50 protein-coding genes, 1 tRNA gene and 1 pseudogene (2 of these 52 cut by a window edge) are annotated in these 57,017 nt (G+C 68.2%); 28 read left to right on the top strand and 24 right to left on the bottom strand.

The window, feature by feature from the left end; all coding sequences use genetic code 11:
* From HRU81_09795 to HRU81_09775, 5 genes are all read right to left on the bottom strand, one after another.
* Positions 1-882: the 5' portion of an efflux transporter outer membrane subunit gene (locus HRU81_09795; GenBank protein ID QOJ32374.1), read on the bottom strand. Its footprint begins 501 nt before the window's first position; 882 of the gene's 1,383 nt are visible here — the first part of the coding sequence; it begins with the start codon at positions 880-882; its stop codon lies beyond the left edge, outside the window.
* Between the two features lie 4 nt (positions 883-886).
* Positions 887-2,023: an HlyD family secretion protein gene (locus tag HRU81_09790; protein QOJ32373.1), complete on the bottom strand. Its 1,137-nt coding sequence runs from the start codon at positions 2,021-2,023 to the stop codon at positions 887-889.
* Between the two features lies 1 nt (position 2,024).
* On the bottom strand, positions 2,025-2,573 hold the full coding sequence (locus tag HRU81_09785; protein ID QOJ32372.1) for a DUF3302 domain-containing protein: 549 nt from the start codon (positions 2,571-2,573) through the stop codon (positions 2,025-2,027).
* 13 nt (positions 2,574-2,586) lie between these two features.
* A complete protein-coding gene (locus HRU81_09780) occupies positions 2,587-2,739 on the bottom strand; it encodes a hypothetical protein (GenBank protein ID QOJ32371.1) in 153 nt (50 codons plus the stop codon).
* A gap of 66 nt (positions 2,740-2,805) precedes the next feature.
* Positions 2,806-3,438, bottom strand: coding sequence for a TetR family transcriptional regulator (locus tag HRU81_09775; protein QOJ32370.1), 633 nt, complete (start codon positions 3,436-3,438; stop codon positions 2,806-2,808).
* 178 nt (positions 3,439-3,616) lie between these two features.
* Between HRU81_09775 and HRU81_09770 the strand changes: the two genes are divergently transcribed.
* The 11 genes from HRU81_09770 to HRU81_09720 all read left to right on the top strand — a co-directional run bounded on the left by HRU81_09770 (position 3,617) and on the right by HRU81_09720 (position 15,835).
* Positions 3,617-4,855 (top strand): hypothetical protein, encoded by a 1,239-nt coding sequence (locus HRU81_09770; GenBank protein ID QOJ32369.1) that lies wholly within the window; start codon positions 3,617-3,619, stop codon positions 4,853-4,855.
* A gap of 52 nt (positions 4,856-4,907) precedes the next feature.
* Complete coding sequence (gene glsA, locus HRU81_09765) at positions 4,908-5,903, top strand: glutaminase A (protein QOJ33361.1); 996 nt, start codon at positions 4,908-4,910, stop codon at positions 5,901-5,903.
* An 87-nt stretch (positions 5,904-5,990) separates the two neighbouring features.
* Positions 5,991-8,753, top strand: a complete 2,763-nt coding sequence (locus HRU81_09760; GenBank protein ID QOJ32368.1) for a decarboxylase — start codon at positions 5,991-5,993, stop codon at positions 8,751-8,753.
* A 19-nt stretch (positions 8,754-8,772) separates the two neighbouring features.
* Positions 8,773-10,464, top strand: coding sequence for an aspartate-alanine antiporter (gene aspT / locus HRU81_09755; GenBank protein QOJ32367.1), 1,692 nt, complete (start codon positions 8,773-8,775; stop codon positions 10,462-10,464).
* Between the two features lie 107 nt (positions 10,465-10,571).
* Positions 10,572-10,781, top strand: coding sequence for a YgdI/YgdR family lipoprotein (locus HRU81_09750; protein QOJ33360.1), 210 nt, complete (start codon positions 10,572-10,574; stop codon positions 10,779-10,781).
* 31 nt (positions 10,782-10,812) lie between these two features.
* Positions 10,813-11,880 (top strand): AI-2E family transporter YdiK, encoded by a 1,068-nt coding sequence (ydiK, locus tag HRU81_09745; protein QOJ32366.1) that lies wholly within the window; start codon positions 10,813-10,815, stop codon positions 11,878-11,880.
* A 43-nt stretch (positions 11,881-11,923) separates the two neighbouring features.
* Complete coding sequence (locus tag HRU81_09740; protein ID QOJ32365.1) at positions 11,924-12,748, top strand: hypothetical protein; 825 nt, start codon at positions 11,924-11,926, stop codon at positions 12,746-12,748.
* 34 nt (positions 12,749-12,782) lie between these two features.
* Positions 12,783-13,847: a calcium/proton exchanger gene (gene cax / locus HRU81_09735; protein ID QOJ32364.1), complete on the top strand. Its 1,065-nt coding sequence runs from the start codon at positions 12,783-12,785 to the stop codon at positions 13,845-13,847.
* Between the two features lie 20 nt (positions 13,848-13,867).
* Positions 13,868-14,776 (top strand): VOC family protein, encoded by a 909-nt coding sequence (locus HRU81_09730; GenBank protein ID QOJ32363.1) that lies wholly within the window; start codon positions 13,868-13,870, stop codon positions 14,774-14,776.
* Positions 14,763-15,191: a hypothetical protein gene (locus tag HRU81_09725; protein ID QOJ32362.1), complete on the top strand. Its 429-nt coding sequence runs from the start codon at positions 14,763-14,765 to the stop codon at positions 15,189-15,191. Before HRU81_09730 ends, HRU81_09725 begins: the two co-directional genes overlap by 14 nt.
* Complete coding sequence (locus HRU81_09720) at positions 15,188-15,835, top strand: hypothetical protein (GenBank protein QOJ32361.1); 648 nt, start codon at positions 15,188-15,190, stop codon at positions 15,833-15,835. The genes HRU81_09725 and HRU81_09720 overlap by 4 nt, the downstream gene beginning before the upstream one ends.
* Positions 15,836-15,857: 22 nt before the next feature.
* Here HRU81_09720 and pflA read toward each other — a convergent pair whose 3' ends face one another.
* The 8 genes from pflA to HRU81_09680 all read right to left on the bottom strand — a co-directional run bounded on the left by pflA (position 15,858) and on the right by HRU81_09680 (position 28,223).
* Entirely contained in the window at positions 15,858-16,646 is a 789-nt protein-coding gene (gene pflA, locus HRU81_09715; GenBank protein ID QOJ33359.1) for a pyruvate formate lyase-activating protein, read from the bottom strand.
* Positions 16,647-16,692: 46 nt separating this feature from the next.
* Positions 16,693-18,963, bottom strand: coding sequence for a formate C-acetyltransferase (gene pflB, locus HRU81_09710; GenBank protein QOJ32360.1), 2,271 nt, complete (start codon positions 18,961-18,963; stop codon positions 16,693-16,695).
* Entirely contained in the window at positions 18,960-20,177 is a 1,218-nt protein-coding gene (locus HRU81_09705; protein ID QOJ32359.1) for an acetate/propionate family kinase, read from the bottom strand. Before HRU81_09705 ends, pflB begins: the two co-directional genes overlap by 4 nt.
* Before the next feature lie 7 nt (positions 20,178-20,184).
* Positions 20,185-21,129, bottom strand: a complete 945-nt coding sequence (locus HRU81_09700) for a bifunctional enoyl-CoA hydratase/phosphate acetyltransferase (GenBank protein QOJ32358.1) — start codon at positions 21,127-21,129, stop codon at positions 20,185-20,187.
* Positions 21,126-22,301 carry an MFS transporter gene (locus tag HRU81_09695; protein ID QOJ32357.1) on the bottom strand — a complete coding sequence of 392 codons (1,176 nt, stop codon included), beginning with the start codon at positions 22,299-22,301 and terminating at the stop codon, positions 21,126-21,128. The genes HRU81_09700 and HRU81_09695 overlap by 4 nt, the downstream gene beginning before the upstream one ends.
* A 123-nt stretch (positions 22,302-22,424) precedes the next feature.
* Positions 22,425-24,032, bottom strand: a complete 1,608-nt coding sequence (locus tag HRU81_09690) for an L-serine ammonia-lyase (GenBank protein ID QOJ32356.1) — start codon at positions 24,030-24,032, stop codon at positions 22,425-22,427.
* Positions 24,033-24,163: 131 nt separating this feature from the next.
* Positions 24,164-26,683, bottom strand: coding sequence for a glycogen/starch/alpha-glucan phosphorylase (locus HRU81_09685; protein QOJ32355.1), 2,520 nt, complete (start codon positions 26,681-26,683; stop codon positions 24,164-24,166).
* Positions 26,670-28,223: a lytic transglycosylase F gene (locus HRU81_09680; protein ID QOJ32354.1), complete on the bottom strand. Its 1,554-nt coding sequence runs from the start codon at positions 28,221-28,223 to the stop codon at positions 26,670-26,672. Before HRU81_09680 ends, HRU81_09685 begins: the two co-directional genes overlap by 14 nt.
* 158 nt (positions 28,224-28,381) lie before the next feature.
* Here HRU81_09680 and HRU81_09675 point away from each other — a divergent pair, with 158 nt between their 5' ends.
* Positions 28,382-30,748 (top strand): phosphoketolase family protein, encoded by a 2,367-nt coding sequence (locus tag HRU81_09675; GenBank protein QOJ32353.1) that lies wholly within the window; start codon positions 28,382-28,384, stop codon positions 30,746-30,748.
* A gap of 71 nt (positions 30,749-30,819) precedes the next feature.
* Here HRU81_09675 and HRU81_09670 read toward each other — a convergent pair whose 3' ends face one another.
* Both HRU81_09670 and HRU81_09665 read right to left on the bottom strand, forming a co-directional pair.
* Positions 30,820-31,332 carry a hypothetical protein gene (locus HRU81_09670; GenBank protein QOJ33358.1) on the bottom strand — a complete coding sequence of 171 codons (513 nt, stop codon included), beginning with the start codon at positions 31,330-31,332 and terminating at the stop codon, positions 30,820-30,822.
* A gap of 173 nt (positions 31,333-31,505) precedes the next feature.
* On the bottom strand, positions 31,506-32,309 hold the full coding sequence (locus HRU81_09665; GenBank protein ID QOJ32352.1) for a hypothetical protein: 804 nt from the start codon (positions 32,307-32,309) through the stop codon (positions 31,506-31,508).
* Between the two features lie 182 nt (positions 32,310-32,491).
* On the opposite strand from HRU81_09665, the gene HRU81_09660 reads away from it, so the two are divergent.
* Together HRU81_09660 and HRU81_09655 are read left to right on the top strand one after the other, a co-directional pair.
* Positions 32,492-33,541, top strand: coding sequence for an AraC family transcriptional regulator (locus HRU81_09660; GenBank protein ID QOJ32351.1), 1,050 nt, complete (start codon positions 32,492-32,494; stop codon positions 33,539-33,541).
* Between the two features lie 35 nt (positions 33,542-33,576).
* Positions 33,577-34,215 (top strand): hypothetical protein, encoded by a 639-nt coding sequence (locus tag HRU81_09655; GenBank protein ID QOJ32350.1) that lies wholly within the window; start codon positions 33,577-33,579, stop codon positions 34,213-34,215.
* A gap of 43 nt (positions 34,216-34,258) precedes the next feature.
* On the opposite strand, the gene HRU81_09650 is transcribed toward HRU81_09655, so the two are convergent.
* Positions 34,259-35,179: a hypothetical protein gene (locus HRU81_09650; GenBank protein ID QOJ32349.1), complete on the bottom strand. Its 921-nt coding sequence runs from the start codon at positions 35,177-35,179 to the stop codon at positions 34,259-34,261.
* Positions 35,176-36,342 carry a BamA/TamA family outer membrane protein gene (locus HRU81_09645; protein QOJ32348.1) on the bottom strand — a complete coding sequence of 389 codons (1,167 nt, stop codon included), beginning with the start codon at positions 36,340-36,342 and terminating at the stop codon, positions 35,176-35,178. Before HRU81_09645 ends, HRU81_09650 begins: the two co-directional genes overlap by 4 nt.
* A gap of 105 nt (positions 36,343-36,447) precedes the next feature.
* Between HRU81_09645 and HRU81_09640 the strand changes: the two genes are divergently transcribed.
* The 4 genes from HRU81_09640 (at position 36,448) to HRU81_09625 (ending at position 40,370) form a co-directional block, all read left to right on the top strand.
* Positions 36,448-37,119, top strand: coding sequence for an NAAT family transporter (locus tag HRU81_09640; GenBank protein ID QOJ32347.1), 672 nt, complete (start codon positions 36,448-36,450; stop codon positions 37,117-37,119).
* A gap of 52 nt (positions 37,120-37,171) precedes the next feature.
* Positions 37,172-37,879, top strand: coding sequence for a DUF3313 family protein (locus tag HRU81_09635; GenBank protein ID QOJ32346.1), 708 nt, complete (start codon positions 37,172-37,174; stop codon positions 37,877-37,879).
* Positions 37,880-37,935: 56 nt separating this feature from the next.
* On the top strand, positions 37,936-38,622 hold the full coding sequence (locus HRU81_09630) for a porin family protein (GenBank protein QOJ32345.1): 687 nt from the start codon (positions 37,936-37,938) through the stop codon (positions 38,620-38,622).
* Positions 38,623-38,699: 77 nt separating this feature from the next.
* On the top strand, positions 38,700-40,370 hold the full coding sequence (locus HRU81_09625) for a mechanosensitive ion channel family protein (protein ID QOJ32344.1): 1,671 nt from the start codon (positions 38,700-38,702) through the stop codon (positions 40,368-40,370).
* On the opposite strand, the gene HRU81_09620 is transcribed toward HRU81_09625, so the two are convergent.
* Complete coding sequence (locus tag HRU81_09620) at positions 40,367-40,888, bottom strand: hypothetical protein (GenBank protein QOJ32343.1); 522 nt, start codon at positions 40,886-40,888, stop codon at positions 40,367-40,369. The two genes, HRU81_09625 and HRU81_09620, sit on opposite strands and share 4 nt — an antisense overlap.
* Positions 40,889-40,998: 110 nt before the next feature.
* On the opposite strand from HRU81_09620, the gene HRU81_09615 reads away from it, so the two are divergent.
* Together HRU81_09615 and ychF are read left to right on the top strand one after the other, a co-directional pair.
* Complete coding sequence (locus HRU81_09615) at positions 40,999-43,269, top strand: patatin-like phospholipase family protein (GenBank protein QOJ32342.1); 2,271 nt, start codon at positions 40,999-41,001, stop codon at positions 43,267-43,269.
* Between the two features lie 74 nt (positions 43,270-43,343).
* Positions 43,344-44,435: a redox-regulated ATPase YchF gene (gene ychF, locus HRU81_09610; protein ID QOJ32341.1), complete on the top strand. Its 1,092-nt coding sequence runs from the start codon at positions 43,344-43,346 to the stop codon at positions 44,433-44,435.
* Between the two features lie 38 nt (positions 44,436-44,473).
* On the opposite strand, the gene HRU81_09605 is transcribed toward ychF, so the two are convergent.
* Positions 44,474-45,199, bottom strand: a complete 726-nt coding sequence (locus HRU81_09605) for a transposase (GenBank protein QOJ32340.1) — start codon at positions 45,197-45,199, stop codon at positions 44,474-44,476.
* A gap of 139 nt (positions 45,200-45,338) precedes the next feature.
* Positions 45,339-45,899, bottom strand: coding sequence for an outer membrane beta-barrel protein (locus tag HRU81_09600; GenBank protein ID QOJ32339.1), 561 nt, complete (start codon positions 45,897-45,899; stop codon positions 45,339-45,341).
* Positions 45,900-46,009: 110 nt separating this feature from the next.
* On the opposite strand from HRU81_09600, the gene HRU81_09595 reads away from it, so the two are divergent.
* From HRU81_09595 to HRU81_09565, 7 genes and pseudogenes are all read left to right on the top strand, one after another.
* Complete coding sequence (locus tag HRU81_09595) at positions 46,010-46,678, top strand: NAD(P)H-binding protein (GenBank protein ID QOJ32338.1); 669 nt, start codon at positions 46,010-46,012, stop codon at positions 46,676-46,678.
* A gap of 134 nt (positions 46,679-46,812) precedes the next feature.
* Positions 46,813-46,889 (top strand) — tRNA-Met (locus HRU81_09590).
* 154 nt (positions 46,890-47,043) lie between these two features.
* Entirely contained in the window at positions 47,044-47,322 is a 279-nt protein-coding gene (locus HRU81_09585) for a type II toxin-antitoxin system RelE/ParE family toxin (protein ID QOJ32337.1), read from the top strand.
* A 21-nt stretch (positions 47,323-47,343) separates the two neighbouring features.
* Positions 47,344-47,658, top strand: coding sequence for a HigA family addiction module antidote protein (locus tag HRU81_09580; GenBank protein QOJ32336.1), 315 nt, complete (start codon positions 47,344-47,346; stop codon positions 47,656-47,658).
* A gap of 7 nt (positions 47,659-47,665) precedes the next feature.
* A pseudogene (locus HRU81_09575) lies at positions 47,666-47,941 on the top strand (hypothetical protein).
* Between the two features lie 277 nt (positions 47,942-48,218).
* Positions 48,219-48,497 carry a type II toxin-antitoxin system RelE/ParE family toxin gene (locus tag HRU81_09570; GenBank protein ID QOJ32335.1) on the top strand — a complete coding sequence of 93 codons (279 nt, stop codon included), beginning with the start codon at positions 48,219-48,221 and terminating at the stop codon, positions 48,495-48,497.
* 10 nt (positions 48,498-48,507) lie between these two features.
* Positions 48,508-48,813, top strand: coding sequence for a HigA family addiction module antidote protein (locus tag HRU81_09565; GenBank protein QOJ32334.1), 306 nt, complete (start codon positions 48,508-48,510; stop codon positions 48,811-48,813).
* 266 nt (positions 48,814-49,079) lie between these two features.
* Here the strand turns inward: HRU81_09565 and HRU81_09560 are convergent, their stop codons facing one another.
* Positions 49,080-51,167 carry a TonB-dependent receptor gene (locus tag HRU81_09560; protein ID QOJ32333.1) on the bottom strand — a complete coding sequence of 696 codons (2,088 nt, stop codon included), beginning with the start codon at positions 51,165-51,167 and terminating at the stop codon, positions 49,080-49,082.
* An 86-nt stretch (positions 51,168-51,253) separates the two neighbouring features.
* Complete coding sequence (locus HRU81_09555; GenBank protein ID QOJ32332.1) at positions 51,254-51,862, bottom strand: HupE/UreJ family protein; 609 nt, start codon at positions 51,860-51,862, stop codon at positions 51,254-51,256.
* 91 nt (positions 51,863-51,953) lie between these two features.
* Between HRU81_09555 and nikR the strand changes: the two genes are divergently transcribed.
* A complete protein-coding gene (nikR, locus tag HRU81_09550; GenBank protein QOJ32331.1) occupies positions 51,954-52,427 on the top strand; it encodes a nickel-responsive transcriptional regulator NikR in 474 nt (157 codons plus the stop codon).
* Between the two features lie 85 nt (positions 52,428-52,512).
* Here the strand turns inward: nikR and HRU81_09545 are convergent, their stop codons facing one another.
* Both HRU81_09545 and HRU81_09540 read right to left on the bottom strand, forming a co-directional pair.
* Entirely contained in the window at positions 52,513-55,365 is a 2,853-nt protein-coding gene (locus HRU81_09545) for a TonB-dependent receptor (protein QOJ32330.1), read from the bottom strand.
* 401 nt (positions 55,366-55,766) lie between these two features.
* On the bottom strand, positions 55,767-57,017 hold the 3' portion of the coding sequence (locus HRU81_09540; GenBank protein QOJ32329.1) for a TonB-dependent receptor. Its footprint extends 1,602 nt past the window's final position; 1,251 of the gene's 2,853 nt are visible here — the last part of the coding sequence; its start codon lies beyond the right edge, outside the window — the gene reads right to left on this strand; its stop codon occupies positions 55,767-55,769.

The following is a 57,017-nucleotide window of genomic DNA, read 5'->3' as shown; positions in this document are numbered from 1 at the left end:
GCGGAAAAAGGCTGCCGCCACGCGCCGCTCCGCCGCCACCACGTCGGGCCGGCGTTCGAGCAGATCCGAAGGCAGGCCTGCCGGCACCGGGCCCGGCAGCGACGGCAGCGCTGCCGCCACCTCCAGCTCCGTGCCCGGATAGCGGCCGACGAGGGTTTCCAGTGCCTGCACCGACTGGCGGAAGGAGAGGTCGATCTGCTCGGCGGCATCGCGATAGGTGGCCAGCGAGGCCTCGGCGACCGAGACATCGTAGTCGTTGCCGATGCCGATCCGCAGCCGGTCGCGTGCCAGCGCGGCGAGCTGGCCGGCGGCGCCGGTCATCTCGTCGGCCAGCGCCTTCTGCTGCCGTGCCTCGATGGCGAGGAACCAGGCCCGTGCCACCATCGCCGCCAGCGACTGGCGCGCGTAGGCCTCCGACAGCTGCGCCGAGAGCAGCTGCTCCCGCGCCGCCTCGCGGCCGGCGCGCACGCGGCCCCAGAGGTCCAGCTCCCAGGAGGCGAACACGCCGCCGAAGTCCAGGGTGCCGCTGCTGGTGTTCTTGCCGGAGATGTTGCCGATGGCGGAAACCTGGGGGTACAGCGCGGCGCCGGCCGCCTCGACGTAGGCCGAGGCCTGCTCGACGCGCGCCGCGGCGACCTGCAGGTCGGGGTTGTGGGCGATGGCCTCGGCAACCAGTGCGTCGAGCCGCGGATCGCCGAATCTCGCCAGCCAGCCGTCTTCCACGGCCAGGGAGGATGCACCGCGCGACTGCCAGGCCCCCGGCGTCGCGGTGCCGGGCAGGGCCTGCCGCTGCACCTCGGCGCGCTCCGGTGGTTTCTTCAGGGCGCAGCCGGCCGTGATCGTCACGGCAGCCAGCGCCAGCAGCAGCGCCCGGGTCTTCATCGTCTCAGTGCAGCTTGAGGATGAGGTAGTTGGTATACGAACCGACCCGCAGGATGACCTTGCGGATGATGTGCACGGCCTCGAAGTGTTCGGTGTAGATGGCCGCCGAGCCCACGGCCCCGGCGGCCAGGAACAGCTCGCGGTCCCGCGGTTCGATGTCGAGCTTCACGGCGAAGCGGCCGGGCGGCAGCGGTGCCGGGCCGGTGGTCGGCAGCGTGCCCGATACCGCCAGCTGGCCCTGCCCCTGGGCCCATACGATGGACTCCACTTTTGCCTTGATGATGCGTCCCGGATAAGTCGGCAGCGCGATCTCGGCCTCGTCGCCCGGCTGCACCTGGAACAGCTCGTTCTGCTGGTACAGCGCGATCACCTGATACTCGTCCTCGACGAAGCTCATGGCCGGCGCGAAGGGCATGCCCACCACGAAGGACCCCGGCCGCAGCTGCACGTTGATGGCGGTGCCATTGGCGGGGGCGACCATCACCGTCTGCGACAGCTCCCATTTCGCCTTCGCCAGGTTGGCCTTGATGGTGGCCACCGAGGCCAGGTCGCCGTCCACCACGGCGGCGAGCTGCGCCTGGGCCCGCGCCTCGTTGGCGACCGCCGAGGCCAGCTGGCCCTCGAGGTTGGCGAGATCCGCCTCGGCCTTCTCCAGGTCGAAGCGGTTGCCGGCGCCGGTGGCGGTGAGCTCCTGGTGCTGCTTCACCCGCAGCCGCGTCAGGCCGATCTGCGAGCGGATGGCCGCCGTGTTGCCCTTGGCCACCTTGAGCTGCTCGCGCAATTCGTTCGCCGAGCCTTCCGACTGCGCCAGCTGCGCTTCCAGCGCCTTGACGTCCAGCTGGTAGGGCGTGGGGTCGATGCGGAACAGCACGTCGCCCTTCTTCATCGGGTGGTTGCCCTCGGCGGGCACCTCGATGACCCGGCCGCGCACCTGCGGGATCACCTGCACGACGTACTTGATGACCCGCACGTCGGCCGATGAAGGGGCGTTGGCATTGAGCAGCAGGATCAGCACCGCCAGGCCGACGATGGGGATGATGACCACCGTCACCTGGGTGGTGGGCGTCCAGGGGATCCACTTCAGCTTGATGCAGAACAGCCAGACGAAGAAGCTGTAGATGGCGAGCAGCAGGACTTCCATGTCAGGTCTGCTCCCCCTTGGGCGGCGCCGGCACGGGCAGCCGCGATTCGAGGTCGGCCAGCCGGCTGCGCAGGTCGATCAGCTCCTCCGGTACCCTGCCGCGGGCCGTCAGGTTGTCGATCTCGCGGCGCAACCGGCTGACATCGCCGACGAGTTCACCCGCCTCCGCGCCGTCCTGCCCGGCCAGGTGCCGGTAGTAGTCGTCGTGGCGGTCCCGGCCGTAGGCCAGCTTGTGGAGCACCGGCTTCGTGTAGGCGAGGATCCAGGCGAAGGGCCAGAGCATGCCGCCGAACACCAGCGACAGCAGGCACAGCACCTTGATGGCATCCTTCTGCGGGTGCTCGCGCTTCTCCGCGACCTTCTCCGGCAGGATATGCACCAGCCAGAAGACCGTCACCGCGATGATGGGCACGATGATGATCACCACCACGGCGATGACGTCGGCCGCCTGGTCGAGCGCTTCGCCGGAGAGGAATGACGCCCGGGCGGCGCCGCTCGCCAGGCCCAGCGCGGCTGCGGCTGCCAGTCGCGAGGCGCGATGCGTGCTCATCCCCGGCATCCGGTCACTTGCGCGGTTCCATGAAGACGGGGATCGCAGCCGCGACGGCGGCCAGGCCCAGCAAGGCCATCATGCCGAAGCGGCTGTCGGTGTAGGCGCTGAATGCGCCGATGGCCAGCGCGACCATGGCAAATGCGGTCAGGAGTCGGGTGAGCATGGGCAGGTCTCCGGTTGGTCGGCATAGCCTGCCACCGCGAATGCTGCAACGTCCACTGGAGATTCTTCAGCGCAGGGCCAGGCCCATGGCGGCATCGAGCAGCAGCTGGCGCCGCTCGGTGGCCGGGCCCGATGGCAGCACGGCGCTGCCTTTCCCGTGGGTGATCCAGGCACCGAGGACCAGGGTGAGGACGCAATAGCCCCGGCGTTGCCGCTCGCGGGCGTCCAGCGTGGGCCTGAGTTCGCCGATGACCGCCGCGTAGTTCGCCACCAGCCAGCGGTCCCGCGTCTGCCGGCGCTGCGGCTGGCGCAGCCAGTAGGCCGAGGCCTCCAGCCAGAACGCCGTGTCCACGGACTCCATGTACTCCAGGTGCCAGCCGATGCAGCGCTCCAGCCGCTCGCGCGGGGACAGGTCCTTGCGCTTGAGGAAGCCGCCGACCTGTTCCTGCAGCCATTCGGTGGCGCTGGTGAAGAAATCGCTCAGCAGTTCTTCCCGGGTGGCGAAATAGTGGCGTAACGCCGCCTGGGTCAGTCCGGCCCGGCCGGCGATCTGCTCGAGCGAGGTGTCGCGCAGGCCGACCTCGGCGACGGTGGCCACGGTCGCACGGAATATGGTGCGCCGCGCGCGACATCCCTTGGGCGTGCGCCCGACGCCGGCAAACCTGTCTTCGATGGAGCCCAGCATGCGATCGTCCGGCATCGGTGCCTCCCCCCGGGGATGCATGTTCATGACGGCGCGCGGAGCCGTCAAGAAAAAACCACTTGTCTGGAGGTTTTTTGCAGCGCAAGTTAGCCACGCTGCCTGCGGCGGCCGGGCATTCGCTGTTGCTGCCCGTGAGCCGCCGGTGTCTTGCCCGTCATCCCGCATGGAGACCCACATGAGCCTGAAACAATTCCGTCGGCGTGCTGGCGGTATCGGCCTCGGCGTGCTGCTGGCGCTGGCTGCCATGCCTGCTTGCGCGGCGGACAACGAGAAGTCCTTCGAGGTCTACGGCTTCGCCCAGCTCGATTACATCCAGGACTTCGGCCGCGTGGATCCTGACTGGGAAGACGCCCTGCGACCCTCGCGCATTCCCACCGACAAGGACGCGTTCGGCGACGACGGCCAGGCCTCCTTCAGCGTCAAGCAGACCCGCCTGGGCGTGAAGGCGAGCGTGCCCACCTCCGGGGGGCCGATCAACACCCGGTTCGAGTTCGACATGTTCGGCGTCGGCGAGGATGCCGGCAAGACGACGATCCGGCTGCGGCACGCCTATGGCGAGTTCGGCCAGTTCCTCGCCGGCCAGACGCATTCGCTGTTCATGGACATCGACATCTTCCCCAACACCATCGACTACTGGGGCCCGGCCGGCATGGTGTTCCTGCGCACGCCGCAGATCCGCTGGACGCCCATCGCCAACGAGCGAAGCAGCCTCGCCGTGGCCCTGGAGAACCCGAGCAACGACATCGACCCGGGCCAGTACCGCGAGGCGGCGGACTTCCCGGGCGTCCAGGGCGACCAGGAGTACCCCGACCTGACCGTCCAGTACCGCATGAAGGGTGACTGGGGCCATGTGCAGCTGGCCGGCATCCTGCGCTGGATCGGCGCCGAGGTCATCGGCGACAAGGACCCGGGACCGGCCGAGGACCTGGGCGTCATCTACGATGACCACGACACCGGCTGGGGCATCGACCTGACGAGCGTCATCAACGTGCTGGAGCGTGATGCCATCCGTGCCGGCATCGTCTTCGGCGACGGCATCGCCAGCTACATGAACGACGGCGGCATGGATGCCGGGCCCGACCGCGGCCTGGTCGCCGGCCAGCTTCCCGGCGGCACGCAGATCGAAGCGGTGCAGCTGACGGGCCTCTCTCTGTACTACGACCACTGGTGGAACGACCGCTTCAGCAGCTCCGCCGGCTACTCCTACACCGAGGTGGACAACACCGCCGGCCAGACCGCGGACACCTTCGAGAAGGGTTCCTATGCGTCCGCGAACCTGCTCTATTACCCGGTGGAGAACGTCATGGTCGGGGCGGAGCTGCTGTGGGGCCAGCGCGAGGACTTCGGCGGTGCCGACAACGACGACACGCGCATACAGGTCAGCTTCAAGTACAACTTCGGCACGAAGCTCTGAGCTGGAGCACCACCGCAAGGGAGCAACGCAGGTGAAAACAGCAACAACGATCATGGCGGCGCTGGGCCTGGTGACGCTCGGTTGTGCCAGCGTCAATGCCGCCGATCCGTCCCCGAAGCAGCTGCAGCGGGTCGTGGACGCCGCCCACGCGAAGTACAAGGATCTCCGCGAAGGCAATAACGCCGACTACATCCCCATCCTGACGAAGACACCCAGCGAGCTTTTCGGCGTCGTCATCGCCACCAGGGACGGCAAGCTCTACGCCGCCGGTGACGTCGACTACAAGTTCTCCATCCAGTCGGTCTCCAAGCCGTTCACCGCCGCTCTGGTCATGACCCAGCAGGGCCCGCAGGTGCTCGACGAGAAGATCGGCGTCGAGCCGACCGGCCTGCCGTTCAATTCGCGCCTGGCCATCGAGCTCTACAAGGACAAGCGTTCGGTGAATCCCCTGGTGAACGCCGGCGCCATCGCCGCGGTGAGCCTGGTGCAGGCTTCCTCCGAAGCCGATCGCTGGAACAGGATCCTCGGCAACATCAGCGACTTCGCCGGAACGCCGCTCACGGTGCTGGAGGACGTGTACGAATCCGAGTACACGACCGCCTTCGGCAACCGGGCCATTGCCAACCTGCTGTTCAACTACGGGCGCCTCTACAGCGATCCGGAAGAGGCCATGCGGGTGTACACGCGGCAGTGCTCGATCGGGGTCAGCGCCCGGGACCTGGCGATGATGGGCGCCACGCTGGCGAACCTTGGCGTCAACCCGCAGACAAAGAAGCGCGTCATGAAGTCCGAGGATGTGCCGGAGCTGCTGGCGATCATGGCCACGGCGGGCTTCTACGACGAGTCAGGCGAGTGGATGTACACGGCCGGCCTGCCGGCCAAGACCGGCGTCGGTGGCGGCATCGTCGCGGTGGTGCCGGGTCGCATGGCGATCGCCGCCTTCTCGCCCCGGCTCAACGCCGCGGGGAACAGCGTGCGCTCGCTGCATGCCATCCGCGATATCGCCGGCGAACTGGGCGTGGGTGTGTTTGGCCCGAACCCGAACTGAGCGTCCGTGCCCGGGGTGCGGCAGCGGTTGCGCACCCTCGAGGCCGTAACGAACGACAACGCCGGGCAGCGGCGGGATGCAAGGCCGATGAACACTCCGCAAGGCACGCATGGTGCCCCGGCATTCCAGCAGGGCTTCTCGATCCCCGACCTGCGGCATGACCACTGGGCCCGTCTGGCCGTGGTGGCCAGGGCCTGGGCGGCAGCCGCGCGGCGCGGCGAAGCCGCCGGGCAGCTGGTGACCGATGTCAGGGCAGCGCTGGCCACCGTGGCCGAACTCGATGAATTCTGCGCTTTCCCCGGGCCGCGGCTGCACCGCGCGCTGACCGACAGCCTGGCAGGCGACGAGGCCGGAACCTTCGCGGCGCTGGCTCAGCGGCTCAATGCCGCGCTGTCGTCGGGCTCTTTCCGCCACGAGGCCGCTTCCTGGGACCCGGAAGCTGAGCCGGACACCGGGCTGGGTGACTACCTGCCCCCGGCGGCGGAGGCGGACGAGAGGCGACGACCCTACTTCGAAGTGCTGAGCGTGAGCGCCACGGACCCGGCGCAATACGAGGAGATGCGCCGGGAGATCCGCCGCCTGCGGCGGGTCGACGACCCGTTCACGTACGAGCTGGTGCAGGCCGGCTCCTTCGAGGACGCGATCGTCGCGGTGCTGGTCAATCCGGAGCTGCAGGCAATCGTCATCGGCGATGGCTTTGCCTTCCGCTCGAGGCGCGACTGGCCCGAGCTGCGTGACCTGCTCGACCGCGCCATGCCGTTCGATGCCGCGGCCGTGGACCTGCGTGATTACGGGCTGAAGCTCGCCAGGGTGCTGAAGACGCTGCGCCCGGAGCTGGACCTGTACCTGCTCACCGAGCGCGGTGCAGAGACACTGGCGGGGCGTCCCGAGGCCGGATGCCTGCGGCGGATCTTCTACGGCGTGGAGGAGCTGATGGAGCTGCATCTCTCCATCCTCGACGGTGTCGGCGATCGTTACGAGACGCCTTACTTCGACAACCTCAAGCGCTACAGCCAGAAGCCGGTGGGCACCTTCCACGCCCTGCCCGTGGCCCGCGGCAAGTCCGTGTTCCGCTCCCACTGGATCCGCGACATGGGCCACTTCTACGGCATCAACCTGTTCCTGGCGGAGTCCTCGGCCACCACCGGCGGGCTCGACAGCCTGCTGGAGCCCACCGGCAACATCAAGCGCGCCCAGGAGATGGCGGCCCGGGCCTTTGGCGCGCGCCGCGCCTATTTCGTCACCAACGGCACCTCGACCTCCAACAAGATCGTGCTGCAGGCCCTGCTGGCGCCGGGCGACATCGTCCTCATCGACCGCAACTGCCACAAGTCGCATCACTACGGCATGGTGCTCTCCGGCGCCCAGCCGCTGTACCTCGAGGCCTACCCGATGACGGCCTACTCGATGTACGGTGCGGTGCCCCTGCGTTCGATCAAGAAGGCGCTGCTCGACCTCAAGGCGGAGGGCAAGCTCGACCGGGCACGGCTGGTGGATCTCACCAACTGCACCTTCGACGGGCACATGTACAACCCGCTGCGGGTGATGGAAGAATGCCTGGCGATCAAGCCGGACCTGGTGTTCCTCTGGGACGAAGCCTGGTTCGGCTTTGCCCGCTTCTCGCCCTTCCATCGCCTGCGTACCGCCATGCACGCCGCGGCGGCCCTGAAGGAGCGGCTGCAGAGCCCCGCCTACCGCGAGGAGTACGCCGCCTTCCGCGCGCAGGCCGGCGACCTCGACCCGGCCGACCCGCGGCTCCTCGACATGCGCCTGCTGCCGGACCCGGACAAGGCCCGGGTTCGCGCCTACGGGACGCAATCCACGCACAAGTCCATGTCCGCGCTGCGCCAGGGTTCCATGATCCTGGTGCACGACGAGGATTTCGCCGACATCGAGGGCGCGTTCGAGGAGGCTTTCTTCACCCATACCTCGACCTCGCCGAACCTGCAGATCATCGCCTCGCTGGACGTGGCGCGCCGGCAGATGGAGCTGGAGGGCTACGAGCTGGTGATCCGTGCCACGGACCTGGCGCTGCGCCTGCGCCGCGAGGTCAACACCCACCCGCTGATTTCCAGGTACTTCCGTATCCTCACGCCGGCGGAAATGGTGCCGGCGCAATACCGGGAATCGGGCATCGAGGACTACGAGGCTGGTCGCGGCAGCCGCGCGCGCCTCCTCGATGCCTGGACGCGTGACGAGTTTGCCCTGGACCCGACGCGGCTCACGCTGGTTTGCGGGACGGCCGGCTACGATGGCACGGCGTTCAAGGGGCTGCTGGCCGAGCGCTACGACATCCAGATCAACAAGACCTCGCGCAACAGCATCCTCGTCCAGACCAATATCAACAACACCCGCAGCGACGTCGCCCACCTCGTCAAGGTGCTGGGGGACATCGCCAGGGAGATCGACGACCGGCTGCGCCAGGGCGGCGAGGCTGCCCGCAGCGGATTCGCGACACGGGTGAAGGCCCTCATGGAGGACGTGCCGGAGCTGCCGAACTTCAGCCGCTTCCAGGGCGCGTTCCGCGAGGATCCGAAGAGCGCCACCGCCGAGGGCCACATGCGCGAGGCGTTCTTCATGGCATACCGCATGGAGAACTGCGAGCACCTGCCCATCGACTCGAAGGACATGGAGCAGCGGCTGAAGAAGGGACCCGAACTGGTGGCCGCCGATTTCGTCATTCCCTACCCGCCGGGATTTCCCATCATGGTGCCGGGCCAGGTGATCACCCCGGACACCATCGAGTTCATGCGCAAGCTCGACGTCAAGGAGATCCACGGCTACCACGCGGCCCGGGGACTGCGCCTGCTGAAGACCGGCGCCCTGCCGGGCCGACGCAGGAAGGCCTGAGCCAGGGAGCTGCCGCACCATGTGGAACTGGCTGGTCCAGACTCTGCGCAGCTATCCCGAGATCGCCATCTTTCTCGCCCTCGGCCTGGGCTTCTGGCTCGGCAAGCTGCGCTTCGGCAAGTTCAGCCTGGGCGTGGTGACCAGCACGCTGCTGGCGGGTGTCCTGGTTGGCCAGCTGGAGATCAGCATCTCGGGCAACGTCAAGTCCACCTTCTTCCTGATGTTCCTGTTCGCCGTGGGCTACGGGGTTGGTCCGCAGTTCTTCGGCAGTCTCAAGGGCGACGGCCTGCCGCAGGTGCTGTTCAGCATCGTGCAGTGCGTGGTGGTCCTCGTCGTCGCCATCGTCGTCGGCAGGCTGCTGGGCTACGACGCCGGCGGCACGGCTGGCCTGCTTTCGGGTGCCAGCACGATTTCTGCGGTGCTCGGCGTGGCTGCCGACAGCATCGGCCGGCTCGACATCGCACCCGGGCAGAAGCAGGCCATGCTCGACGCGATGCCGATCGCCTACGCGGTGACCTACATCTTCGGCACGGCGGGTTCCGCCTGGATCCTCGCCTCGCTGGGACCCCGCATCCTGCGCGTGGACCTCGCCGAGGAATGCCGCAAGTACGAGGCGGAAATGGGTGGGCAGCTGGCCGCAAACCACGACCGCATGTCGGCCTACACGCAGTTCGTCATGCGCGCCTACCGGGTGGAGAACCCCGAGTGGATCGGCCGCGGCGTCGCCGAGCTGGAGGCGGGCTTCGGCATGCGGACTTTCGTGCAGCGCATGCGCCGCTACGGGCAGCTCGTCGATCCCGCCACGGTGGGCGAGTTGCGCAAGGGTGACGTGATCGCCATTGCCGGACGGCGCGAGGTGGTGGTCGAGGGTGGTTCGCGCATCGGGCCGGAGGTGGACGATCACGAACTCATGGATGTGGAAGTCCAGCTCCTCGACGTGGTCGTCACCAGCAAGGAGCTGGTCGGCAGCACGCTGGCCGAGCTGGTCGCCGGGCAGCTGGCCGAGAGCGGCCGCGGCGTGTTCCTGCGCCGCCTGCTGCGCACCGGTGTCGACATGCCGGTGACCGCCAACCTGCGCCTCGCCCGTGGCGATACCATGACGCTGGTCGGCAGCAAGGCCGACGTCGAGCGCGTGGCACCGCAGATCGGCTACATCGACCGCGCGACCGAGGAGACCGACATGGTCGTCATGGGCATCGGCATCACGATCGGTGCGCTGGCCGGTGCCCTCAGCGTGCAGGTCGGTGGCGTGCCGCTCACCCTCAGCACCAGCGGAGGGGCGCTGGTTGCCGGCCTCGTCTGTGGCTGGCTGCGCTCGGTCAACCGCACCTTCGGGCGCATTCCGGCCCCGGCGCTCTGGGTGTTCAACAACATCGGGCTCAATGCCTTCATCGCCGTGGTCGGCATCAGCGCCGGGCCAGGCTTCATCCGCGGATTGCAGGAGCAGGGGTTGTCGCTGTTCCTGGCAGGCATCGCCGTGACCACCATCCCGCTGGTGGTCGGGGTGCTGGTGGCCCGCCACCTGTTCCGCATGCCGGCACCCATTGCGCTCGGCGCCGCGGCAGGTGCCCGCACGACGACTGCCGCCCTGGGCGCCATCGAGGCGGAGGCGCGCAGCAAGGTGCCGGCCCTCGGCTATACGGTGACCTATGCGGTGGGCCAGATTCTGCTCACGGTCTGGGGCGTGATTGTGGTAATGCTGATGGCCTGATCGCCGCAGCCCGGCGACGGGACCTCGGGCGGCAGGCGTTCCCGGAACGCCCGGACGAGTCTGATTTCTGCAACCAGGACAGGAGGACTTTCGACATGCGACGCATCATCAGGGGATTGCTCATCGTGGTGGCGGTGGCGCTGGCAACGGCCTGTGCCTCGTCGGAGTACATCATCAGCACCAATGACGGCACCATGATCACCACCCACGGCAAGCCGAAGCTGGACGAGAAGACCGGCATGTACAGCTACGAGGATGCCGAGGGGCGCAAGGCGACCATCACCAAGGACAACGTCAAGCAGATCATGGAGCGCTGATCCACCAGGGCTGCAGGCTCCAGAAAGGAGGATGGGCTTGGAGACGCACCGCGTCGACCTGGCACGCAACACGCTTGGCGTGCTGTTCATCGGTGGCCTCGCACTGGCCTCGTTCTGGATCCTGCGGCCTTTCCTCGCTGCCTTCATCTGGGCGGTCATGATCGTGGTGGCGACCTGGCCGCTGATGCGCCGGGTGCAGTCGTTGCTGTGGCAGCGGCGCGGCCTGGCGGTCATCGTCATGACCCTGGCCATGCTGCTGGTCGTGGTGATGCCGCTGGTGCTGGCCATCGCGACGGTAGCGAGCTACGCGGACGATGTGGCGCACTGGGCCACCACGCTCACGACCCGGCAGCTGGGGGAGGCGCCGGCCTGGCTCGCCGGGCTGCCACTGGTGGGCGAACGGGCCGCGGCAGCATGGAACCAGTTCGCGGGCGATGGCTTCAGCGAACTGGCCCTGCTGCTGGAGCCTTACATCCGCGACATCGCCCGCTGGTTCGTCGGCGGGGCCGGGACCGTCGGCCTGCTCTTCGCCCAGGGCCTGCTGATCGTCATCCTCTCGGCGCTGCTCTACGCCGGCGGGGAGGGCTGGGGCCGCTGGATGCTCGCCTTCGGTCGCCGGCTCGCCGAGGCTCGCGGTGAACAGGCCATCGTGCTGGCGGGCCAGGCCATCCGCGGCGTCGCACTCGGAGTCATCGTCACCGCCATCCTGCAGTCGGCGCTGGGCGGCATCGGCCTCGCCCTGGCCGGCGTGCCGTTCGCCGGCGCCCTCACGGCCGTGATGTTCATGCTCTGCGTGGCACAGCTCGGCCCCATCCTCATCCTCGGCGGTGGCACCGCCTGGCTGTTCATCAGCGGCTCGACCGGCTGGGGCAGCTTCCTGCTGGTGTGGACCCTGGTGGTCGGCCTGATGGACAATTTCGTGCGCCCGGTGCTGATCAAGCGCGGAGCGGACCTGCCGCTGCTGCTGATTTTCGCCGGCGTGATCGGTGGCATGCTCAGCTTCGGCCTCATCGGCATCTTCGTCGGCCCGGTGGTGCTGGCGGTGACCTACACGCTGGTGGATGCCTGGGTGCAGGAGGCGCCCCGGGTATCCGCCTGAAGTACCCTGGCAGCCGCGGCCCACTTGTCGACCGGAGGAATCGATGCGATCACCCACTGCCCTGTTCGGACTCCTGCTGTCGCTCGCCCTGCCCGCGACCGGTACCGCCCGGGCAGGGGAGGCCGACCTGCTGGAACAACCTTTCTTCGTGTCGCTGGGCACGTTCATCGTCAATACCGACACCACGGTGGAACTGGATGGCCAGGCGGGCCAGGGCAGCGTGGTGGATATCGAGAAGAACTTCGGCGATGACACGGCCACGCGCATTCGCCTCGATGCCTACTGGCGGTTTGCCGCCAGGCACAAGCTCAGGGCCATGGTGTTCAATGCCTCGGCGGACCGCACACGCAGCCTGAGCGAGGAAATACACTGGGGCGACGAGGTGTACCCGGTGGGTGCCTCGGTCAGCATGGAGCGCGACTTCTCGATCTACGAGCTGGCCTACGAGTACGCTTTCCTCAAGCGCAATACCTGGGAGCTTGCCGCATCAGCGGGCGTGCACTGGACTTCCCTGAAGATTGGCCTGACGGCTGACCTCAGTGCCGGCGCGGGTGGTACCCGCTCGGCCAGCGACTCGGCCCGCCTGGATCTCCCGCTGCCGGTCTTCGGCCTGCGCGGCCTGTGGAATCCCGGCGGCGACTTCTGGCTCGACGCCTCGGCCCAGATCTTCTCGCTGTCCTACGATGCCTATGACGGCCACCTCGACGACCTCCGCGTGGCTGCCGTCTGGCAACCCAGGAAGTGGCTCGGCATCGGGCTTGGCTACAACGCCTTCCGTGTGAACCTGGATGTCGACAAGGAACGGTTCCGCGGGTCACTGGAGTGGCGTTACAGCGGGCCGCAGCTGTTCCTCAGCGGGGCTTTCTGAGCGTGGCAACCCGGCACTGCAGCGGCCGTTCCCCATGAGGTTCTCGCTGAACTGGTTGCTGGTCTTCGTGCCCGCGGCGCTGGCCCTGGAGGCCACCCATGCCGGTGCGCCACTGGTGTTCTTCGCTGCGGCGCTGGGTCTCGTCCCCATCGCGGCGATTCTGGTCCACGCGACCGAGCAACTCGCCGTGCGTACCGGTGATGCCATCGGTGGCCTGCTCAACGCCACCTTTGGCAACGCGCCGGAGCTGATCATCGCCGCGGTGGCGCTCAAGGCGGGCCTGATGGGCATGGTGCTCGGCTCGATCATCGGCGCCGTGCTGGCCAACCTCCTGCTCGCACTGGGCCTCGCCTTCTTCCTGGGCGGGCTGAAGAAGCACGACCAGGTGTTCAATGCCGGTGCGGCACGCGTCTACAGCACCATCATGCTCATCACCGTGGTGTGCCTGGCGGCACCCGGCGCCTTCGAGGGATTGTTCGGGGCGGAAATCGCCGCGCTGCGGTCCGATGTGCTGAATCTCGGGCTCGCCGTGCTGCTGCTCGCCCTCTACGGCCTGTACCTGGTCTTCATGCTCAAGACCCACCCCGAGCTCTTCGTCAGCGCCGGCGGCGGCGCGCAGGCGCACGAGGCGCAATGGAGCGTGTCCCGCGCGGTGGGCACCCTGGTGGCGGCATCGGTGGGCGCTGCCTTCATGAGCGAGGTGCTGGTCGGCGCCGCGGAAGAAACCGGCAAGGCGCTCGGCATGTCGCAGGTCTTCATCGGCGTGGTGCTGCTGGCGGTGATCGGCGGTGCGGCCGAACTCGGTGCGGCGGTGACCATGGGCATCCGGGATCGCCTCGACCTCAGCGTCGGCATCGCGCTGGGCAGCTGCATGCAGATCTCGCTGTTCGTGGCACCGGTGCTGGTGCTGCTGAGCTACGTCATGGCGCCCATGCCGCTGCGGCTCGAGTTCGGCAAGACGGCTGTCGGCGCGCTGCTGTTGAGCGTGCTGATCGGCGCGGCGGTCTGCGCGGACGGCCGCTCGAACTGGTACAAGGGCGTGCAGCTCGTGGCCGTCTACCTGGTCCTCGCGTTGCTGATGTACCTGGCGCCTGGCTGATGGACCGGAAGGAGCCGGGCATGCGCTGCAGGCCATGGATGCGGGTGGTCGCGATCCCGGGGCTGGCACTGGCACTGGGGCTGGCACTGGCGCCGGCCTGGGGTGGCAGCGCCGTGCTGCCCCCGGTAGCCGATCCGCCGACGCATGAATACCACCCGGGGAAGTTCGTCTGGATCGACCTCGTGACCCCCGACATCGCCGGGGCGCAGCGCTTCTACGGCGGGCTCTTCGGCTGGACGTTCCGGGAGACCGGGACCCGGCGTGGCCCGGCCGGGTATTCCCTGGCATATCTCGGCGAGACGCCGGTGGCCGGCCTCGCACAGCGTGCACCGGCGCCGTCGCAGGCGCGTGCCGCCCGCTGGATCGCCTACGCCTCCGTCGCCGACGTCGGGCATGCCGTGGCCAGGGTGGAGGCCGCAGGTGGCAGGACGCTGATACCGGCACGGCTGGTTGCGGGTCGCGGCACCATGGCGCTGGTGGCCGATCCCGACGGCGCGCCCTTCGGCCTCATCCATGCCGAGGGAGGCGATCCCCCGGATTACCTGGCCGGGACCGGTGACTGGGTCTGGGCGCTCTACCAGAGCCCGGATGCCAGCCGCGCCGCGGCCTTCTACCAGGACCTCGCCGGCTACGAAGTGCTGCAGGACGACCGTTTTCCCGGCACGCCGGATTTCCTGCTGGTGGCGGGCGGCTACGTGCGCGCCAGCGTCGTGGAGATTCCCGCGGCACGGGGTTCGTTGCGGCCGGACTGGCTGTACTTCGTCCGGGTGGCGGATGTCGGGGCCGCGATCAGCCGCGCCGTCGCCCTGGGTGGTCGGGTGATCGTCGCTGCCGATCCGGCCGTCGCCGCCGGCCGCATCGCGGTGCTGGCGGATCCCGCCGGTGGTGCCTTCGGCCTGCTGGAGTGGAACATCGATGTCGCTCGCTAGGCGCTGCTCGCCCCTGATGCTGGTGATCGCGGCCGCGCTGCAATCCGGCTGTGCGTCGGATGGCGGCTACGGCGGCAGCTCCAGCGTATCCGTGGGCACCTCCTTCTATTACGGCCACGCCTGGTACGACAACCCGGCGTACTGGTACGGGCCGCCCGGCTACGTGGTGGTGCCGCCACCGGGTGGCGTCACCCGGCCGCCGAACGGGCCCGCGGCGCCGGGCGGGCCGGTGTCGCCCGAGCACCCCATTGCCTTGCCACCCGGCGGCGAGCAGCCGGCTGCGCGTCCGTTGCCGGCCGAGCGGCCCACTGCCTCGACGTCATCGCGCATGCCATCCGCCCAGCCGCGCATGTCCTCGCCGTCGGCGCGGCGTTCCATGCCGACGGGGGGGCGGGGCGGGGGCCGCAGGCGGTGACGGCCTGGCAGCGTGCGCTGGGCGCCTATGGGGCGCGTCGCTATGCGGTGCTGTTCTACACGCTGCTGGCGTCGCTCGTGGTTTCGCCGCTGGTCCGCCCGCTCGGATTTGGTGGTGACGTCATCGAGGGGCTGATCGCGGTGAACCTGCTTGCAGCGGTACTGGCGCTGCGCCGGGCATCGGCCCGCTGGCCGGCCGCAGCCATCCTGCTCGCCATCGCGCTGACGCGCTTCCTGGCCGCGGAAGAAGCGGTGGCTGCCGCGAGCCTCGTGGCCTGGGGCCTGGTGGCGCTGCTGGCGGCCGCCAGTGCCCTGGCCTTCGCCCTGCGTGGCCGGGAAGTCGGCAGCGAGCAGGTCTACGCCGCGCTCAGCGCCTACGTCCTCGCCGGCTTCTGCTTCGCGCTGCTCTACTGGGCACTGGACCACTTCTCCCCGGGCTCGATGCTGGCCGGGGCCGGGACCACGCCCGGCACGGCCTCCGTGGCCACCATGGTCTACTTCAGTTTCGTGACGATGGCCTCCCTCGGCTACGGCGACGTCCTGCCGGCGAGCGACATCGCGCGCGGCCTGGCCGTCATCGAGGTCATCGGTGGGCAGCTCTACCTCGCCGCACTGGTGGCGCGCCTGGTGGGCGCCCTGCGCTAGCGATTCCCGGGCCGCAGCCCGTTCAGGCTGCCACCAGGCCCGCGTCGCGGAAGATCGCGCAGGCCTGCTCCGCCGCCTCCGGCGTGGGCGGCTCCACCGCCTCCAGTGCATAGCGCATGCCGAGCTTGTGCCACTTGTAGCGGCCCATCTGGTGGAAGGGCAGGACCTCGACCCGCTGGACGTTGCCGAGGCCCGCCGCGAAGCGGGCGATGGCGGCGATCTCGCCGGGGTCATCGGTGAGGCCCGGCACCAGCACGAAGCGGATCCAGGCCGGCTTGCCCAGGGCCGCCAGCCGCCGGGCGAACTCCAGCGTCGGCCCGGGCTCGCGGCCGGTGAGCTCGCGGTGCCTTTCCTCGCCCCAGGCCTTGATGCCGAGCATGACGAGGTCGAGGGAGTCGAGATCGGCATCGCTCAGCTCGGCGCCGAGGTAGCCGTTGGTCTCGATGGTGGTGTGGATGCCCATGGCGCGGGCGCCCTGCAGCAGCTTGACCACGAAGCGCCGCTGCATGAGCGGCTCACCGCCGCTGACGGTCAGGCCGCCGCCCATGACCTTGAGGCCCTGCCGGTACTTGCCCAGCTGTTGCAGCGCGCGATCGACGCTCACCGGGATGCCGTTGCGCATCGTCCAGGTGTCGGGATTGTGGCAGTAGCGGCAGCGCCACATGCAGCCGGTGGTCCAGGCGACCACGCGCACGCCGGGGCCATCGAGCGTCGAGCCCGTGGTGAAGGAATGCAGGAAGCCCATGTCGCCGGTGGCCAGTGCCGAGCGCAGGTCGGTCTCGGGCAGGCCCTTGCCGAGGTCGACGCGCATGTCGAAAGGGCTGGCCGCCTCGAGGCCGGGCGTTGGCTGTTCGTGTTCACTCACGGCGGCCCGCTCCATGAAAGGTCCGGTTGATGACATCCATCTGCTGTTCCCGCGTCAGGCGCACGAAATTCACCGCATAGCCGGACACGCGGATGGTCAGGCTCGGATACTTCTCCGGGTGGTCGACGGCGTCGAGCAGCATCTCGCGGTTCAGCACGTTCACGTTCATGTGGAAGCCGGTGGCGCCGAAGAAGGCATCGAGCATCGCCGTGAGGTTGCCCGCCCGTTCCGCCGGCACCCGCCCCAGCCCGGTCGGCACCAGGGTGGTCGTCAGCGAGATGCCGTCCTGGGCGTCGCGGTAGGGGATCTTGGCGACCGAGGCCGCCGAGGCATGGATGCCCAGCCGGTCGCGGCCGTGCATGGGATTGGCGCCCGGCGCGAAGGGCTCGCCCCGGCGGCGGCCGTCCGGCGTGTTGCCGGTGGCCTTGCCATAGACCACGTTGGAGGTGATGGTGAGGATCGACTGCGTGTGCAGCGCATTGCGGTAGGTGGGGTACTTGCGCAGCTTCGACATGAAGGTGCTGACGGCCCATACCGCCAGCTGGTCCACCCGGTTGTCGTTATTGCCGAAGGTCGGGAATTCGCCGTCTATGGTGTAGTCGGTCACCAGCCCGGTGGCATCGCGCACCACCCTCACCCTGGCATGCCTGATGGCCGAGAGGCTGTCGGCCACCACCGACAGGCCCGCCATGCCGAAGGCCATGGTACGCAGCGGTGCGTAGTCGTGCAGCGCCATCTCCAGGCGTTCGTAGGCGTACTTGTCGTGCATGTAGTGGATGACGTTCATGGCGTTGACGTACACGCCCGCCAGCCAGTCCATCGTCTGTTCGAAGCGTGCGCGGACATCGTCGAAGTCCAGCACCTCGCCCTGCACCGGAGGGCAGGGCGGCGCCACCTGCTTGCCGCTGATCTCGTCGCGGCCGCCGTTGATGGCGTAAAGCAGGCATTTCGCCAGGTTGGCGCGCGCGCCGAAGAACTGCATCTGCTTGCCGAGCAGCATGGGCGAGACGCAGCAGGCGATGGCGCCGTCGTCGCCCCAGGCGCGGCGCATGATCTCGTCACTCTCGAATTGCAGCGAGCTGGTGTCGATGGCCACCTGCGAGGCGAAGCGCCGGAAGCCGTCCGGCAAGCGTGGCGAGTACCAGACCGTGAGATTCGGTTCGGGGGCCGGCCCGAGGTTGTACAGGGTCTGCAGCAGGCGGAAGCTGGTGCGGGTGACGAGCGTGCGGCCATCGTCGCCCATGCCGGCCAGGGACTCGGTGACCCAGGTTGGATCACCCGCGAACAGCTCGTCGTACTCGGGCGTGCGCAGGAAGCGCACGATGCGCAGCTTGATGACGAAGTCGTCGATGATCTCCTGGGCCTGTTGCTCGGTGAGGCGGCCGGCAGCCAGGTCGCGCTGGAAGTAGATGTCGAGGAAGGTCGAGACGCGGCCGAGCGACATGGCCGCGCCGTTCTGCTCCTTCACCCCGGCCAGGTAGCCGAAGTACAGCCATTGCACCGCCTCGCAGGCGGTGGTGGCCGGGACGGAGATGTCGAAGCCATAGGCGGCCGCCATCTGCTTCAGCTCGCCGAGGGCGCGGGCCTGTTCGGCGAGTTCTTCGCGGTCGCGGATGATCGCGTCCGTGGACATGGCCGGATCCAGCGCGGCCTTCTCCGCCTTCTTGTGGGCCAGCAGCCGGTCCACGCCGTACAGTGCAACGCGGCGGTAGTCACCGATGATGCGGCCGCGGCCGTAGGCATCCGGCAGGCCGGTGAGCACATGGGAGCTGCGGCAGCGGCGGATGTCCTCGGTGTAGGCATCGAACACGGCGTCGTTGTGCGTCTTGCGGTAGCGGGTGAAGGCCTCCACCACGTGCGGATCCGGCACGTAGCCATAGGCCTTGAGCGCGTTCTCCACCATGCGGAAGCCGCCGTTCGGCATGATGGCACGCTTGAGCGGCGCGTCGGTCTGCAGGCCGACGATGATCTCGCGATCACGGTCGATAAAGCCGGGTGCGTGGGCCGTTATCGAAGCCGGTACCTGCGAGACATCGAGCACGCCCTTGCGGCGTTCCTCGACGAACAGGTCCTGCAGCTTCTTCCAGATCGCCAGGGTGCGGTCCGTGGCCCCTTCGAGGAAGGTCGCGTCACCCTCGTAGGGTGCGTAGTTCTGCTGGATGAAATCGCGGACGTTGATCTGCTGCTCCCACAGGCCACCCTCGAAGCCGGTCCAGGCGGCAGGGCGGGCGGAGTGATGCGCGGCGGCGCTGTCATCGGTCATGGTTGACTCCGTGGCGGGCGGCCCGTCCCCGGCGCGAGGCCGAGCAGGGCGCCGGTGTGGCGGGCGATCATCAGTTCTTCGTTGGTGGGAATCACCCAGGCGGACACCCGGCTCGAGGTGCCGGAAATGCGCGGCTGGGCGGCATCGTTGGCCGCGGCGTCCAGGTCGATGCCCAGCCAGGCACAGGCCCGGCAGATGCGGGCACGGATTGCGGCGGAGTTCTCGCCGATGCCGGCGGTGAAGACCAGGCCGTCCAGGCCGCCCAGCACCGCGGCCAGGCCGCCGATCTCCCGTGCCGCGCGATAGACGAAATAGTCGACGGCCAGCTTCGCGGCCGGCTCCGGGCTGTCGAGCAGGTCGCGCATGTCGTTGCTGATGCCCGAGATGCCGAGCAGGCCGGAGCGCCTGTACAGCAGGGTTTCCACCTCGCTGGCGGACATGCCCTTCTGCTGGAACAGGTAGAGGACCACGCCGGGATCCAGGGCGCCTGGCCGTGTGCCCATGCACAGGCCATCGAGTGCCGTGAAGCCGAAGCTGCTGTCGATACTGCGGCCGGCGCGCAGGGCACACAGGCTGGCGCCGCTGCCGAGGTGGGCGACGATGACGCGGCCGGCGGCGAGGTCGGGGGCGACCTGCGGCAGCGCGCCGGCAATGAATTCATAGGACAGCCCGTGGAACCCGTAGCGCTGCACGCCCTCGCTGCGCAGCTCCGCGGGCAGCGGCACCAGTTCGGCCACCGCGGGCTGGCCGCGGTGGAAGCTGGTGTCGAAGCAGGCCACCTGGGGCACCTCCGGCATGCGGCTGGCGATGGCGTCGATGGCCGCGAGGTTGTGGGGCTGGTGCAGCGGTGCCAGCGGCACCAGCGCCCGCAGTTCCGCCATGAGTGCCGGCGTCACCCGGGCCGGGCCGGCGTGCTGCGCACCACCGTGCACGACACGATGGCCCACGCCGAGCAGTCGCGGCTGCCCGAAGTGGCCCCGCAGCCAGGCCGCCAGTGCCTCGAGCGCGGAGGCGGCATCCTGCACCCTGGCGCCAAGGTCCTCGCCGGCGAGTGGCCGGCCGCTGCCATCCTTCGCTCTGAAGCGGGGCCGCGAGCCGATGCCTTCCACCTGCCCCTGCGCTTCCAGCCGCCACTCGCCGGAGGCCGGCAGCACGTAGACGCAGAACTTCAGGCTCGATGAGCCCGCGTTGAGCACCAGCAGGCAGTCGGTCATGGTGTCACTACCCGGCACCCTGGAGGTTGCGCCGCCGGGCATGGGCTACCAGCATCGCCACGGCCGCGCTGGCAATGCGCGAGCGCACGCTGTCGGCACGGCTGGTGAGGATGACCGGCACGCGCGCGCCCAGCACGATGCCCGCGCTGTCTGCCCGGGCGAGGAACGACAGCTGCTTGGCAAGGATGTTTGCCGCCTCGAGGTCCGGTGCCAGCAGGATATCGGGATCGCCGGCCACCTCCGAGCGGATGCCCTTCACCGCGGCCGCCTCGCGGCTGATGGCATTGTCGAAGGCAAGCGGGCCGTCGAGAATGCCGCCGCGGATCTGCCCGCGCTCGGCCATCTTGCACAGGCAGGCGGCATCGACTGTGGCCGGCATGCGGGAGTTCACCGTTTCCACCGCGGCCAGCACCGCGACCTTGGGCACGGCCACGCCCATGGACACGGCGAGATCGATGGCGTTCTGCACGATGTCGACCTTGTCCTCCAGGGTCGGCGCGATGTTGATGGCGCCGTCGGTGACCACCAGCACCTTGTGGTAGGTCGGGATGTCCATGATGAAGGCGTGGGTCAGCCGGCGGCCGGCGCGCAGGCCGGTTTCCCGGGCCACCACCGCGCCCAGCAGTTCGTCGGTGTGCAGGCTGCCCTTCATGAGCAGTTCCGCCCGGCCTTCGCGCACCAGCGCCACGGCGCGGGAGGCGGCTGCCGGGCCGTCGGCGGATTCGATGATCTCCACGCCGTCGAGGCCCAGGCCCTGTGCGGCGGCAAGTTCCCGGATACGCGCCGCGGGGCCGACCAGCAGCGGGCGGATGAGGCCGGACTGGCCGGCCTCGATGGCACCGGCCAGCGCCGAGGCCTCGCAGGGATAGGCCACCGCCGTCGCCACGGGTTCCAGTCCCTGGCAGCGCTCCAGCAGACGCTCGTACTTGCCTGTCCCGGTCGTGGCGGTCATGGGTTCTCCCTGTTGGTCCGGATGGCGGCCGGACCGGTTTCCTTCAAGAGCAATGTCAGCACGACGGCGAGGGCGACGCCATAGAGCATCGGCGTGAAGGCCGCCTGGTAGTGGCCGATTTCCCTGCTGCCCGCCCCGGCTGCTGCGCGGTGCAGAGCACTGGCAAAAACCGGGCCGAGCAGTGCGCTGAACGTGAAATTGAGGAAATTGACCACGCCGGTGGCGGTCCCGCTCAACGGCGCGGGATTGGCTTCCTTGATGACCGTATAGGGCAGCATGGCTGCGCCGGAGGTCACACCCGTGGCGAGGCCCAGCAGGTACGGCGGCAGCAGGTCCCTTGGGCCGTAGAGGATCCAGGCCAGGCAACCGAGCAGGCCCAGTGCGCCGGCGAGAATCACCGGCTTGCGGCGCCCGAGGCGGTCCGAGATGAAGCCGAGCAGGGGGCAGCCGATGATCCAGCCGAAAGGCACGGTGGCCGAGCGCAGTACCGCATCGGCGAAGTCCATGCCCATGCCCTCCTGCAGGTAGCTCACGCCCCAGACCATGTCGAAGATGGTCGTGGGAATGAACAGCAGCCCGGCGATGAAGCCGCACAACAGGGATTGCGGGTTGCGGAACACCGTGGCCAGCGCGCCACCTGCCTCACGCAACCAGGCGCTGCGCGCCGGCGCCTCGCTCCGGACCGGCAGCAGCAGGTAGAGCACCACGGAGATGACCAGCCCGATCACGCCCATCGCCGACCAGAAGCTGCTCCAGGGCGCGCCGGCGGTCATGGCCGGGCCGACGACGAACTGGCCGGCCGAGCCGCCCGCCATGCCGAACATCTGCGTGGCGCCAATGAGGGTCGCGGCCCGCGACGGCGGGAAATTGGTGGTGGCAATGTAGGCCGCGCCGATCAGCGCGAAGACACCGCCTGCGCCCTGCAGCAGGCGGCCAGGCCCGGCCAGTCCGACGATCCCGGTGGCGAACAGCAGCGAGCCGATACCGACCAGTGCCGCGCCGATGGGCACCACCTTGCGCGGCCCGAACTGGTCCATGGCGACGCCGGCGACCAGGCTGAACGGCGAGTAGCCGTAGTAGAACAGCCCGACGAGCGAGGCCACGCCCATCGCGCTCATGCCGAAGGCCTCGGACAGCTGCGGCATCATCACCGCCGGCGCCGAGCGCAGCATGTACTGGTAGAAGTAATAGACGGCAGCGATCAGCCAGGCGATCGCCGCCGTGCGTGCAGCCGTCTTCAGATGAAAACTCCGATCCCGGGCAACCGCCGCACACTCGGCCGGCGGCTGCTGCCGTCAGCAGAGCACGACGGAGACGGCCAGCCCGCCTTCCGAGGTCTCCTTGTACTTCGAGTTCATTTCCTTCGCGGTGAGCGCCATGGCGTTCACGGTGGTATCGAAATCGAGGCGGCGGTTTGCCGGCACTTCGTTGCGCGCGATCATGTACCCGGTCCATGACTTCACCGCGCCGTAGGCGCAGCGTTCGATGCAGGGCACCTGCACGAACCCGGCGACCGGATCGCAGGTCATGCCGAGGTGGTGTTCGAGCGCGGACTCGGCGGCATTGGCCACCACCTGGTGCGGCTGGTCGTGGGCCTGCGCGATCAGCGCCGCACCCATGGCGGAAGCCACCCCGATCTCGGCCTGGCAGCCGCCCTCGGCACCGGCCAGCGTGGCATTGTGCTTGCAGAGGTAGCCGACGCAGGCGGCGGCCAGCATGCCCTCGCGCAGCTTCTCGCGCGGCAGCTTGCGGCCGCCCTCGCCCAGGGCATAGACCAGCGCCGGGATGACCCCGGCCGAGCCGCCCGTGGGTGCCGTCACGACCAGGTGGCCGCGTGCATTCTCCTCGGAGCCGGCCAGGGCGTAGGCGGCGACGACGCCGATGCCCTGCTCGCGCACGTACTTGTCGTCGGAAATGGCGCGCTTGTAGACCTCGCCGGCCTTGGTCTTGAGCTTGATGGGGCCCGGCAGCGTTGCGGACGGGGCATCGAGGCCCGACTTCACGATGTTGACCATCGCGTTGAGAATCTTGTCGAGGAAGGCGTTGATCTCGGCCTCGCTCCTGCCGGATACCGCGACCTCGTTGGCCATGGCCACCTGGGCGATCGACAGCTTGTTCTTCGTGGCGTGTGCCTGCAGCTCGGCCATGGTGGCGTAGGGGTACTTCGGCTGGCCCTTCTTCGGCGGCTGATAGCCCTTCCACTCGATGAAGCCGCCGCCCACGGAGTAGTACTCCTGCTCCAGCAGCACCTGGTCGCCGGCCATCAGCCTGCAGGTCATGGTGTTCGGATGCGGGAAGTCCCCCTTGGGGGCGTCGTAGACGATGTCCTTGAGCGAGGCCTCGATGGTCTTGCCGCCGAGCTTGACGGGAAAGACCTGGTCCGGCTTCTCTGCCAGGCCGTCGAGAAAGGCCGGCTCCACCGTGGCCGGTTCCTTGCCGACGATGCCGGCCAGCGCGGCGCGCTCGGTGCCATGGCCCTTGCCCGTGGCGCTGAGGCTGCCGAAGAGATGCACTTTCAGTGACGTCGCCTTGGCCAGCTGCCCGGGCGGCAGCTTGCTGCAACGCTGGTAGAAGTCGTAGGTGATGCGCATGGGGCCGATGGTGTGGGAACTGGAGGGGCCGGGTCCCACCTTGTAGAACTCGTCGATCACCGTCATGACCGGGCCCTTGGACTGCTTTACCACGTTGAGGCTGGGTGAGAGGGTTACGGTCGGTGGTGGGGCGGTGGCCGCGGCCTTCTGTTCGGCGGCGGAGACCACACGCCCGGTCATCACGGCCGCGGCGCCGATCACCGCGCTGCGCATCAGGAACGTGCGACGGTCGACGCCCTCGGGGACGATGGCGGCGTCATAGGCAGCGTCGGCAAATACGGCGTCAGCGTTGGGGTCGCGGCTCGCGGTCATGGTCCGGCTCCTTCGAGGTTCCTGTCACATCCGTCAGTGGGTACGAACAGCAACGTGACGGCTGTCGTCCACTGCGTCGCCAAGGTGCTCCGGAAAAAACCTTGGAGCAAGCGGTTTTACCCCGCTGGCACTCAGGCAGGCGTGGCGGGCTTCGCCTTCCCGGCGGCAGGCATGCGCCGCACGTTCCAGATGCCGCTGCAGTATTCCCTGATGGCCCGGTCCGAGGAAAAGTACCCGCTGCGTGCCGTGTTGAGTATGGACATGCGGGTCCACCGTGACCGATCGTGGAAAGCCTGGTCGACGGCGGCCTGGGCATCGAGGTAGGCCCGGTAGTCCGCCAGCAGCAGGTAGTCGTCCTGTGCGAGCAGGTGGTCGAGCAGGGGGCGGAACAGCGTGGTGTCGCCGCGCGCGAAGCTGCCGTCGCCCAGGGCATCGAGTGCCCCGCGCAGCTCGGCATCCCGCTCGTACCACTCCCGTGGCCGGTAGCCGCCGGCGCGCAGGGCTGCCGTCCCGGCGGCGTCGAGGCCGAAGAGGAAGAAATTGTCGTGGCCGGCGGCATCGCGGATTTCCACGTTGGCGCCATCCAGGGTACCGATGGTGAGGGCGCCGTTCATCATGAACTTCATGTTGCCGGTGCCGGCAGCCTCCTTGCCGGCAGTGGAGATCTGCTCGGAGAGATCGGCCGCGGGATAGATGTGCTGGGCACTGCTGACATTGAAGTTCGGCAGGAATGCCACCAGCAGGCGCCCGCGCACGGCGGGGTCGTTGTTGATCACGTCCGCCACGCCGTTGATCAGGCGGATGATGAGCTTGGCCATGCGGTAGCCGGGGGCCGCCTTGCCCGCGAACACGAAGCAGCGCGGCGCGATGTCGAGCCCGGGGTTCCGCAGCAGGCGCTGGTACAGCGTGATGATGTGCAGCACGTTGAGGTGCTGGCGCTTGTACTCGTGGATGCGCTTGACCTGCACGTCGAACAGCGCGGCCGGATCGGCGGCCGCGCCGGTCGCCTCGCGGATGCGGCCCGCCAGCCGTTCCTTGCTCCATTGCCGCGCCGCGCGCCAGCGCGCCTGGAAGGCGCTGTCGCCGGCCAGCCGTTCCAGTCCCTGCAGCCGGCGCGGATCGGTGGCCCAGCCATCGCCGACGGCCTCGTCGAGCAGCCCCGCCAGGGGCGGGTTGGCCAGCAGCAGGAAGCGCCGTGGGGTGACCCCGTTGGTGACGTTGCTGAAGCGCTCCGGCCACATGCCGGCGAAGTCGCAGAGCACCGTCCTGCGCAACAGTTCCGAATGCAGCGCCGACACGCCATTGATGGCGTGGCTGCCCACGGTGGCCAGGTGCGCCATGCGCACGCGCCTGCCACCGGCCTCGTCGATCAGCGACATGCGCCGTACCCGCTCCGCGTCGCCGGGGTGGCGCCGGCGCACCTCGTCGAGGAAGCGGCGGTTGATCTCGAAGATGATCTCCAGCGGGCGTGGCAGCAGGTCGCGGAACAGTGCCAGGTCCCAGGTCTCCAGCGCTTCGGGGAGCAGGGTATGGTTGGTGTAGGCGAGGGCCCGGCGGGTGATGTCCCAGGCATCGTCCCAGGGCAGGCCGTGCTCGTCCACCAGCAGGCGCATCAGCTCGGCCACGGCGATCGACGGGTGCGTGTCGTTCAGCTGCACGGCGCAGAGGTCGGCGAAGCGCGTCACCGGCTGGCCCTTCATCTCCAGTTGTCGCAGCATGTCCTGCAGCGAGCAGGAGGTGAAGAAATACTGCTGCGCCAGCCGCAGCCGCTTGCCGATTTCGGGCTCGTCGTTCGGGTAGAGCACCTTCGACAGGGTCTCTGAAGTGACCTTCTCCGCCACCGCGCCGTAGTAGTCGCCCACCTGGAAATCCTCCAGGTCGAAGGATTCCACCGCCTCGCTTTTCCACAGGCGCAGCGTGTTGCAGGTTTCCACGCGATAGCCCGGCACCGGGATGTCACAGGCGACACCCCGTACCTGCCGGCCCGGTACCCAGCGCACGCGGTGCTGGCCGGCGCTGTCGTCGGCCGTGGTGTAGCCGTTGAAGTTCACCGTGTAGGCCACCTCCGGCCGCATGACCTCCCAGGGTGTGCCCCGCTGCAGCCATTTGTCCGTGCGCTCCACCTGCCAGCCATCACGGATGCCCTGCTCGAAGATGCCGAATTCGTAGCGGATGCCGTAACCGATGGCCGGCACCTCCAGCGTGGCGAGCGAGTCGAGGAAGCAGGCCGCGAGGCGGCCGAGGCCGCCGTTGCCGAGGCCGGGCTCGGCCTCCAGGGCGATCAGCGCGTCGAGGTCCTGGTCCAGCGCGTGCATGGCCTCGCGCACCTCGTCCCCGATGCCGAGATTGAGCAGGTTGCTGGCGAGCTGCGGGCCGATGAGGAACTCGGCGGAGAGGTAGCAGGCCACCTTCACGTCGGGTGCGGCGTAGGCCTTCACGGAGGCGATCCAGCGTGCCAGCAGCCGGTCGCGCACGCTGTAGCCCAGCGCCATGTACCAGTTCCACGGCGTGGCGATCTCGGGGAAGCGCGCCTGCAGCAGCGCGAGGTTGTCGAGGACGGACTGGCGGATGGCATCCGCGCTCAGGCCGGTGCGTACGGATTCGGGTGCCAATTTCAGCTCCTCGCTCGGGGCGGCGCTAGCCACCACCATCCCTGCCCTGTCGCGCCTGCTCCGCGGCGGAGATGGCCTTGTAGGCGACATAGTACTTGTAGATGTTGCTCACGTAATCCACCGTCTCCCGTCCGATGCGCCGCGCAGCCACCACTTCGACGTTGCGGAACCAGACGTTCGGGTCGAGGCCGCGCTCGCCGGCCTCCTGGCGCAGCTGCGCCACCCTTGCCGGGCCTGCGTTGTAGGACGCCATGGCCAGCAGGGTGCGATTGAGGCGGTCGATGCCTGGATCGTCGAAATAGCGGTCGGTCATGAAACGCAGGTACTTCACGCCGGCCTCGATGTTGCGGTCCACGGGCCTGATGTCGCGGATACCCATATCGGCAGCCGTCGCCGGCTTGATCTGCATGACGCCCACGGCGCCTGCCGCGCTGCGCCTGGCGTTGTCGAGCTGCGACTCCTGGTAGGCCTGGGCACCGATCAGCAGCCAGTCGAAGTCGTACTGGCCCGCATAGCGCTTCAGGTAATCGACGATGGCGCGGAACCTGCGCACTTCCTCGGCGGTCCCCGGATTGCGCAGGCGGGCAGCGGGGTCGAGGTAGCGCTTGAGCAGCACGTTGCCGAACAGCGTGCCCTCGCGATGCCTGCGCACGAAGTCGTTGACTGCCGCCAGCAGTTGCGGCGCGTCCTGCCGCACTGCCCAGGCCAGGTGGCCGCCCGAGCTGAGCACGATGTCCTCGTGGACGGCGATGCCGTCATAGGCGCCGGCCCAGGCGCGGGCGATGTGGGCGTCGGCGACGGTGGCCGGGATGACGCCCGCGTCCACCATCTGCAGCAGGTCCTCGGTTTCGAGCAGCTCGTCGGCGCCGACGATGTGCGGTGGCTCGAGGCCCGCAGCCTTCAGCCTCCCGGCCAGCTGCGTGAGGCTGTGGTGGTAGGAACTCGAGCGGCGCACGTGGATCTCGCGACCCGCGAGGTCCTCGATGCGCGTCACCGGACGCGGATCCGCCTTGCCGGTGACCAGTACCTCCCGGACATCGTCCAGGGTGGGCACGGAGAATGCCACGAGACGGGCCCGTTCCGGCGTGATGGTCAGGCCGCCGACGGCGATATCGCCCAGTCCCTCTGCGAGGGCCGGCAGCAGGCGATCACGGCTTGTCGGAATGATGACGATCCTGGGTGGTGTGGCACCCTTCGGCGCCTTCGCGGCGAGCGCGCGCTCGAATTCGCGCAGCGCCTCGAAGGCGACGCCGGCCTGTTCCGCCTGCGACAGGAAGTAGAGCGTCCTGCTGTAGGGAACGAGGGCGCGGATGAAGCGGCGCTCGCCCGAGGCCACGGCGTCGTAGTCGCCGTGCCAGGCCCGGTGGAGATCGAGGTATTGCTCGGTGTCGAGGTCGAGCAGCGGCGTGACACCGCCGTCTGCCGCAGGCGTCACCGCAGGCGCATCCGCCGGTGCCGTCGCGACGGACGGCGCCTCCGTTGGCGGCGGTGGCCCGGCCTCGCGGTCGCAGGCGGCGATGCCGGCCGCTGCCAGCAGCGCCAGGACGATGCAACAGGCAGTCCGGATTGCCGGGGCCATCGACATGCGCTCCCAATGACCGACGCGTCCCCGGCCTGCGCGCCGGGTGGGTCCAGTATAGGGCCGGCCGCTTCTCCTCGGACGGCTGGTTCCAGGAGTATCGTTGGGCCGTCGGCAATGCCCGTCCGCTCACGACGGCCTGCAGCGAAGGAGGAGCCATGGAGAAGCCATTGACTAAGAAGGATCTCGAGCTGATCGATGCCTGGTGGCGCGCCTGCAATTATCTGGCGGTCGGCATGATCTATCTCAGGGACAACCCGCTGCTCAGGGAGCCGCTGAAGCCGGAGCACGTCAAGCACCGACTGCTCGGTCACTGGGGCGCGAGCCCCGCGCTGTCCTTCGTCTGGGCGCATCTCAATCGCATGATCGTCAGGCACGACCTCGACATGCTCTTCGTCGCCGGGCCCGGCCACGGCGCCCCCGGGGTGCTTGGACCGGCCTATCTCGAGGGCACCTATTCCGAGATCTATCCCGACAAGAGCCAGGATGCGGAGGGCATGCAGAAGTTCTTCAAGCAGTTCTCGTTTCCCGGCCACATCGGCAGCCACGTCACGCCGGAAACCCCGGGCTCGATCCACGAGGGCGGCGAACTGGGCTACAGCCTCTCGCATGCCTACGGCATGGCCCTCGACAATCCCGATCTCATCGTTGCCTGCGTCGTCGGTGACGGCGAGGCGGAGACCGGCCCGCTCGCCACGGCCTGGCATTCCAACAAGTTCATCAATCCCGTTCGTGACGGGGCGGTCCTGCCGATCCTGAACCTCAACGGCTACAAGATCGCCAATCCGACCATTCTCGCGCGCATCAGCCACGAGGAACTGGAAGCGCTGTTCATCGGCTACGGCTACAAGCCCTTTTTCGTCGAGGGCGACGATCACGCCGGCATGCACCAGAAAATGGCGGCCACCCTCGAGCAGGCGATCGGCGAGATCCGCGCGCTGCAGCAGAAGGCCCGCAAGGCCGGAAAGGCATTCCGCCCGCGCTGGCCCATGATCGTGCTGCGCACCCCGAAGGGCTGGACGGGGCCGAAGTCCATCAAGGGGCACAAGGTCGAGGGCTCCTGGCGTTCGCACCAGGTGCCGATCTCCGACGTGCGGGACAACCCGGCGAACCTCAGGCTGCTGGAAAGCTGGCTGCGCAGCTACAAGCCGAAGGAGCTGTTCGATGCGGCAGGCCGGCTGGTTCCGCAACTCCGGGCCCTCTCGCCGAAGGGCACGCGCCGCATGAGCGCCAACCCGCATGCGAATGGCGGCTTGCTGCGCAAGGAGCTGAGGTTGCCCGATTTCCGCAAGTATGCGGTCAAGGTGCCGTCACGCGGCGCGGTGGAGCACGAGAACACCAGGCCGCTCGGCGAATTCCTGCGCGACATCATGAAGGACAACATGACGAGCTTCCGCGTCTTCGGCCCGGACGAAACTGCCTCGAACCGGCTTCAGGCCATCTACGCGGCGAGCAAGAAGACCTGGATGGCGGACCTGCTGCCGGAAGATGCCGATGGCGGGGAACTGTCCCGCGACGGGCGCGTGATGGAGATGCTCTCCGAACACACGCTGCTCGGCTGGCTGGAGGGCTACCTGCTCACCGGCCGGCACGGGTTCTTCCATACCTACGAGGCCTTCGCCCACGTCATCGACTCGATGTTCAACCAGCACGCCAAGTGGCTCGACATCTGCAAGAACCACGTGCCCTGGCGGGTGCCGGTTTCCTCGGAAACCATCCTGCTGTCCTCGACGGTCTGGCGCCAGGACCACAACGGATTCTCCCACCAGGATCCCGGCTTCATCGACCTCGTCACCAACAAGGGTCCGTCCGTGACGCGGGTGTATCTGCCCCCCGACGCCAACACGCTGCTCGCCGTCGCCGATCGCTGCCTGCGCAGCACCGACTGCATCAACGTCATCGTGGCCGACAAGCAGAAGCACCTGCAGTTCATGGCGATCGACGAGGCGATCATCCACGTCGCCAAGGGGCTGGGCATCTGGGCGCGTGCGAGCACGGATGCCGGCGAGGAACCCGACGTGGTGCTGGCGTCCTGCGGTGATGTCGCCACCATGGAAGCGCTGGCGGCCGCGGCGATCCTCCGGGAACGGGCAGCGGACCTGAAGCTGCGTTTCGTCAACGTCATCGATCTGTTCAGGCTGCAACCGGTCTCCGAGCACCCGCACGGTTCCACGGAACGGGAGTTCGACAGCCTGTTCACCACCGACAAGCCGATCATCTTCAACTTCCATGGCTATCCCTGGCTGATCCACAAGCTCGCCTACCGCTTCAGGGGGCACGACAACATGCACGTGCGCGGCTACAAGGAGAAGGGCAACATCAACACCCCGCTCGAGCTGGCGATGCTCAACGAGACCTCGCGCTTCCACCTGGTCATCGACGTGATCGACCGCGTGCCGAAACTGCGCACCAGGGCGGCTCACCTCAAGGAGGAGATGAAGAACGCCATCATCGAAAACATGCGCTACGCGCACGAGCACGGCACAGACCGGCCGGAACTCGCGCACTGGATCTGGCCGTACTGAGTCCGTGGCGCGGACGGCGGACGCCAGGCACTGGCCGACGAGGATCGTGCAGGCGGCTTGCCCGCCCCGGCTCAGTTCAGGTCGTCGTCCTTGTAGTACCTGGTTCCCTTGGCGGTCAGCTCCAGGGCCAGGCCGTCGTCGGTGATCTGGTAGAGCCAGACGCCGGGTTTCACCGACATGGCGCCGGCGAAGGCATCGCCCTTGTCGGCGGCCTTCGCGGCGGCGGTCGCCTGCGCGCCCAGCTCCCAGCCGGAGTCGATGAAGGCATCGAGGTCCGCCTTCTTCTCGAAGACCCACACCAGCCGGAACTTCTTCACGCCGATGCCGAGACCGGCCTGCACTTCCACCATCTTCATGTAGGTGATGGCCCTGGTCTTGCTGTTGACTGCGATGCCTTCACCAGCGCCGCCGCCGGCCACGAATATCTTGGTGCCGAAGGCGCTGAAGACCGCGTAGCCGGCGGACTTCTTCACGGCGGCCCGTGCTGCCGGTTGCGCTGCATAGAGCTTGTCCAGGGTCTCGTTGGAGATCTTGCGCACCTCAGCGCGCTCCTCCTCTTTGGACGCGGCCGGGGCCGTCGGCATCCAGGCCACGGACGCCAATGCCAGCGCAAGGCCCAGGAAGGTCCGGGTTGTCGTCGTGCTCGGCATGGGGATGCTCCCTTGATGTTGTGGTTGCCTGCCGCCCACTGGTCGGCAACGCCATGACGGTGGCGAATCCATGGCCTGCCCCGGTGCCGGAGCACCGGGCGTTCGCGTCAGGCCTTGTCGCCCGGCTTCCGTGCAGCAGGCGCGTTGCGGACGGCGCCGAGGTAGTCGCGGGCGGCGGCGCCCAGCCAGGCGTCGTAGCTGGCGTAGAGGAAACGCACGCCGAGCGCCAGTGTCGCGGCCACATCGGCGGCCCGCGCGATGTTCGCCCCGGCGACGGCATGGCCGGGACCGAGCGCGGCGATGCGCGACAGCGTCGAGGCCATGGCGCGCTGTACCTCCGGATGGCCGGGGTTGCCGAGATGACCCATGGACTGCGCGAGGTCGTTCTGCGCGACCATGGCGACGTCGAGGTGCTCGACGGCGGCAATTGCCTCGGCATTCGCCAGCGCCTCGGGGTCCTCGAGCTGCACGACCACGACCGTCTGCGCGTTTTCCTCGTGGAGGAACTGCGGCTGACCGTAGGACCGCCGGCCGAGGGTGACGCCGCGTTCGCCGACCGGCGCGAACTTCACCGCCCGCACGATCGCGCGGGCCTCGTCCGCAGTGCGCACGCCAGGGACGACGATGCCGTGGGCGCCGAGGCTGAGCGCGCGCACGATCAGCGAGGCATCGAGCCGCGACACCCGCACCAGCGCGGACATGCCCCAGAGGTCGGCGGCGCGGGACTGGTCACCGAGGCGCTCCCAGCTGAGCGGCCCGTGTTCGCCCTCGATCCAGAAGCCGTCGAGGCCGAGGCTGCCCATGAGGTCGATGGTATCGGCCGATCCGGAGTGCCCGGCGGTGACGACGGCCACCTCGCCGGCACTCAGGCGGCGCTTGACGGCATTGGGCGGGCGGCGGACTGCGGTCATCGGGCGGAGCTACAGGGACACTGACTGGCGTAGCGTAGCATGGCCCATCCAGGCAGAAAAAATATGTCAGGCACCATTTACGCCAGAAAAAATATGTCAGGCACCATTTACGATTTACGCAGGCACCATTTACGCACGTCCCACTTGTGGTTTCACCCCGGGTTTGCGTCAATTCGCCCTGCATGAGCCAGACTCCCGTATTGCCGGAACCCACGACGCTGACGTCGGTGGCGCGCGTCGTCGCCGACACCTTGCGTGAGGCCTACGGCCAGGATCCGGCGCCGGTGCTGGCGGCGGCGGGTCTGGACGAGGCAGGGCTGCACGCGCCCCGGGGTCGCTCGGTGGCGGCAGCCATGCAGCGCCTCTGGCAGGGGGCGGTCCGGACGACGGGCGACGCCGGCTTCGGGCTGCGCGCCGGCGAGCACATCCGTCCCGTGACTTTCAGCGTGCTTGGCGTCACCTGGATGGCCAGCGGCACCCTGCGCGAGGCCCTGCAGCGCCTGTGCCGCTACAGTCACGTCATCAGCACCCAGCCGCACCAGCTGCGGCTCGATACCGACACCGATCCGGCCTGGCTGCACTTCGAGTATCCGGCGAAGCTGCTGCTCGAGCCTGCGGTGATCGTGGACGCGCTGTTTGCGGCCGTCGTCACCCTGGCCCGCATGGTGACGCGGCCGGCGTTTGCGCCCGCGGCACTGCGTCTGCGCCACGGCGACACCACCCGCAGCGGCGCGTACCAGCGCCTGTTCGCCTGCCCGGTGAGCTTCGGCGAGACCACGGATGCCATGGCTTTCAGCGCCGCGCAGCTCGACACGATCCTGGTCGGGCATGAGAGCGAGGTGGTGCGTACCGCCACGCTGGAGGCCGAGCGCTACCTGCAGGGCATGCGCTTGAGCCCGCTGGCCACCGAGGTCCGCCACCTGCTGGTGCAGCTGCTGCCCTCGGGGGATGCCGCCCTGGAGGAGATCGCGCGGCGCCTCGATCGTGGCGTCAGCACCGTGCAACGCCAGCTGCAGGACGAGGGCCTGAGCTATCGGCAGTTGCTGGAAGCCACGCGGCGCACCCTGGCCGAGGGCTACCTGGCCGATCGGCGCCTGTCGCTGGGCGAGGTCACCTACCTGCTGGGCTTCGCCGACCAGAGCAGCTTCTCCCGGGCCTTCAGCCGGTGGTACGGTGCCAGCCCGCGGCGCTACCGCGATGGCCTGCACGCCGGACCCGCCGGGGGCCGATGATCGCACCTCCCAACCAGCCACTGGAGATTACCCCCATGAACAGATCCATTGCCTTGTCGGCCGCTGCCGTCGTGCTGCTGGCCGCCTGCGGCGGCAAGCCGCCTGCCGAATCAGCCCAGGCGCCGCCCCCGGCGCCCGAGGCCGCGTCGCCCGCCCCGGCCCAGCCCGCGCCGGTCACGGTCGAGAACATCGTCGAGAAAAGGGCCGTGGTCGAGGCCATCAACCTGGAGAAGCGCCTCGTCACGCTGAAGGCAGACAACGGCGAGGTGGTCACCATCGAGGTCGGCGACCAGGTGCGCAACCTGCCCCAGCTCAAGGTTGGCGACCATGTGGTGGCCCGATACTACGAGGCCATCGGCGCCAGGATCAGCACGGCGAAAACGCCGGACTCGCCGACCATCGACCTGGCCGCCGAGCGCGCGCCCGAAGGCGCCATGCCGGGCGCTGCGGTTGGCCAGCGCGTCACCGTGCCCGTCACCATCGTCAGCGTCGCCAACGACGGCAAGGTCGTGTCGTTCTACGGCGACGATGGCCTGCAGCGTGTCATCGAGGTCCAGCGGCCGGAAGGCCAGGCCTTCGCGCGCGGCCTGAAGGAAGGCGACATGGTCGAGCTCACCTACACCGAAGCGCTGGCCATCAGCGTGGAGCCGGTGGCAGCCGGTAGCCAGCCCTGAATGGCGCCAGGACGCCTCCCCATCGGGGGAGGCGTCCTGGCGGTCAGAACCGGTAGGCCACGCCGGCCAGGAACACCTTCACGTCGTCGAAGTTGAAGCCGTACTCGGCCATGCCTTCCCAGTGCGGGGTGAAGCCCACGGAGGCGCCCACCGACGGATTCCAGGGATTTTTCGGCCCCTGGTCGGCCTCGAAGGTGATGCTGCCGACGCCGGGAACCTCCACGGTCGATCGGGCGATGTTGCGCGTGTCCCAGTACATGAGCCCTGCCCACGCCCGTACCGGCATGTTGCGCACCCGGCCGTTCCAGCCGGAGCGCATCGATACCACCAGCGCGCGGAAGCTGTCGTCGAAGCCGATATCGGTCTGCGTGTAGTTGGCATCGGCCATCAGGAAGAACTCCTTGTAGCCTGCCGCCACCGTCAGCCCGCCGCCACCCACCATGCCGGTGAGGCTGGTCTTGCCGGCGAATTCGAAGCTGCGCATACCCGGGCCGGGACCGGGCAGGGGAATCGTCACCAGGGCATGGGTGGTCGAGGTGTTGTCGATATCGCCGAGCAGCGCGTAAAGGTTGAGGAAAGGCAGGATCCAGACGTCGAACCGGGCCAGCACCACGTTGACGCGGCTGGTGGAACCGAGTTCGACGTAGTTGCTCACGCTTTGCACGGCTGCACCGTCGATGCCGATGCCGAGGTCGGTGACCTCGATGTCCCGCTCGAGGTAGTTGTAGATGGCAGACGCGCCGAAAGGCAACGGCAGGTCGTAACCGCGCATGCGCGCTTCATCCGCCATCAGGGGAAGGAAGGATGACCAGCGCTCAGCGTCGCCCGCATCCGGGCTGGCCATGGCCGGCGCTGCCGGATCGGCCGGGGCGGATTCCCGGGCTGGCGCGGCGTCTGCGCGCTGCATGTCGGCCAGCAGGGCTGCGGCGCAGACCGCCATCGCAAAGCGTCGTATTCCGGTCACGGTCGCAGCCACGCACTGCCAAGGACGACGTAGATTACAGGGTCGTCGGGTCCCAGGGCGAGGTCCAGGCCCATGTGCAGGCCGTAGCGACTCGCCACCAGGTATCGCAGGCCGGCGCCTCCTGCGAGGACCTCGGACTCGCGATCCGGCGTGGCATCGCCACCGCGGGCGATGCCGCCACCGGCAAATCCCGCCAGGCTGAAGCGTGGATGAAACTGCCAGCGCAGCTCACCCTCGACTTCCGCCGCCTTCTCGCCTTGGTAGGCGAGTGCCTGCACGCCGCGCAGGGCCACGTAAGGACGCAGGAAGAATGGCGTGCCGCTGCTGCTGGTCTTGCCGGTTGCGCGGGCGGCGAGGAACAGGTTCGCGCCCAGCGGCCGGTAGTACAACCCTGTCAGCGTCCACTTTTCGAAATCCCGGTCGCCGCCGAGCCAGTCGCGGAAGACCTGCGGGGACAGGTCCAGGTACCAGCCCCGGGTAGGCGTGAAGAAATTGTCGCGGGTATCCAGCGTGATGGTGGGGGTCAGCATGCCCAGCCGCAGGTCACGATCCTCGGGCGTGAAGCCGGGGAATCCCGCCGGCGGCTCGCCCGGCGAAACCGTGGTGTTCACCAGCGCGTAGCGCAGGCCGACCCACAGGGGCAGGGTGCCCCAGCGGTAGCTGCCGCCGGCGAGGCCGCCCCGTGCTTCCACGGTGTAGTCCAGCGGGTTGTCCGCGCTGACGTGATCGCCGCCGAGTCCGAAGAACTCCAGGTCGACATGCGTGCTGGCCATGCCCGCGATGGTGTGCAGCCGGTCGTCGAGCCAGCTGCCCAGGTGCAGCGCAAACACGCCGCCGGTGCCGTTCTCGGTGGCGAGGCCACCCACAGCGGTGATATCTGGCCGTGCATAGCCCGTCGCTTCACCCGGCGCATTGCGGTCGATGAAGACCAGGGCACCCAGGGCGCCATAGCCCACGGCGGGTTCGGTGATGGGCGTGACCAGCGGCAGGAAGCCGTGGGCATGGTCGAGGAAATCGCTGGCGTCGAACCAGCCGTCGCCAGCATCGCGTGGCGTGGTGGCTTGCCGCGCCTGCTCTGCTGCCGGGGCGGCCATGGTGGCCGCCAGTGCGGAAATGACTGCCAGGCAGAGCCCGGCACCGCCGCAGGTGCGCCTGCCTGGCACATGGCGCGTCCGGTCGGGTTGCCACGGGGCGTTCCTCACCGGCCGGCAGTATACGGCTAGAATGCTTGGCTTCCGCCATCCGGAGATGGACCGGACAGGACCGCCATGAAGAGTTTCGTCACCGAATCGGCCGCCTTCGTGCTGCTGGCCTTTCCGGCCCTGTTCTCCATCATCAACCCCCTGGGTGGCGCCTTCATCTTCCTGTCCGCCACGCAGGGCATTTCGCGCAGTGCGCGCCGCGCCCTGGCTCGCAGGGTGGCGATTTTCTGCTTCGCGACGCTGGTGGCGTCCATGGTGGTGGGCATATTCGTGCTGCGCTTCTTCGGCATTTCCATGCCGGTGCTGGGCGTGGCCGGCGGCATCGTCATCGCGCTGTCGGCGTGGAAGATGCTCAATGCCGAGCAGGACAACAGCGGGCGTGAATCGATGCTGCAGGCCTCGGCCGAGCGGGACGTGGAGAACATGGCCTTCTACCCGCTGACCATGCCGATCACCACCGGGCCTGGCACCATTTCCGTCGCGGTTGCGCTCGGTACCCGGGGGGTCGCCGAAGGCAATCCGGTGCTGTTCGCCTTCCAGGTGCTGCTCACGGCCGTGCCCATGAGCCTGCTGATCTACCTGCTCTATGCCTCCTCGGGGCGGCTGGCGCGGGCCGTGGGCCCGACCGGCACCACCATCATCGCCCGGCTGTCCGCCTTCCTCCTGTTCTGCATCGGCATCCAGGTGATGTGGGGCGGGATCGAGGAGCTGGTCCGCGGGCTGACCACGACCCACTGACCGGAGTCGCGCTAAGATACCGGCGGATTCCGTAGCTGAGGGGGAGAAGTCCATGAACCGTCAGTGCCGTCTGTCCGCCGTGGTTTCCGCCGCCATCCTGGCTGCCATGGCCACGTTTGCCGCCCTTGCCCTGCCGACCGCCGCGCTGGCGAAAGAAGAACTGCCGAAGCAGACCGAGGACGGCCTGGTACTCCAGAAGGGGGAGGAGGCCGCCGTACTCTACGTCCGCCCGGGTGTGGATTTCAGCCAGTACAAGCGCGTCGCCATCCTCGATTGCCCGGTGGCCTTCCGCAAGAACTGGGACAAGGACCATCGGTTTGGTCCCGACCGCGTGACACCGAAGGAAATGGATGCCATCCGCAGCTGGCTCTCGGCCGAGTTCCTCAAGGTGTTCACCGAGGAGCTGCAGAACAAGGGTGGCTACACCGTGGTCAAGGACGCGGCGGAGGATGTCCTGGTGCTGCGCCCGGCCATCATCGACCTCGATGTCACCGCGCCCGACACCATGAGCGCGGGGCGCAGCTACACGCTGAGCGAGGGCTCCGGCGCCATGACGCTGTACCTGGAGCTGCATGATTCGGTCACCGGGCAGATCCTGGCCCGGGCCATCGACCGCGGTGTCAGCCGCGGCATGGGGCGGATCCAGTGGCAGACCAGCGTGACCAACAGCGCCGAGGCGGACCGCATCCTGCGGCGCTGGGCCGACGCGCTGCGCAAGCGCCTGGACGAGGCCCATGCGGTGGCGAAGGCGACGCCCTGAGCATCGCCGCAGCCTCTGCACTGCCGGCAGCATCACAACACAACAGGAGTACACCGGTGAAACACAACCTGCTTCCGTTCCTGGCGATCGTCGCCGCCTGCTTCACGGCCGCCACTGCCGACGCGCAGTCCTTCGGTGCCAGCAAGCCCGGCAACCGTGCCGACCACTGGGAGGCCTATGCCGGCGGCCGCTACATTTTCAGCGAGACCGTCGATTTCAAGGGTGGCTCCACCATCGACAGCGACGACGACCTGGGCTTCGCCTTCGGCATGGGCTACAACATCGACGACCACTGGCTGGTGGGCGGCGAGCTGAACTGGAGCAATGTCGACTACAAGGGCGTGCTGAAATCGGCCAGTTCTCCCGGGGCCACCAGCAAGCTGTCGGGCGAGTACGAGACCTTCGCCCTGTCGGCGAACCTGACGTATCACTTCATCGACGGTCCGCTGACGCCCTATGTCAGCGCCAACCTGGGCTACACCTGGGTGGACTCCAACATCGCCGATGGTCCGCCGCAGACCGGCTGCTGGTGGGATCCGTGGTGGGGCTACATCTGCGACACCTGGGTGGACACCAAGAGCGCCGAATCGCTGTCCTACGGCCTGGGTGCCGGCGTGCGCTGGGAATTCAGCCGTGGTGGCTTCCTGCGCGCCAGCTACAACCAGCGCTGGCTGGATTTCGATGAAGCCAGCGGCACGCCGAACTTCGGCGGCGTGTTCCTCGATATCGGCAGCAAGTTCTGAGCGAGACCGTGCCGCGGCATCAGCCGCGGCACGGTTTGCCTTCGTCGGCGGGATTTCGCGGGGAGGGGGCCACGCGGATGGTCAGGCGGACGGTGCGCAAGGCAGCAGCGGTCCTGGTGATCCTGGTGGGTGCCTCGGCCGCCGGGCCGGCATGGGCGGCGCCGCCTGCCGCGACCGCGGCGGGCGACGACATCCCCTCGGCGGCGGTGCAGGTCGACGGCCGCACCGTGTTCACCGTCCGTGGCTCACCCTCGGTGCCGGCGAGCGAGCGTGCCGAACGCATTGCCGGGCGCATCCGCGAAGCGGCGCGCAATCCGGCCATCACGCCGGCTGACGTCACGCTGCTGCCCGTGGCCGGCACCTGGCAGATCATGGCCGGGGCCGAACGCATCATGACGGTGTTCCAGGCCGACGGCGATTTCGAGTCGGTGGCGCCCGAGTCGCTGGCGGGGGTGTACGCCGAAGGGGTCCGCAGGGCCATCGATGGCTATCGCGCCAACCGCTCGGACGAGCACCTGGTGCGGGGCGCCCTGGTGGCGCTGGCCGCCAGCGCCGGCTTCGTCGCGCTGCTGTGGTTGCTGAACATCGCCTTCAGGCGTCTCGAGCGGCTGGTCGAGCGCCTGTTCCGTGCCCGCGTCGAGTCCCTGCCCATTGGCATGGGCCACGGCAGCCAGCTGTCGCTCTGGCGGCCGATGGCAAGCGGCCTGCGCGCCACGCGCCTGCTGCTGCGGCTGGCGCTGGTGTTCGTCTGGTTGCAGCTGGTGCTGGCGCAGTTCCCCTGGACCGGCTGGATCGCCGACAACCTCGGGCTGTTCGTGGTGCAGCCGGTGGTGCACATCGGCGAATCGCTGGCGGCCTACCTGCCGAGCCTGTTCTTCCTGCTGGTCCTGTTCGCGATCACCCGGTACAGCCTGCGGCTGCTCAAGGTCTACTTCGGCGCCGTGGAGCGTGGTGCCACGGAGCTGCCCCGGTTCGACCGCGAGTGGTCCTGGCCCACCTACAAGATCGTGCGCGCGGTGGTGCTGGCGCTGGCCCTGGTGATGGCCTATCCGTACCTGCCCGGCTCGGGTACCGAGGCGCTGAAGGGCGTGTCGGTCTTCGCGGGGTTGCTGATCTCGCTCGGCGCGAGTTCCGCGGTGTCAGGAGTGATCTCCGGCTACCTGACCACCTTCGGCCGTGTGTTCAAGGCAGGGGACCTGATCAAGGTCGGCGAGGTCATGGGCGTGGTCACCGAGGTGCGGCTGCTGACCACGCGGGTGCGCACCATCCGCAACGAGGAGGTCACCATCCCCAACGCCACCATCACCACCAGCAGCCTGGTCAACTACAGCGTGCTGGCGCGGACGCGGGGCCTGGTCCTGCAGACCGAGGTCGGCATCGGCTACGAGGTGCCCTGGCGCCAGGTGCACGCCATGCTGGTGGATGCGGCGGCACGCACGCCCGTGGTGCTGAAGGAGCCGGCACCCTTCGTGCGGCAGAAGCAGCTCGGCGACTTCGCCGTGGTCTACCAGCTCAACGCCTACAAGGATTCGGCCGAGGGCCTGATGGACGCCTATTCGGCGCTGCACCAGAACATCCTCGATGTCTTCAACGAGCACGGCGTGCAGATCATGACGCCGGCCTACGAGGGCGATCCGGCGGAGCCGAAGATCGTGCCGCGCGAGCAGTGGTACGCGGCGCCCGCACAGCCGCCAGCGGCGCGGGGCGAGGGTCCGGCCGGTGCCACCGACCGGACCCCGCGGAGCTAGCCGCCCGGCTGGGAGAGGGGCTGCCCGGCCGGCGCCTGCGGGATCAGCGGGATGCTGCGGGCGAGGGCGAAGGCAGTGATGGCGTCGAGCTTGTTCTCGAGCTGGTAGAAGCGCGCCACCTTGGTCTCGGGCAGCACCTTGAGGAACTTGCGCAGGTAGCTCTTGCGAAGGTCCAGCAGCTTCTCCTGGTACTTGAGCCCGTCCTTGGTCAGCTGCCTGGCCACGTCGTCGCTGAGGTTGTCATAGTGGGCAGCGTAATCGGTGATGACCTTGACGCGCAGGTCGCCGATGGCCTTCGCCTCGGCGGCGTACTTGTCATAGAGCGGCCAGAACGCCTGGCTCTCGGCCGAGGTCATGGCGAGGCCCTGGCTGATGATCATCTTCCTCTCCGTCTGCACGATGGTGCGCGCCTGCTCGGTGGCCTCGGTGAGGTCGGAGAACGTGGGATTGACCTGCGCCGGGGCCAGCGCGGGCAACGCCAGGGCCACCATGGCCAGGGTGAACAGTCGGGAACGCATGGGGATTCATCCTCTGTGGGGAAACGACGGCCGCAGTCTATACCGCACCTGAACCCGGGCCAATGCGGCCGGCGGGCACAGGCTAGAATCAAGGGACGGAGGACTCGATCATGGGGAAGCCTGCCTGCCTGGGATGCCAGGCCTTACTTCTGACGGGCCTGCTGGCGCTGGCCGGCGCAGCCGTTGCCGATGCGGTCGCACCTGCCGCCGCTGCCTCCGCGACGCCTCGCCCGCGCATTGGCCTGGTGCTCGGCGGCGGCGGTGCCAAGGGCGCGGCCCACGTCGGCGTCCTGCAGGTGCTCGACGAACTGCGCGTGCCGGTGGACTGCGTCACCGGCACCAGCATGGGTGCGCTGGTCGGTGGCACCTTTGCGGCCGGCATGCCGGCGGCGGAAATCGAGCGCGAGGTGCTCGCCATCAACTGGGCGAAGACGGTGGGCACCGAGGGCCTGCGTGACCGCACGCCCATCCGCGAGAAGCTCGCCGGCGAGAACTACACCAACAACATCGAGTTCGGCATCAAGCGCGGCAGGTTGCAGGCACCGGGCGGACTGCTGAAGACGCAGGACATCGAGGACGTCATCCGCGGCCTCGTCGCCCATGCGCGCGTGGTCCGCGATTTCGATGACCTGCCGATCCCGTTCCGCGCCGTGGCCACGGACATGCTCGGCGGCCAGATGGTGGTCCTCGACAGCGGCGACCTCTCCGTGGCCATGCGCGCCAGCATGTCGGTGCCGGGGGCCTTTGCGCCGGTCACGCTGGATGGCCGCGTGCTGTCTGACGGCGGCATGATGCGCAACCTGCCGGTGGACATCGCGCGCCACCTCTGTGCCGACGTGGTGATCGCGGTGTCGCTGGCATCGCCGCCGCCGAAGGCCGAGGACCTGCTGTCGGCGGTGGCGCTGGCCGGCCGCTCGCTGGATGTCATGATCGATGCCAACCAGAACGCGCAGCTCGCGACACTGGGCCCGCAGGACGTGAGCATCGTGGTGCCCATGGGGAACATCGGCTCGGCCTCCTTCGAGCGGGTACCCGACGCCATTCCGCTCGGCCGGGCAGCTGCAGAAAAAATGAAGGCCGAGCTCGGCCGTTACGCCCTGCCGGAAGAGCAGTACCTGGCCTGGCGCCATGGCATCGACCGGGCCACCCGGCCGACCACGCGCCTGGCCGAGGTGCGGCTGGAGGGGCTGCGGCGGGTCAACCCGGGGTACGTGCGCGCGCAGCTGAAGCTCGTGAAGCCGGGTGCCGAGGTCACCAATGCACAGATCGCCGAGGACACCGGTCGCGTCTTCGCGCTGGGCGACTTCGAGCGCGTCGAGTACGACATCAGCGGCCCGCCGGATGCCGCGACGCTGGAAATCCGTGCGGTGGAGAAGGGCTGGGGCCCGAACTACATCCGCTTCGACCTCGGCCTGGCGGCCGATGGCGACGGGCAGTTGCAGGCGCTGCTGCGCGCCGACGGCAGCCGCACCTGGGTGAACGCCTACGGAGGCGCGTGGAACAACACCCTGCAGATCGGCACGCAGAGCCTGGTGCAGACCGACTTCTACCAGCCGCTGGACGTGCGCCAGCGGTTCTTCGTGCAGCCGCTGGCGCGCGTGGAGATGAACATCGAGGACATCTACAGCGACGGCGAGCGTGTCGCGCGCTACTTCCAGCGTGAAGGCTACGGCCAGCTGGACCTGGGCATGAACCTGGATTCCCGCGCGCAGTTCCGTATCGGCTTGCGCAGCGGCTGGTACGAAGCCAAGCGCGACACCGGCCTGACGGTGCTGCCGGAGAAGGGCTGGACCGGCGATTCGACCATCCAGGTGGGCATGGTCTGGGATACGCGCGATGCGGTCGGGGTGCCGACCCGCGGCACCTTCATCAACGCCAAGTATGCGCATGGCGGCAACTGGCTCGGCGGCGACGAAGACTACGATGTCGCCGAGGGGGTCATCACCCGGGTCATCCCTTTCCGCGGCGACGCCCTGCAGCTCATGGTCGGCGGTGGCAAGGAGCTGTCCGGCGACCTGCCGCTCACCGACCAGTTCCGCATCGGCGGCATCCGCACCTTCCCCGGCCTGCAGCGGGGCGAGCTGCGCGGCACCAGCTACTGGTATGCCGGCACCTCCTACAACTGGAAGCTGGCCGACATCCAGTCGCTGTTCAGCCAGGCCCTGTATGCCGGGCTGCGCCTGCAGGCGGGCCGCATGGGGGACCGCATCGACAACGTGAATGACGGCGCGCTCTACGGCATCGCCGGCTCGCTGGGCGGCCGCTCGCCGGCCGGTCCATTCATCCTCTCGCTGGGCTACGTCGACAACGGCAGCTGGCAGCTGCAGCTCGCCATCGGCCGCCCGATCCCGGAGGGTTCGATCCTCGACGAGGTCCGCTGAACCCGGGCGGGCCTTGCATTCCGCGCCACCCCGTTTAGGATGGCCGCCCCGAAGTCTGCCTGCCGTTCGCTGTCATGCCCATCCGCTGCGGAATCGTCGGCCTGCCCAACGTCGGCAAGTCCACCCTGTTCAACGCCCTGACGGCGGCCGGCATCGCCGCCGAGAACTACCCGTTCTGCACCATCGACCCCAACGTCGGCGTGGTGGCCGTGCCGGACCCGCGCCTGGCGCAGCTGGCCGAGATCGTCCGGCCGCAGAAGATCCTGCCCACCACGGTGGAGTTCGTCGACATCGCCGGGTTGGTGGAGGGCGCCTCGAAGGGCGAGGGGCTCGGCAACCAGTTCCTCGCCAACATCCGCGAGACCCATGCCATCGCCCATGTCGTGCGCTGCTTCGAGAACGCCGACGTGGTGCACGTCGCCGGCCGCGTCGACCCGGTGCATGACATCGAGGTCATCAACACCGAGCTGATGCTCGCCGACCTCGCCGCGGTGGAGAAGGCCGTGGAGCGTGCCGGCAAGCAGGCGAAGACCGGAAAGAAGGAAGACGTCGCGCGGCGCGAGTGCCTGGAGCGGCTGCGCGACCACCTCGGCGCCGGGCATCCGGCGCGCAGCTTCGAGGTGCCGGAGGACCACAGCCAGGCGGTGCGCGAGCTGTTTCTGATCTCCGCCAAGCCGGTCATGTATGTCGCCAACGTCGACGAGCAGGGCCTCGGCGGCAACGGGTACGTCGAGCGGGTGCAGGCACTGGCCGCTGCGGACGGCTCGGAGGTGGTCGTGGTCTGCGCCGCCATCGAGGCGGAGATCGCCCAGCTGGACGACGCCGACAAGCAGGCCTTCCTCGACGACCTCGGCCTCGAGGAGCCCGGCCTGAACCGCGTCATCCGCGCCGGCTACCGGCTGCTCGGCCTGCAGACCTTCTTCACCGCCGGTGAAAAGGAAGTCCGCGCCTGGACCGTGCGCCGCGGCGCCACCGCGCCGCAGGCCGCCGGCGAGATCCACACCGATTTCGAGAAAGGCTTCATCCGCGCCGAAGTCATCGCCTTCGACGACTTCATCAAGGGCCGGGGCGAGCAGGGCGCGAAAGAAGCCGGCCGGCTGCGCCTCGAGGGCAAGGACTACCTCGTCCGCGAAGGCGACGTCATGCACTTCCGCTTCAACGTCTGAAAAAGGTGTCAGACTTATTTTTGAAAAAGGTGTCAGACTTATTTTCGCGGTATCGTCTTAAAGGTGCCTGACATATTTTCCCGCCGCGGCCGCCCCCTGCCGCGGTTCTCGATCCGCAGCCCCGTGCGCTGCTGGATCTCGGCGACGAACCGGTCGCCGCCGGTCAGCCGGTTGCGCTGGACGGCACCGCGGATCAGCTCAAGCTCGGTGATATCGGGCTCGGCGCCGAGATAGCGGGCGTAGGCTTGCCGCCGGGCCTCTGGTGTGTCGCCGAGGCCGTCCATCCCCGCGTCCGGATCGAGCAGGCCCGGTGGCGCCAGGCCCATCCGCTCACGGCAACTGCTCCAGAGGTAATCCCGCGGGTGGGCGGCGATCCCTGCGCGCACCGGGTTCATCTCGACGTAGCGCAGGCAGGCCAGCAGGTAGGCGTCCGAATCCAGCACGCTGCTGTGGAAGCGTCCGCACCACAGTGTGCCGAGGCGCCCCTCGACGCGGTTGACGTAGCGACCCTGCCGGGCGGAGAGGCGGCGCATCAGCCCGGAGATGCCGGCGCCTTCCCGGCGGGGCACCAGCACCAGGTGCACGTGGTTGGTCATCAGGCACCAGGCCTGCACCGCGACGTCGAAGACCTGCTTCCAGTGCGCGAGGTTGGCGAGGTAGACCTCGTAGTCGGCCGGTTCGACGAAGACGGCGTTCCGGTTATGGCCCCGCTGCATCACATGGTGCGGGAATCCGGGCAGCAGGACGCGCGGCGGCCGCCCCATGGGGCTTCACTCCCGGTGGCGTGGACCGGACCACGCTAACGCCCGGGCCGCCGCTCGTCATGCCGTGAAACCGTCAGGAGTGGCCGGAAACGGAAAATATGTCAGGCACCTTTTTCGGGCACCTTTTTCGGCACCTTTTTCAGAAGGTCCAGGCTGCGCCGATGGAGGCCAGCGACACGTCGTCGGCGGCGCTGATGTCGAAGTATTCGTACTCGGCACGGACTTCCACGGAGCCGAACTTCATGCGCAGGCCGACGCCGTAGCCCGGATCCGTGCCGTCGTCGCTGCCGGAATAGCCGCCGCCCGAGGCGTCGGCATCCCACTGCACCATGCCGAGCTTGCCGAACAGCCCGACCGGGCCGAGGTTGACGCCGACCAGGCCGAAGAGATCCCAGCCGTTGGCATCGATGCTGAGCCCGTGGTCATCGGGCTTGCCGAAGTCGATGTAGCCACCCTCGATGGCGAGATCCACGAAGGGGATCCAGCCGAAGTTGTAGCCGGCGAAGGCCTTCCAGCCGGTGTCCGTGCCGTCGAAGCTGAGGTTGCTGCCCGTGCCGATGGCACTGGCATCGATGTCGCCCACCTTGGCCTGGCCGGCGGCGCCGCCGATGTAGAAGCCGCTGTCGGTACCGGCCAGGCCGGTGGCCGGCAGCATGGCCGCGGCGAGCAGGGCGAGGAGGCATGAAACATTCCGCTGCATGTGAAGGTCCTTTCGCGGCCGGGAACGGCGTGCCGGGGATTATGGCGCATCCGCGGCGCCTGGGGTATCGTCGACGACGACCGGCCACGACCCGGCATGCGGCCCCAGCGATGAGCTACGACACCGTCCTCGTCTTCGGTGGCGACACCGACCCCGGCCTCCGCCTCACGCAGCGGGCCGTCGCCGCAGGCTACAAGGTGCTCTCGCTGCTGCGCGGTCCGCGCGAGCTCGACTACATCACCCGTGCCGGTGCCACATCGATGCTCTGCGACATGACCGACCGCGCCGCCGTGGCCCGTGCCTTCGCCGGCCGCGACGGCGCGGCCTGCGCGGTGGTCGCCATCCTCGGCGGCTCGCCGCAGATGAACACCCAGGGCAACATCAACGTGATCGACGCCGCGGTCGCCGCCGGCGTGCGCCGCTTCGTGCTGACCAGCTCCATCGGCTGCGGCGACAGCGCGGCCGCCGTGGATCCCTTCGTCAAGGCCATCGCCGGCCGGGCATTGCGCGCCAAGGAGTGGGCGGAGAACCGCCTGCGCGGCACCGATCTCGACTGGACCATCGTCCGCGCCGGCGGCACCACGCGCCGCCCCGGCACCGGCACCGCCATCCTCACCGCCAGCAACACCGTCAGCGGCTACATCTCGCTCACCGACCTCGGCGAGATGCTGTTCCTCGCGCTGCAGAGCCCCAGGGCCATCCACCAGGCACTCGCCGCCGTGGACAGTGCCCGTGCGGTCAACATCGATGGCTCCCCGCTGGCGCCGGCGGAGCTCTAGGCGCCCGGCACATCCCGGGTATTTGCTGATTCTAAAAGGGTTTCTTGACAGCGGAGGGGGGTGCAAAGACAATGCGCCCCACGCTCGCCCAGGGCCTGCCCGCAGGCCCATCTAGAACCGGGCGTCGCCAGCGTGGTGATGTAGCTCAGCTGGTTAGAGCGCGGCACTCATAATGCTGAGGTCGGTGGTTCAAGTCCACCCATCACCACCACCACCACTTATCTCTTCCAATACAAATACTTATTCTCTATTGCAGCTTTCGCCACGGGCGTACCCTGGCGTAGCACTGTGGGGAATAGTCCCACAATGGACAAGTGACACTTGTCACTATAAAGTGTTGGCTGCTCTGGCCGGCGAGCCTTCTGTTGATCCGCAGTTTCCGCCACAAGGGCTTGTCCCGGCTCTATGCGCAGGGAAATGCCAAGGGTATTTCGGCGTCGCTCGTGCCGAAGGCCCTGCGAATTCTGGCGCGGCTCGACGTGGCACAGGTGCCGGAGCAGGTAAACCTCCCAGGCTGGCGGCTACATCCGTTGAAGGGTGAACTGAAGGGCTTCTGGTCCGTCTGGGTCTCCGCCAATTGGCGGATTATTTTCAGGTTCCACGGCGCCGATGTCGTTGATGTGGACCTGATCGACTATCACTGAGTATTCGAGGAGGGAATCTGTATGGCCATGAAGGAACCACCGCACCCGGGGCTGTCGATTCGCTACGACTGCCTCGAGCCCCTGGCGCTGTCGGTCACCGAGGCGGCCAAGGTTCTTGGGGTGACAAGGCAGGCGCTCAACAACGTCGTGAACGGCAAGGCAGGAATTTCATCGGACATGGCCATCCGCCTCGACAAGGCCTTTGGCGGGAGTGCCGAGGCGTGGCTCGCGTTACAGACGGCTTACGATCTGGCCCAGGCGCGCAAGCGCGCACGCGGGCTGTCGATCAAGCGCTATTCCGCCGCGCGAGGCTCTGATCGATCCGCGGTTCGTTGAGCCCTGCATGGCAACCAAGATAGCCACTGGGACCTGGAGCGACATCAAAGCCAAACTGGCCGAATTCGACCGGGCCGATTTGCTCAAGGTCGTGCAAGACCTGTACGCCGCCAGCAAGGAGAACCAGGCCTTTCTGCACGCTCGGTTCTGTTTGGGCGACGATGTGCTCAGGCCCTACAAAATGCCACTCGCGCGCTGGTTGTGGCCTGACATGATCAAGAACCAGGACATATCGGTTGCCAAGGCGAAAAAAGTTATCTCGGACTACAAGAAGGCCATCGGACTCCACATCACCCAAATGGGTGATTCTTGTTGCGTTATGACAAGTCGGCGTATGCGTATAGGAAATTCAAACCACGCCATCGGCCGAGTCTGCCAGCCCGCCACCCCGCCTGTCGCGCGCCCCGGGCACACATTGCCCCAGCTCTGACCAGCTGCGGTTCAGTGAATCTGGAGCGGGCGTACTCCAGCGTGGAACTGTGGGAGATGCCCGCCAACCGGGCATTGCACGTGCAATTCCCGGAGTTGACGTATAACGTTATCCGTTATAAGCTCCTGACGTGATCAAGAGCTTTCGCTGTTCCGACACGCAGGCGCTGTTCGAGACCGGCAAGTCAAAGCGTTTCGGGTCGATCCTGAAGATTGCGACACGAAAGCTGACACAGCTCGAGGCGGCTGTAACACTCGAGTTCCTGGCGTCACCGCCGGGCAACAAGCTGGAAGCTCTCAAGGGCGACAGGAAGGGGCAGCACAGTATTCGCATCAACGACCAGTGGCGGATCTGTTTTCACTGGACAGCGGCAGGGCCCGAGGCTGTGGAAATCGTCGACTATCACTGAAGGAGGCGTTATGGCAGGCAGGAAGAATGGCATGCGGCCGGTACATCCCGGCGAGGTGTTGCGCGAGGATTTCCTGATTCCTTCGGGCCTGAGTGTGAACGCGCTCGCCAAGGCGCTACGGGTGCCGCCACCCCGGATCAATGATGTGGTGCTTGGCCGCCGCGGGATCAGCGCCGACACCGCCATGCGGCTCGCCCGCTATTTTGGTGGTGATGCCCATTCCTGGCTGAATCTGCAGGCGATCTATGACCTGCGCGTTGCCGAGATCGCAAATGCCAGGAAAATCGAGCGCGAGGTCCTGCCAATTGCGATGTAGGACGAGTGCCCTCGGATTGCCGGGTACGGTGCTCGCAGCAGAGACTCAGCACTGGAGACTGTGGAGATTTGTGGGGGATCCCCACAAGCCCATATCACCGCATTTGAAGTGCCAACGAGCGCCAGCCGGCTACGTGTTGACGAATCAACGCTTTGGATCGGTGATTCGCCGGGGAAGTGCGGGCGCAGCCTGGCGCGCAGGTTCTTCACATGGCTGTCGATGTTGCGTTCCCAGGCGCCGGGGCCCGCGCCTCGCGGTCGCCCTGCTCAGAACCCCGCCGTCAGCGCCAGCCGCAGCGTGCGCGGCTCCACCGGGTGGAAATGGATGTCCGCCACCGGTGCCGGCTCGCCCGGCAGCTGCGACTCGTAGTAGTAGGTAATGTCGTTGTCCTCGGCATCGAAAAGGTTGAGCAGCGTGGCGGTCAGCTTCACACGGGGCGTGAGGCGGTAGCCGGCCTCGAGGTTGACCACCGTGGTGGCCTCCGAGCGTACGGAGTTGTCCTCGACCAGCGGTGCCGGGCCGAAGTGGCGGATACGCAGGCCGCCGGTCCAGCCGGAGGGATGATCGATGGCGATGCCGAGTGCCGCCACGCTGTCCACCGCACCGGGGATGCGGTCGCCGGCGGCCGGGTCGTTCGGGTCGGGCTCGTCGAAGCGCGCGTGGGTCCAGGCGAGGTCGAGGTCGAGCACCAGCCAGTCGAGCGGCGAGTGGATCACGGAGAACTCCAGGCCGCGGCGCTCGCTCTTGCGGTTGGGCTCGGTGATGCCGGCGTCGCCGACGAACAGCAGCTCCGAATCCAGCCGCAGCTGCCACAGCCCCAGGCTCAGCTGGGTGCGCGGCAGCAGTGCCGTGCGCAGCCCGACCTCGCTGCCGAAGGCGTCGACCAGCGGATCGACCTTGCTGACCGGCACCGACGGATCGGTCGGGTCCACGCGGATGGTGGTGCCGCGCGCATCGTTGCTGTGAAAGCCCTTGCCCGCGTTGGCGAAGAACTCGGTCTGCCGCCAGGGCCCGAACACCACGGAGAGCTTCGGGCTCAGCTCGCTGGCCGATTCGGTGCCGGAGTTGGCGGCGATGTTGCTGTCGACGTCGAAGTGGAAGTAATCGGCCCGCAGCCCGAGGTTGGTCCGCAGCCAGTCGAGCCAGCGCGTGTCGAGGCTGGCGAAGGCGGCGATGCTTCCGTGCTTCACGGCATCCTCGCGCACGGTGCCGGTGCGCCGGCGCGCCACGGTGTTGTAGAGGCCGACGGTGCCGATGTCGTCGTAGCGCAGGTCTGTGCCGAGTTGCAGGGCGCCCGATTGCCCGAGCGAAGGCAGCGGCAGGCTCCAGCTGGCGCTGCCGCCGTAGATGCTGCGGTCGTCGAGTTGCTCGAACTGATCGCCGTCGACCGGATCGGTGGCATAGGTGAAGTTGGAGTACAGCGCCATGCGGTAATCGACCGCATAGGCCAGGGCGCGGTAGTGCCCGGCACCGAGCGCGCCGTCCGCATGGGCGGCGAGGCTGTAGCGGTGGCTCGCGCCCCCGTCGCTGCGGTCGATGGCGCCGAAGCGGTCGATCAGGCCGGCGTCCACGGCGCGCCGGGGGATCTGGTCGGTGGCATCCCAGTCCGCGTCGTAGGCCTGCAGCGTGAGGCTGAGGCGGCCGCTGTCCGTGGCCCGGCTGTAGCGGCCGAGCGCATTCAGGCGCGACAGGTTCTCGTCGAGATCCCAGGGCCCGTCGTTGCCGGTGTAGTCGGCGGCCAGCAGCAGGTCGCCGCCGGCCAGCCCCAGGCTGCCGGCCAGCAGGGCGCGACGGTAACCGTACTCGCCACCTTCGAGCGTGGCGAAGGGCTGGTCGAGCCGGTCGCGCCAGGCGAGGTTGACGGTGCCGGCCGCCGCGAAGTTGCCGGCATCGGCGTAGTAGGTGCCCTTGCGGTACTCGACTTCCTGCACCAGCTCCGGGATGACGAAGTTGATGTCCGTATAGCCCTGGCCGTGGCCGTGGGTCGGCATGTTCACCGGCACGTCATCCACGCTGGTGGCGAGGTCGGTGCCGTGGTCGAGGTTGAAGCCGCGGAGGAAATACTGGTTCGCCTTGCCGTCGCCGCTGTGCTGCGTGACGATCAGCCCGGGCACCACCTCGAGGATCTCGCCGGTCCGGCCCAGCGGCCGCGCGTCCAGCTGTTCCTGCGTGACCACGCCCTCGGTGGCCGCCAGGGGTGCGCCTTCCAGCACATCGAGCCGGCCGATGACGACGACTTCATTGCCGGGTGCGGTGGGCACGCCACCAGCCAGTACCGTGGCGGGGCTGGCGAGAGCCAGGGCGAGGGCGAGCGCGGGCAGGAAGCCGCGTGCGCGGGTGTTCACCAGGGGCATTCTCCGGGCAAGCCGCTCCCGTCGCCGCCAGGTTCGGGCCTGGCGGCGTACGGGCAGGATGGGTTGGGGTCAGGTGAGGTCGGGGCTCAGGCGAACAGCAGCGCCAGCCCGGACACGGCGATGGCCGAGCCGCCGATGCGCAGCAGCGTGCCGCCGCGGCGGCGCTGGTCGGCCAGGCCGAGGAACAGCCCGAGCAGGTGCAGGGCGATGGTCGAGCCGATGAAGCCGGCGGCATAGGCCGCGACGTTGCCGCCCGCCGGGAGTTCGGCGCCGTGCGCGTAGCCGTGGGCCACGGCGAACAGCGCGACCATGGCGCCGCCCGCCGCCAGGGGCAGCTGCAGGCGCGCGAGGATGGCTGCGCCGAGCACGATGACCGAGAGCGCGATGACCGGCTCCACCGCCGGCAGCGCGATGCCGGCGAAGGCCAGCGCGGCACCGGCCACCATGGCGACCGGGAACAGCGCCGGCAGCATCAGCGCGGCGCGGCTGCGCAGCTGCGCCGCCCACAGGCCCACCGCCAGCATGGCGAGCAGGTGGTCGATGCCCGTCAGCGGGTGCAGGATGCCGGCGAGCAACCCCGCCTGTTCCGCATGTCCCGGGTGCGCGAGGGCGAGGCCGGGGCTGGCGATGGCCGCCAGGGCCAGGACCAGGCGGAGGGCTGACGAGGACAGGCGGCGCGTGCTTAGATGGGTCATTGTTCTTGTCCGTATGGTTCCAGGGAGAGGTATGAGGACTTTATATATTCCTCATACCGCTCCTGTCAACGAATGGTGAGCAGGAGTTCCCATGCAGCGCGTGACCATTTCCCTCGATGACGAGTTGCTCGCCGAGCTCGACCAGTTTGCCAGCGGGCGCGGCTATGCCGGCCGTTCCGAAGCGCTGCGCGACCTGGTGCGCAGTGGCCTGCAGCAGCTGAAGGCCGATGGCGACGGCCAGCGCGAATGCGTGGCGGCGCTGGTCTACGCCTTCGACCACCACTCACGGGAACTCGCCAGCCGGCTCACCGCCCGCTTCCACGAGCACCATGACCTGGCGCTGGCCTCCCTGCACGTGCACCTGGACCACGAGAGCTGCATGGAGATCGCGGTGCTGCGGGGACCGACGGCCGCGGTGCAGGCCTTCGGCCAGCAGGTGGCCGCCGAGCGCGGCGTGTTCCATGGCCGCCTGGTGACCCTGCCGGTGCAGGTGACCAGCGAGCGCCATACCCACGGTGCGGGGCCGTCGCACAGCCACGAGCACACCAGGCTCGGCAACCGCTAGAAACGACGGTGCCGGGCGGGGGGGGCGGAAGGCATCCTGATTGCCTTCCGCCCCTCCCCCCGCCCGGCACTCCCCGGTCGCGTGCCTACTTCTCGGCGCCGCCGAAGCGGATCTTGGCGTCGATGCCGAAGGTGCGCAGGCTCGGGTAGCTGATGGTCATGCGCATCGGCGGGAAGTCGTCGAAGTTGGAGACGTTGCGGATGGTGCCGGTACCCGGCGGCACGGTGGCGTACATGTCGGAGTCGTTGGACCAGAAGATGTCGCGGAACGCCGACAGCGGCTTGTCGTTGTCGAACAGGTTGCGCACCCAGAACTGCAGCGTATAGCGCGGTGATTCCACGCCGATGTTGAAGTTCACGTTGCTGTACGACGGCACCCAGCCCTGGTTCTCGTTGCCGGTGAACATCTTGCCGGTGTAGTTGCCGGTGATGCTGGACTTCACGTCCCAGTCGCCGACCAGCTGGTGCCGGTAATCCAGCGACAGGCTGGCGGTCCACTCCGGCTGGCGCATCTGCGTGTTGCCCGAGACATCGCCGGAGATCTGCCGGCAGGCCGCCGCCTTCGCGTCCTGCTGGTTGGCAGGCAGCGCCTGGATCGCCGCGGGGGCGCAGCTCGGCTCGGTGGTGTAGAAGCTCGGAAACAGCGCCAGGGTATCCAGCCGTCCGTTCTTCACCTGCGAGTTGGTGTAGCCGACGGTGAGGCGGCTGGTGAGCGATTCGGTCAGGCCGACGTCGGTGGTCAGTTCCCAGCCGAACACATGGGCATCGCCGGAGTTGACGTTCAGCCCCTGCGGCTGGCGGAACTGCAGGCCGCTGACCGGGTCGGTCATGGTGAGCTGGCGCAGCACGATGTCGCGCCAGTCGTTGAAGAACACCGCCATGTCCATGCGGATGCGCCGGTCGGGGGTGTAGCCCTTGATGCCCAGCTCGTAGGCGGTGATCTTCTCCGGATCGAAGTCGTTGAAGATAGTGCTGGGGCGTACACCGCCGCTGGGGTCGATGACTTCCTTGGCGGCCAGCACGTTGATGCCGCCGGGCTTCTCGCCGTAGGCGACGGAGCCGTAGACCATCCAGCCGCTGTCCATCTTGTAGTTCAGGCCGACCCGGCCGGTGACGTTGTCGAAGCGGGCGCTGCCGCTCTCCACGCCGGGGATGTGCACCAGCTGGTAGACGCCGTTGATGTCCTTGACCCAGGTGTCGTAGCCGACCGGCTCCACGACGCGCAGGTCGAACAGCTCGTCACCGCACTCCGCCGGCAGGTCCGTGGCCAGCGGATAGGCGCTGCCAGGGGTCGGCGACACGCAGCGGGTGTGATTGAAGCCGTAGGCGTACTTGTGGTCCTGGGTGTAGCGCAGTTCCACGCGGGCCTGCAGCTGCTCGGTGACGTCGAAGTCGGCCGAGCCGAACACCGACCAGGACTTCTCGTTGTTCTCGACGAAGGGCCGGTTGAGCGGGTCCAGGCCGCCGTCCGGCAGCAGCGAGGCACCGAAGATGTAGGTGCCGATCGACAGGTTGGTCGGCAGCGCGACCGGGCCGATGCCGACGTTGCCGCCGGGGCCGTAGTTGAACCCGGGCGGCAGCGGCGTCGAGGGCGAGAGGGCGGGGTTGCCCTGGCGGTCCTCCAGCGTGGAGTGGAAGTAGTAGCCACCCACCTGCCAGCGCAGGCGCTGGTCACGCGGGCTGGTAAAGCGCAGCTCCTGGCTCCATTCCTCGACGCGGGGACCCGGCTCGGGGTCCAGCACGCCGACCGGGATGCGCGACCAGGAGAGCGGCGAGTCGCAGGTCGGCGGCTCGGTGGTCGTGGCCGGGAAGCAGTAGACCAGCGGCGTGGCATGCCCCGTGATGCGGTTGAAGTCATACATCGCGCTCTCCTTCATGAAGGAGTAGCCGGTGAGCGCGGTCAGGCTGCCGTAGTCGGTGTCCCAGTTGATGTTGAGGTTGCCGCGGGTCAGGTTGCGGTCCTGGCCGGTGCCCAGGGCGTCCTTGGGCATGGAGTCGCGGGTGAGCATGTGGGGCTGCGGCACGCCCAGCGGGAACTGCGCCGGGTCGAGGGGCTTCGGCAGCTGGTCGAGCTTGGGGATCCGCCCGCAATAGTTCAGCAGGCGCTGGCCGGGACCTTCGCTGGCATTCGTCGAGGTCTGCTCCACCTCGTCCTCGCAGTTGGCGAGGACGGCGCCGATGGCGGGCTCGTCGATCTCGTCGTTGGAGCGGTAGAGGCCGAGCGTGATGTCCAGGTTGTCGGCCGGCTGCCAGCGCAGCTTGCCCTGGAAGCTGCGATAGCGGTAACCGCCGATGTGGTTGTCCGGGGCCAGGGTGTTGTCGTAGGAGCCATCCCACTCGTCGTACAGCGCAGAGAAGCGGCCGGTCAGGGCATCACCCCAGATGGGGCCGCTGACCTCGCCCATGATCTTCTGCTTGCCGCGGTTGCCGCCGGTGGCCTCGGCCTTGGCCTCGAAGACATCGCTCGGCGCCTTGGTGACATAGTTGATGGCGCCGCTGAAGGCGTTGCGGCCGTAGGTGGAGCTCTGCGGGCCCTTCAGCACCTCGATGCGCGCGATGTCGAGCTGGCTGAAGTTCAGGCCCTCGCGGCCGGCGACATAGACGCCGTCGACGAAGATGGCCGCGGCGTTCTCGCCGAAGATGTCCTGCGGCACGACGCCGCGGATCACCGGGGTCGGCAGGGTCTCGCCGAGGGGATTGAAGAACGACAGGCCGGGGGTGAGGTTGGCCACGTCCTGGAGGTTGCTGATGCCCTTGGATTCGATGGCATTGGAGTCGAAGGCGGTGATGGCCAGCGGGGTGTCCATCAGTTTTTCTTCGCCCTGGCGGCGCGCCGTGACCACGATCTCGGCGATTTCCTGGGCCACGACCGGCTGCAGCGCCATGGCGATCGACAGGCCGAGCAGCGTGCCGGCCGCGCGCATCTTGTGGATCCTCATTACCCCTATCCCCCCGGGAAGTCGGACAGTCATCCGAAAGAAACCAAAAGCCCCGGCACGACGGCGACCCCTGCCGCAATCGTGCTCATCCTGTTGGTGCCGTCACCGTCTGCGCCAGCGCCGCGGGCGACGTTGATCACGTGGTGGCTGAAGTCCGCGGGCTCGGGATCGCTCGTCCCGTTCCCCCGCGGGCACACCGGGCGAAACTTAGCGCATTAGCGGACGGGCGACAAGCGCGGGAGCCGGTGCTGTGGCAGCGAGTCGCGGCGTTGCCCGGGCACGGCAGCCGCGTTGTCGGTTGCCCGCAACGTTGCTGCGGCCGCGTGCGTAAGGGCGGGGAAGTCCGGTGAGGGAGGCCGGCACGGGCGGGCGTGGTCCGCCCGTGCCGGCACGAGGCGGGTCTACTTCTCGGCGCCGCCGAAGCGCACCCGGGCGGTGAGGCCGAAGGTGCGCAGGCTGGGGTAGCTGATCGACATGCGCAGCGGCGGGAAGTCCTCGAACGTGGACGCGTCGCGGATGGTCGTGCCCGTGACCGGGGTCTTCGCCAGCATGTCGGAGTCGTTGGTCCAGTAGATGTCGCGGAACGCGGACAGCGGCTCGTCATTCTCGAACAGGTTGCGCACCCAGAACTGCAGCGTGTAGCGCGGCGATTCCAGGCCGATGTTGAAGTTGACGTTGGTGTGCGCCGGCACCCAGTTCTGGTTGTCGTTGGCGGTGAAGATCTTGCCGACGTAGTTGCCCGAGATGCTGGACTTCAGGTCCCAGTCGCCGAACAGCTGGTGCACGTAATCCAGCGATACGCTGGCCGTCCACTCCGGCTGGCGCATGTTGGTATGGCCGCTGACGTCGCCCGACATGGCGCGACACTCGCCGGCCCTGGCGTCCTGCTCGGCCGTCGGCAGGGACTGGATGGCCGAGGGAGCGCAGCTCGGGTCCGTGGTGTAGAAGCTCGGGAACAGCGCGTAGGTGTCCTGCCGGGCATCGAGGAGCTTGGAGTCGGTATAGGCCGTGGTCAGCCTGCCGGTCAGGCTGTCGGTGATGCCGACGTCGGCGGTCAGCTCCCAGCCGAACACATGGGCGTCGCCGGCGTTGACGTTCAGGCCGCGAGGCTGGGTGAAATGCAGGCCGGTGGCCGGGTCGACCTCGGTCAGCTGCCGCAGCACGATGTTGCGCCAGTCGTTGAAGAAGGCGGCGATGTCGACGCGGATGCGGCGGTCGGGGGTGTAGCCCTTCAGGCCGACCTCGTAGGCCGTGATCTTCTCCGGATCGAACTTGTTGGTCAGCGTGATCGGCCGGGTGCCCGAGCCGTCGACGACGTCGATATTGGGGCTGATGCTGAGTCCACCCGGTTTCTCGCCATAGGCGATGGAGCCGTAGGCCATCCAGCCGCTGTCCATCTGGTACTTCAGGCCGAGGCGCCCGGTGGTGTTGTCGAAGCGGGCGCTGCCGTCCTGGATGCCTTTGCGGAATTGCAGGTTGTCGTTGCCGTCGTAGTAGTAGTAGCCGGTGGCTTCGCGCACGCGCAGGTCCCAGGCGTCGTCGCCGCAGCCCGGGTCTGGCGTGCCGATCGGCAGGGCGACGTTGTCGCCCAGGCCATCGCCGTAGTCGCCGTCGCCGTCGCCGTCGGTGGCGCAGGGCGTGTAGCTGAAGGC

The organism is Gammaproteobacteria bacterium (genome assembly GCA_015709695.1).
Taxonomy (GTDB): domain Bacteria; phylum Pseudomonadota; class Gammaproteobacteria; order Steroidobacterales.
This window is presented reverse-complemented; position numbering and strand designations above follow the sequence as displayed.

Bases quoted from the DNA above. Each gene is read 5' to 3' on its own strand.
- HRU81_09790 (QOJ32373.1), bottom strand. From the start codon at position 2,023: ATGGAAGTCCTGCTGCTCGCCATCTACAGCTTCTTCGTCTGGCTGTTC.
- HRU81_09785 (QOJ32372.1), bottom strand. From the start codon at position 2,573: ATGAGCACGCATCGCGCCTCGCGACTGGCAGCCGCAGCCGCGCTGGGC.
- HRU81_09780 (QOJ32371.1), bottom strand. From the start codon at position 2,739: ATGCTCACCCGACTCCTGACCGCATTTGCCATGGTCGCGCTGGCCATC.
- HRU81_09775 (QOJ32370.1), bottom strand. From the start codon at position 3,438: ATGCCGGACGATCGCATGCTGGGCTCCATCGAAGACAGGTTTGCCGGC.
- HRU81_09770 (QOJ32369.1), top strand. From the start codon at position 3,617: ATGAGCCTGAAACAATTCCGTCGGCGTGCTGGCGGTATCGGCCTCGGC.
- glsA (QOJ33361.1), top strand. From the start codon at position 4,908: ATGGCGGCGCTGGGCCTGGTGACGCTCGGTTGTGCCAGCGTCAATGCC.
- HRU81_09760 (QOJ32368.1), top strand. From the start codon at position 5,991: ATGAACACTCCGCAAGGCACGCATGGTGCCCCGGCATTCCAGCAGGGC.
- aspT (QOJ32367.1), top strand. From the start codon at position 8,773: ATGTGGAACTGGCTGGTCCAGACTCTGCGCAGCTATCCCGAGATCGCC.
- ydiK (QOJ32366.1), top strand. From the start codon at position 10,813: ATGGGCTTGGAGACGCACCGCGTCGACCTGGCACGCAACACGCTTGGC.
- HRU81_09740 (QOJ32365.1), top strand. From the start codon at position 11,924: ATGCGATCACCCACTGCCCTGTTCGGACTCCTGCTGTCGCTCGCCCTG.
- cax (QOJ32364.1), top strand. From the start codon at position 12,783: ATGAGGTTCTCGCTGAACTGGTTGCTGGTCTTCGTGCCCGCGGCGCTG.
- HRU81_09730 (QOJ32363.1), top strand. From the start codon at position 13,868: ATGCGCTGCAGGCCATGGATGCGGGTGGTCGCGATCCCGGGGCTGGCA.
- HRU81_09725 (QOJ32362.1), top strand. From the start codon at position 14,763: ATGTCGCTCGCTAGGCGCTGCTCGCCCCTGATGCTGGTGATCGCGGCC.
- pflA (QOJ33359.1), bottom strand. From the start codon at position 16,646: ATGCGCGTCGACCTCGGCAAGGGCCTGCCCGAGACCGACCTGCGCTCG.
- pflB (QOJ32360.1), bottom strand. From the start codon at position 18,963: ATGACCGATGACAGCGCCGCCGCGCATCACTCCGCCCGCCCTGCCGCC.
- HRU81_09705 (QOJ32359.1), bottom strand. From the start codon at position 20,177: ATGACCGACTGCCTGCTGGTGCTCAACGCGGGCTCATCGAGCCTGAAG.
- HRU81_09700 (QOJ32358.1), bottom strand. From the start codon at position 21,129: ATGACCGCCACGACCGGGACAGGCAAGTACGAGCGTCTGCTGGAGCGC.
- HRU81_09695 (QOJ32357.1), bottom strand. From the start codon at position 22,301: ATGCTGCGCTCGGCGCCGGCGGTGATGATGCCGCAGCTGTCCGAGGCC.
- HRU81_09690 (QOJ32356.1), bottom strand. From the start codon at position 24,032: ATGACCGCGAGCCGCGACCCCAACGCTGACGCCGTATTTGCCGACGCT.
- HRU81_09685 (QOJ32355.1), bottom strand. From the start codon at position 26,683: ATGGTGGTGGCTAGCGCCGCCCCGAGCGAGGAGCTGAAATTGGCACCC.
- HRU81_09680 (QOJ32354.1), bottom strand. From the start codon at position 28,223: ATGGCCCCGGCAATCCGGACTGCCTGTTGCATCGTCCTGGCGCTGCTG.
- HRU81_09675 (QOJ32353.1), top strand. From the start codon at position 28,382: ATGGAGAAGCCATTGACTAAGAAGGATCTCGAGCTGATCGATGCCTGG.
- HRU81_09670 (QOJ33358.1), bottom strand. From the start codon at position 31,332: ATGCCGACGGCCCCGGCCGCGTCCAAAGAGGAGGAGCGCGCTGAGGTG.
- HRU81_09665 (QOJ32352.1), bottom strand. From the start codon at position 32,309: ATGACCGCAGTCCGCCGCCCGCCCAATGCCGTCAAGCGCCGCCTGAGT.
- HRU81_09660 (QOJ32351.1), top strand. From the start codon at position 32,492: ATGAGCCAGACTCCCGTATTGCCGGAACCCACGACGCTGACGTCGGTG.
- HRU81_09655 (QOJ32350.1), top strand. From the start codon at position 33,577: ATGAACAGATCCATTGCCTTGTCGGCCGCTGCCGTCGTGCTGCTGGCC.
- HRU81_09640 (QOJ32347.1), top strand. From the start codon at position 36,448: ATGAAGAGTTTCGTCACCGAATCGGCCGCCTTCGTGCTGCTGGCCTTT.
- HRU81_09635 (QOJ32346.1), top strand. From the start codon at position 37,172: ATGAACCGTCAGTGCCGTCTGTCCGCCGTGGTTTCCGCCGCCATCCTG.
- HRU81_09625 (QOJ32344.1), top strand. From the start codon at position 38,700: ATGGTCAGGCGGACGGTGCGCAAGGCAGCAGCGGTCCTGGTGATCCTG.
- HRU81_09620 (QOJ32343.1), bottom strand. From the start codon at position 40,888: ATGCGTTCCCGACTGTTCACCCTGGCCATGGTGGCCCTGGCGTTGCCC.
- HRU81_09615 (QOJ32342.1), top strand. From the start codon at position 40,999: ATGGGGAAGCCTGCCTGCCTGGGATGCCAGGCCTTACTTCTGACGGGC.
- ychF (QOJ32341.1), top strand. From the start codon at position 43,344: ATGCCCATCCGCTGCGGAATCGTCGGCCTGCCCAACGTCGGCAAGTCC.
- HRU81_09605 (QOJ32340.1), bottom strand. From the start codon at position 45,199: ATGGGGCGGCCGCCGCGCGTCCTGCTGCCCGGATTCCCGCACCATGTG.
- HRU81_09600 (QOJ32339.1), bottom strand. From the start codon at position 45,899: ATGCAGCGGAATGTTTCATGCCTCCTCGCCCTGCTCGCCGCGGCCATG.
- HRU81_09595 (QOJ32338.1), top strand. From the start codon at position 46,010: ATGAGCTACGACACCGTCCTCGTCTTCGGTGGCGACACCGACCCCGGC.
- HRU81_09580 (QOJ32336.1), top strand. From the start codon at position 47,344: ATGGCCATGAAGGAACCACCGCACCCGGGGCTGTCGATTCGCTACGAC.
- HRU81_09565 (QOJ32334.1), top strand. From the start codon at position 48,508: ATGGCAGGCAGGAAGAATGGCATGCGGCCGGTACATCCCGGCGAGGTG.
- HRU81_09560 (QOJ32333.1), bottom strand. From the start codon at position 51,167: ATGCCCCTGGTGAACACCCGCGCACGCGGCTTCCTGCCCGCGCTCGCC.
- HRU81_09555 (QOJ32332.1), bottom strand. From the start codon at position 51,862: ATGACCCATCTAAGCACGCGCCGCCTGTCCTCGTCAGCCCTCCGCCTG.
- nikR (QOJ32331.1), top strand. From the start codon at position 51,954: ATGCAGCGCGTGACCATTTCCCTCGATGACGAGTTGCTCGCCGAGCTC.
- HRU81_09545 (QOJ32330.1), bottom strand. From the start codon at position 55,365: ATGAGGATCCACAAGATGCGCGCGGCCGGCACGCTGCTCGGCCTGTCG.